Below are 57,671 nucleotides of genomic sequence, written 5' to 3'. Positions count from 1 at the left end.
AGCATCTGTTCCCAGTCCGTATAAGCCTTGCCGCCGCTTGCACTCGCCGCATCCTGTGCGCGTTCCTTCAGCAAATCTGCGGTTCCGGATACGTTCACGCCCGGCATCTTCCCCAGATTGTAGGCATAGGTCATGCCCATCGTGCCACAGCCGATAATGGCTATGTTCATTGTCAATCCCTCCAGTCCTTTTTATCAGCTACGCTGTTGTATCGGTCATTGCCCATTTCACCGCACCCATGATGCCGGCACGGTTGCCCAGTTCCGCCTTGGCCAGCCGGACGGGAACTACACTAAACTGCGAGATTTTATCCTGAAGATCCTTGCTCCACAGCGGGTAACCGTCTGACACCCCGCCGCCCAGTACGATCACTTCAGGGTCATAAGCCTGCTGTACCGAAATCAGTCCGCGAGCGAGATCAGACAAGTACAAGTCCATAGCCTGAAGCGCATCAGGATGACCTTCCGTGTACGCCTGAACCAGAAACCGGCTGCTCCAGTCAGCATGAGTCTCCCGCGCAATACGGCTGAGCGCTGTCCCGGAACAGAGCGTTTCCCAGCAGCCCCGCTGACCGCAGGTGCAGAGGCTTCCTTCCCGATCCATGATCAGATGGCCGATTTCACCCAGCCCGCCGCGCAGGCCGGGCAGCACGCGCCCTTCATATACGAAGGCACCGCCGATACCGGTTCCAAGGGCAGCCAGCACGAAAGAATGGGCATCTCTGCCTGCACCAAGCCAGGCCTCTCCCCAAGCGGCTGCATTTACATCATTTTCTACAGAAATACGGTAAGGAAAGAGCTTCCCGATCTCCTGCCGGATCCCGGTTCCGGTCCAGCCTGGCATGTTGTCTGTAGCATACACGATGCTGCCGGTCTGCCGATCGACGCGTCCTGCGGTACCAATGCCGATTCCGGCAATATCGTGACTGGACGCCTGCTGCTCCAGCTGGCCAATCAGGCCTGCTGCCGCCTCGAGAATCCGCTCCCTTCCCTCCAGTGCAGGTGTGGGTACTGCGACCGGTTCACTCATGATTCCATCCTGATCCACCAGCGCCCCTTTGATTCCTGTACCGCCGATATCCAAACCAATCCACTGTTTCATGAAGATGTTAACCCTCTTTCCAATGACTGTCTTTCGAATGCGCTTCCATATACTATGATACCATGCCCATGGCCTTACTTCACTTCATTAAATGATAAGGCCTCAATGTGAATTTGGACCAGATCCGCCGTGACTCCTAATATAGACCAGCTGGACTAAGCCGTCCGGGGCTGATGTGCCCTTCCCAAAAAGTCGTTGTTTCGAATTTCATATCCGTGAGACGGCACTAAAATAAGCTTGGAAACCAAGCTTAATTCTCTCATTTTTCCAGGGTGGTAAAGTTTAAGCTTGATAATCAATCTTAAACTTGATGAATCGCTTACTACAGGCGAGAAATGGGTAGAAAACAAAAAAATAAGCCCGAAAATCAGGCTTATGGAGATAATATATTCTATTTTTGGATAAATAAGATTGAAAAACAACCTTATTAAAAAATGTATACAGCGATACTGAGGCAGCTTGCCGATGCCGGCACAACCATCATTTACTTCACCGCTCCTTGAGTAATTCCGTTGATGATCCATTTTTGTGCGAACAGATAAATCATAATCATCGGCAGCATGATGATCGGAAACGGGATAAACATGGCACTGATGAAATAAAAAGCCCCCGGCAGCGATAGATGAGTAACCATCATCACTGCGGGAAGGCTTTGTATAATCTATGATTCTATTTGCTGCAGCAGCGGTCAGGCTGCGCTTGTCTGATTATTGAATCCACTTTTTGTCCAGCTCATCGAACTTGCCTTGAAGCTCCATTTCATCCATCCACATTTCGAGGTAGCTTGCATACTCGAAATCACCACGAGGAATCATGTAGCCCTTTTCACTGTTAGTGAATGGCGTGTCAGTTAGCGCTGCATACAATCTGGAATCAGCTTTAGCATAAGTGATCGCTTCAACCGTATCGGTGATCATCACATCATAAGTACCGTCAGCAACCAGATGAGGCACGTCCAGGTTGTTCGGAACGACCGTTACGGTTGCATTTTTCAAATGCTCACGCACGAAAATTTCGTTTGTACCGCCCGGATTTACACCGATGCGTACAGAAGGCTGATTGATGTCTTCCACAGACTTGTATTTGTCCTTGTCTTCAGCACGGATCAAAGGCACCTTACCAAAAGATACGTAACCCTCAGACACATAAGCAGTTTTTTGTCTTGCTGTATTCCGTGTTACACCACCGACTGCGATATCGAACTTGTCATCCTGCAGATCTTTCATCATAGTGGACCAGGTTGTGTTAATGAAGCGCACTTCAACACCCAGATCTTTACCCAATTCATAAGCAGCGTCAACATCATAACCTTCGTACTGCTTATTTTCAGGATTCAAATATGTAAATGGCTTATAGTCGCCTGTCATACCTACCCGGATATATCCTCTGTCGATAATCTCGTCCAGCTGAGATGCAAAAGCTTTCTTCTGTTTACCTGGAGCAAGCTCCGAAGCCGATTTTGCCGATGCCGCAGGACTGCTGAGCAGTTCGCTAGCTGCGAAGCCAGTTCCTACGAGTGAAAGACTGATGACGCCGGCAAGTAGTACTTTTTTGATTTGGTTAGACATGGTGTGATTTCCTCCAATTTTCTCTGTAGTGTTTGTTCTTTCTCTGTAGCGGTAATACTTTTATGATGGCTTTCCCTGACTCTCTTTGCTGCAGGCATCCCCCCTCTCAAGCGGCATCATGAAATACCGCCTGGGGAAAGCAATCATTTCTGTATGATTAGACTTTGAATTTGGAAAGCTCTTGACGAAGATCGCCCACGACCGATTCCAGATCTTTAACAGATGCTGCAATCTCACCGATCGACTGAATCTGGCCATCAGCAGCCTCGGAAGCATGTCTTGCATCCTCTGATGTCAGGCTTGCTATGGATTTCAACTCTTCCACTGATGCACTTACCTGTTCAGATCCTGCTGACATTTCCTCAGAAGCGGCGGACACCTCCAGAATGTGCTCAGCGACATTACGGGAAGCCTCCAGAATGTTCGCAAACTTCTCCCGAACCTCCTCAATTAAGACAATACCGGTCTCTACGTCTTTCCGGCTGACGTCCATAACCTCTACCGCATTGCGTGTATCTTCGCGAATTTCGGTAATGATACGTGCAATCTGGTCCGTGGATTCCTCGGATTGACCCGCGAGTTTCTTTACCTCTTCGGCCACGACCGCGAAGCCGCGCCCATGTTCTCCGGCTCTTGCTGCTTCAATCGAAGCATTAAGGGACAACAGACGAATTCGAGTTGTAATTTCGGTAATAAAGTCCAGAATTTCCTGGATTTCTTCGGAACGCTCGTTCAGACGGCCGATTGCGGTTCCTACTTTAGCCGTTCCCTGACCAATGCTGTCGATCTGACCTACAGCCTGCTGCACCACAACAGCTCCCGATTCCGCCTGATTCGCCGCTTCCTGTGCAGCTTCCGAGACCATAGAGGAGGTTTCAGCAATCTTGACAACGCCGCTGGCCATATCATTCATGGATACGGAGATTTCTTCAGAGCTCGATGCATGAACTTTCGCACCATCTGCAATTTGACGGATAGAAGACCCGATGACATCGACGCTTTCTTTCGAACGTTCAATCCCGCCAGAAACCACGGACGTCACTTTCGTCACTTCCTGAGATGAAGCGGTGACTCCCTTGATCAGCTGCTTGAGATGCAGTACAGTCTGGTTGAAATCCTTGGACAACACAGCGATCTCGTCCTTGCCATCCGCTTCAATCGTCCGGGTAAGATCTCCTGCAGCCACTTCCTTCACAGCCTGATTCAATTTACGAATCGGCTTCACAAGACGGTCAGTAAACATATAGCCCACGGCAACCGCTATGAGTAACGCTACAACCGCAATGATAAGGAGCGTCTGAGTCAGCTCGGTAATCGGGGCGTACAGCTCTTTAGTTGGTGCTGTCACGAACACACCCCAGTTGTAAGTCGACGGCGCGTAAGCAGCCGAGTAGTCTGCATTTCCATCTCTAAGATAGTTAAAAGATCCGCTTTCCCCTTGAATGACTTTTTGAAAGGCATCCTTAACGGGCTGAACATCCAAATCTTCTACATTCTGAGTCAAAACTAGATCATTATTGTGGTGCCACATAAACAGGCCTTTTTCACTGAGGAGGAAGGCATACCCGGTTTCCCCGAATTTAAACTTGGATACACTCTCCTGCACCGTATTGATCGGCAGTGTGGATCCCATATATCCGTACTGCTTGCCATCTTTCATTAAAGGAACGAGCAGTGTGACGATGTTATTGCCTGTACGTTTGGATGTAACCGGCTCGGAGACAATAATTTTACCTTCGCCCTTGCCTGCTTCCTGAAAATGAACACGATCCGATACATCTGTGACTTCACCCAAAAAATTCACGACGTTCTTGCTCGTCAGATCATGAGAAAAGAAGAAGGTCTCATATTCGGGATTGGCCTCCTGTGCCCGCTTGATCAGCGCCAGGTCGTTATTTTTATTGCCTGTCAGCAGCTTTCCGACAGACTCCACTTTGGCAATCTCAGTATCGATAAATGCGTTAATCTCACCCGCTAAATTTTCAGCGCCCAATTCAGCCGTTTCGTCAATGCTGTGCTCTAACTGTGTAGAAGCACTTCTGTAACTCGCAGTGGTAATTGCTGCCATACTGAGCAGCAGCAGCAGGCAGATCATCAAAATCATTTTTTGCTTAAGACTTTTGAGCATTGCAAATTTCCCCCTAAATATAGTTCTGGGGTCCTATCCTGTATTTCGTCCACAACGTATGTGTTGGTCTAAGATTCAAAGGGACAAGGAACTCCTATCCATGTAATGAGATCAGCACAGGTGGTCTAAATCGGATGTAATGACTCCACATATGTTGTTATCGGCTGTACATGACAAGTTTTGAAGAAAAAGTTTTGAAAAAGTTTTGAAAACGGATTAATTTTCTTCTTCTACGCTATTAAGCCTACATTCATACTTTAAGACTATATTGAAAATGAAGCGCATACACAGCTATTCAAGCACCATTGGATGACCACCGGTTAAAAAAACACAAAAAAAGACGCCCGGTCTATTGACCATAAGGCATCTTTTGAAGAAAAAGTGCTATTTTCCGCTTGCAGAATGCAGACTCCATGTCTGTTCCCGGTTTCGTTCATTATTTGCACGAAGCATCGTATACCGGTTCATGCGGATCCGGTGAGCATCCTTCATACTTCGTTCCAGCAGGTCATGACTGATGCCAAGCTCTTTCGGTGATGCAGGGCCTCCCACTTTACGCAGCAGATCAGACAGAGTGCCGGAATCCGGAAGACGGGCCAGCTCGGAAGCGATATCATTCCAGTGTACATACACAGATGCCGCTTTTCCGGTCTCTCCGCTGCCAGCTGAAGCCTCATAGCTCCATGGATCCGGCCCTTCTGCGGCCAGCCGCTGATAAAGCCTCGATATTTCCACACAGGCTGCGCCGACTTTAGCGCCGTGAAGAAGCTGTTTTTTGCCCATACGAATGTATTCCATCTCCCAATAATGAGATACGTGATGTTCAGCTCCGGAAGCGGGGTGCGACTGTCCGCACAGCAGCATAGCCAGGCCGGACTGGATCAGCGCCTCGGTTAGGATGTGAATGCCTTCTTCGGATCTGCTGGCAATCTGACCGACATGATCCACACAGTTCTGCAGCGCAGAGCGCGTCAAATCGGCGGCCAGCTCCATATAAGGCTCTCCAGCCGCAATAGATCCGAACTTCCAATCAAACAAAGACGTATACTTGCCCAGCATATCACCAAAACCGGCAGCTGCCAGAGCTGCAGGTGCCTTGGTCAAAATATCTGTGTCGGCAAATACAGCTGATGGTCCGATCGACTGCACGGTAATCTTCTCGCCGCGGATGATGATAGGGGCACCTTTTGAGGTAAAGCCGTCCACCGAGGATGCTGTAGGTACAGCAACAAAAGAAAGCCCGGCCGTATATGCCGCATAGCGTGTAATATCGTGAACAGTTCCACTGCCGACAGCCAGCACAATTTGCGGCGCATGCTTCTGGATGTCCAGGATGACTTGAAGCAGGGAAGGCTCATCTGCCAGCACATCGCCCTTGGTATCTTCCTTCAGCATAGTAAGGTGAACACCGGCAAAAACAGGCTTCAGCATAACTTCCACACGCTGCCCCGCACACTCGTAGGTGTCTTTGTCGGTAATCATCAGAATGTTTTGAATTCCCTTGTCTTTTAAGTAGCCCGGAAGCTCACTCAGCACCCCGGAACCTGTACGGATCACATCGATGTCGTCCAGGCCGCCCGGATCAATACCTGACTCTCGTGCCCGCTGCCTGATCTCCTCTAATATTCGGGACATATCACCCTTCCTTTCATCACTCTGTAATCTTCGAGTACCTATTTCGATTTCCGGCTCCTGAATACCTCCCGAATAGACTATCTATATTCTATACTTGCTGGAATATACAAAGCACACGCCAAACAGCTCATGACGGCCGCCCTGTGAATTACGGCGGTGTCATGAGCTGTTTATTTTCGCGGAGTGCTTAGTCCATATATTCCGCGTGGCCGTTCTGGATAAGGTATTCCATCTCGCTTTCCAGGATCCGCTCCACGGTCAGCTCATCCAGCTTGATGTCTTTCTGTTCCAGGATATAGTCCACCAGATCGTCACTGTCAATGTCGACCTCTTCTTTTGCATCCTTGTGAGCCTTCTGAATATAGGCTTCCTCGTGCTTCAGCACAAGCCGGATATCCTGAGTTGAAGCCTGTGTCTTCTGTGCGATAAATGCCGCCAGTTCCTGTTCGTTAATGGATTTGTCCATTGCCTTAATCATCTCCTGCGTAGATTTAGTATACCGGTTATTGTAACACAGCACGGTTATTTTCAGTGGGAAGTTAGAGTTTGTGAATTATCCGTTATTTAAAGCTATGGGAAGCCTAATCTATTATTTCAGCGCATACAAGAGCTTATCGCTGCTCACTCTCTTTGAGTAATCAAGGAAATTAATGGTAAAATTAAAAAAAGCAAACTACTATCATCACAAAAGAGGGATTAAAAGTGAAAAAAATACTCATATTCTTAGTGGTGGGAACCGCTGTAGTATTTATCCTATTCGCAATGGACCATTTCTACGTAAGGATGTACCAATACATTAGGGAGATTTCTCCTGCAGCCAACATGGAACGATTAAAAATCGTTATGCTCAGTCTTTGTCTGGGTATCATTTTTGATTGGCCCCATGTTATCAAGATCATACAGAAAAAAATCAGCATCAACTACGCATTAGTACTGCCATTTCTGATTACATTCTTTTGTGCATCGTTCTCCGTGTTCTTTTTAGACAGCACACCTCTATGGTTTACCAATATCTTGTCCAAGTTACACGTTAGCATCATATTCGGTATCCTGAGCGGCATCTTACTTACTCGAATTTTCGCTAAAAAATGAATCACGCTCATGGATGTCCTCCGTCACGGATGTCCATCAACGGAAGGAATTCATCCCCTTCTTCTCGAAGCCTTACTAATGTAAGGACAGATGTATCACATTGACTTGAGGAGGTTTGCCTGTGGAACATACGGGGCTCGGAGGCAAGAGTATCATTCTCAGACTTGAAATGAACACCAAGGAGATCAAATTTGGCCAGGTGGCGTCCGCTATATTTGAAGCCGGAGGTGATATGGTAGCGATTGATGTTATTCAATCCAGCGGGGATATCACCGTGCGGGACATTACCATTACGGTAACGGACAGCGCTCACATCAGCACAGTCACAGAGACCGTCCAGAGCTTGAAAGGTGTCCGGCTGGTCAATATTTCTGACCGCACCTTCCTCATGCACCTGGGCGGAAAGATTGAAACCCAGCCTAAAGTTCCGATTCAGAACCGGGATGATCTGTCCCGTGTCTACACCCCGGATGTCGCCCGGGTCTGTGCGGCGATCCAGGAAGATCCCAAGAAAGCGTATACACTGACCATCAAGCGAAATACAGTGGCTGTTATTTCGGACGGAAGTGCCGTTCTCGGACTGGGCAATATCGGTCCCTATGCAGCCATGCCGGTCATGGAGGGCAAGTCGATGCTGTTCAAGCAGCTTGCCGGGGTGGATTCTTTTCCAATCTGCCTGGACACTCAGGATACGGAAGAAATCATAGCCACCATCAAGGCGATAGCGCCTGCATTCGGCGGTATCAACCTGGAAGATATCGCCTCACCCCGCTGCTTTGAGATTGAACAGCGGCTGCGGGACGAGCTAGACGTTCCCGTTTTTCATGATGACCAGCATGGCACGGCGGTTGTACTGTACGCTGCTTTGATCAATGCCCTGAAAGTGGTCGGCAAATCCATTGATCAGGTAAAAGTGGTCGTATGCGGCATTGGTGCCGCAGGCGTAGCTTGCAGCAAAATCCTATTATCCGCAGGTGTCGGAGAGATTATCGGGGTAGATCGTGCCGGGGCATTAACCCGTGATGAAACCTATGAGCATCCTATGTGGCAGTGGTATGCCGAGCATACCAACCCCAACCGGGTTCAGGGGCCGCTGAGCGAAGTCATACGGGGAGCTGATGTGTTCATCGGACTGTCCGCAGGCGGATTGCTGCAACGCGAGGACGTGCTGTCCATGGCGGAACAGCCGATTGTGTTCGCCATGGCGAATCCGACGCCGGAAATTCAGCCGGAAGCGGTAGAGGATATTGCCGGGGTTATCGCGACCGGGCGTTCAGATTATCCGAACCAGATCAACAATGTGCTGTGTTTCCCGGGAATTTTCCGGGCTGCGCTGGACTGCCGGGCAACGGTTATTAATGAAGAGATGAAGCTGGCTGCCGCAGAAGCTATAGCTTCTGCCGTTCCCGCTGATGAGCTGAATGCTTCCTATATCATTCCAAGTGTCTTCAATCAAAATGTCGTGAAAGCCATTCGCGAAAGGGTTGTCAAAGCCGCGGTCGTCACCGGTGTGGCGAGGAGAGTTCCGCGGGAGTAAGCTCAACACGCAGAAAAGGCACTCCAGAACTGCATGTACTGCAGACGTGGAGTGCCTTTTTGCTGTCGTGAATGATTTATACAGGCCTGCAATTAACGGCTTTCATCCGTAGTTCCGGTGTAAATATTAATCGCATCTCTGAGAAACTCGGCAGTTCCCGGCTTCTGTGCATCATAATAAGCCCTGAACCGTTCGTCATCTACATACATCTGTGCCAGCCCGGCATGCGCTTCCTTGCTGTATTCATTCCAGTACAAGGTCAACCAGCGTTTATGCAGTTCGGCTGCTTGCTGCGCCAGCGGGCCCGACGGATCTTCCTGGTCCATCGCTTCCGCCAGCACCTCTCTGATCTCGGTCTCCAGGGAGACCGCCTCCTTGTACTGCGCCTCGCTCATATTCATCAGCTTCTGATTCGATGACTCCACGCGCTCTGCACCGTACTTCTGGCGGATCTCCTCCCCATATTTCATCCCATTCTCCTTCACCATCTTCTGTTTAAAGCCTTCGAATTTGTCCTGATTACTCATGACGATTCTCCCTTCACTGGCTGCAATGCTGCTCTCCACATTACGGATCAGCAGATCCAGCTGCTGTTTTTTGCCGAGAAGATGTTCATGATGCTGCTTCAGCGCCGCCAGATCGTCAAAAGAGGGCGAATCCATCAACTCCTTCACCGCTTCCAGCGAAAGTCCGAGTTCGCGGTAGAACATAATCTGCTGCAGACGGTTGACCTGGGGCTGACTGTAGATCCGGTAGCCTGATGAATTGATTCTGGCCGGCTTCAAAAGTCCGATTTCATCATAGTAGCGAAGCGTTCGTGTACTTACTCCGGCCAGCCGGGCAAGCTTTTGAATCGTGTATTCCATGCTCTCACCTCCTGGCATTTTCAATATACACCTTGACGCAGCGTTAAGGTCAACCGTGATGAATCACTTTTTTACACACAACAAGGCTGTCCCCTGTACGATGCGGGACAGCCTTGTCTGCTAATATTTATTTTGCTGCTATAGCTGACTTGATGGATTGAAGCTCGGCCTTAATGGACGCCTGAATTTCAAAAGCATCCAGCCGGGATGAGGCATCTGTATCTGTCAGCTTGCCGTCATACGAACGGCGGTCTGCCCACCTGGTGTCCAAGCTTCCCAGCTTCTGCTCCACCCGGTCAAACCCACGGATGATACGTCCGGTGTCCAAATCACGCAGCACAGCCTCCGCAGATCTCGAAACTTCAGCCGCATGGAGACGTGACATCTGAAAGGCCAGTCGGTTATTCAAATCCAGATGCAGGTCTGACAGACGCACCAGCACATCCCTCAGCTTATCTCCTTGTTCCCGGATTGCCTGTCTTCTGTCCTCATAGTCCTGAAGCAGCCGCAGATGATGGAGCTTGTCCTGCAGAGCGATCTCAGCCATGTTCTCCTCATCACGCTCTACAGCAAGCTCTGCCTGACGCTGCCTTTTCTGCACCAGCGCCCGGGAGCCAGCGATCAGCAGATCCAGCTGCTGCCCGGTATACTGCTGCTGAATCAGAGCCTGCTGCACCTGTTCGCGCTGCTCCTCCACCTGACGGATATACTGCTTCGCCATCGGAATGGGATCCTCCATGCGATCAAGCAGATGATGCATATCTGCCGACGTCATTTCTTTTACTCTTGCAAAAATCCCCATGATTACTTCTCCTCTCCGCGGCTGTTCTGCTCCCACTCGTCCAGCATTTTCCCTCGTTCATACGAAGATCCGTATGCCGAATTCATGTCATATTCCGGATGTATCACAGGAGGCAGCGGTTGATTAAAACGATGATCCAGACGCTTGATCCGGCGGGCAGCCAGGAAGATGACACCCGCAATCACCAGTCCCAAAAATGGAGTCGCCATGCTCATCAGCGCCAGCACTGCCAGCGCAGCACCCGTCCATTTCAGCATACCGGAAGCTTTCGCCGCTATAGCTGTGAAGCCTGCCAGCAGCATGATTTTGACCATCAGGAGTCCTATGCCGTTCCACACCTCAGCCCCACCGCTGCGATGACCGTATGCTGGACTATAAAACAATATGTCATGAGCTTGTCCCGGACCGCGTCCCCCATGCGTGAAAACAGGGTGCCTAGCAGCATGACCTGCTTGTCCTAGCAGGGATACCACGTGGAATCCGAGCCACAGCAGCAGCAGGGCACCGCCAGTAATCCATAACCAGGACATCTTACTTCTTGAACTCATCGAATATCCTCCTCTCCGCAAAACGGTCTGCTGTTCTTAGGTGGCATCAGTCTCTGAATCAGATGCTTCCGCTCCGCTCTGTGCATCCGGAGCTGTGCGCTTCTCATTGACCCACTCCTTCAGGGGCTCCGTCATGCTGTCTTTCAGTTTCTGGATCAGTTGGGATTCCGAGATGCCCTTGGCTTCAGCCAGCTCAGCCAGCGATTTCCCCTCCCGCATGCCAGCCTGCAGCTCGCTTTCACTCATCCCGAGAATGTCGGCAGCATCCTCCAGGCTTCCGAATCTTCCCGGTCCATGACCTGCGCCATCACCAAAGCGATGACCTGGCCCCTCGCCCCGGCCTTGACCGATTCCTCCCGGCTTGAAGCCGCTTTGGTCCACCATGTCTTCCAGATGTTCACTCCACTTTTCTTTCTGGGCAGCAGCCTGCTCCTCGGTCAGTGTGCCATCATCCAGACGCTGGTTCAGGTCCTGTGTCATCGCAGCCGTGAGCCTCTCAAGGAGGCTGGCACGAGTAACGCCTTTCTCTTGTGCGGCTTCAGTCAATGTTTTACCGGCCTGAAGCTCTGTCATCAGCTCGCTTTCCTCCAGACCCAGGATCTCGGCTGCATGCGTAAAAATCTGTCCTCCGCCAAATCCGCCAGGTCCATGGCCCCGTTTGCCGAATGATCCGTCCAGTTTGCCGGATCCCGGCGATGTTCCTGTTCCCGTGTCTGTAGTGGGTGATGTTCCCAGATTGCCCGAACTTGAGGCACTGTCTGTGCTTGAAGCGGCAAATACTTGTTCCTGCAAATATCCGGCTCCTCCCAGCAGCAGACCAGCTGCTAGTGTCCCTGCCATCAGTTTCATGCCCATATGTTTGTTCTTCATGTTCATTCGCTCCTTTAAGTTGGTGTGTCTTACATTTCCAAGTATAGGCCGCCAACCTGAAACGGAACTTAGCCGGATATTACGGGAAGCTTAGGCTTGGCTGAATGTTTCCTGAATGTCTGCGGCGCTCGCATACAGCATTTACACGAAAAAAGACGGTGCCAGGATCATCTCCCTGACACCGCCATGTTTTTTTTGCAGCAAACTCGCATTATATGTAATCCATCGTATATCATTCTTGCCTACAGCTTCACAGGCATTCCCGTTTCCGCAGAGCGTAAAGCCGCATAGGTGATCTCCATCGTTTTCACAGCATCCTCATATGTAGATAAAATACCTGAAGCATCGCCTGTCCGTACGGCATGAATAAAGGCTTCATTCTCACGTTGATACGGATTTCCTGCGTTCCGATATTCCATCAGCTTCCCTTTTTCTTTGACGATAAGCTTATCTGACTTTACATCCAGGCTTCCCTGCTCGGTGTAAATGGTCAAGCCTGCTTGTTCTCCTTCGGGAAGGATACATGTATTGGAGATCGTTGCGACAGCACCGCTTTTTAATTTCAGAGTGACTGTTCCCACATCATGTACCGTCACACCTTCATACCGCTCCTGCATGACCCGGTGTCCATACGCAGCATATACCTCGTCAACTTCACCCAGCAAGCAGCGCAGCAGGTCTACGATATGCGTTGTCTGCTCAATAAACTGTCCACCGGATCCTTCCTGCTTCCTCCACCAGGATACCTGCGGCATATCCCCCATCCAGTAGCCGAGCGCCATGCCAGCTGTCCGGCCCTGCAGCATTTCAGCTGCCCGTGCAGCCGCATCCGTATAGCGGAAATGATAGCCCACCGAAGTAATGAGTCCGGACTGCTGCAGTTTCTGCAATATCCTATTTGGTGTCTCCATCTCTGCTCCCAGCGGCTTTTCCACAAGAAAAGGGATGCCTCTCTCCAGAAGCTGCTGCTCGATATCTCCATGGGCAAACGGCGGTACACAAATGTATACCGCATCCGGTTTGACTTGATCCAGCATGTGCTCCACATTGTCGTACCCTGCTGCGCCGTATTTATTGGCGGCCTTCTCTGCCTTCTCCAGATTTGTGCCGACGAACGCCTTGACAGCTACCCCGTCCATTCGGGCCAAAATATCTCCATGCATCCCGCTAAACCATCCTGTACCTATGATTGCTGTGTTTAAAGCCATAGTATCCTCCCTTTAGATAGCTTGTTTTTACAAGTATGACACAGATGAATTGCTAAAGTCAGCTGGAACGTACCGTGAGCACCTTTTGAATGGAGTACCAGAGGGACGTGATCAGGATTAATTCAAAAATATTGGTCGCCGCAGAGCTCTCGATCGGAATCGGTACCGCACTGCCGATCAGCATAAGCAGCGTACCCCAAAACAGCACTGGCGTCACTTTGCGGCGCCATAACTCAATCCCTGCTGCAAACAGCGGAATCAGAATCGCAATAACCATAAGCGGAGGTCCCGAGGATTCATCTGCCGATACGTATCTTAGCGCACCGTATTCCCATTCCGGCTTCACGGTAAGCGGCAGGGTTTCCGTCACCAGCTCGTAAATCACGAGAGCGATCGTAAACAGCCAGGCACCCCAAACAGCAGCCCTCTTTTTCGCCCAGTCTCCTCCTGCCTTCACAATCAGGTCAAGGGACACCAGTGTCAGCAATGGCGTAAACAGTGCATGAATCCAGAACCGGCTGAGGCTCAGTGTCTCCAGAAACGTCCCCTCTCCAATCCACTTTCCGGCTCCAATCAGCCCATTATCCCACACCAGTCCGAGTGTCACGAGAAAAAGCAGATATCGTAGTCCCCGCGAAGAATCACGCTCATAGAGCATAATACCCCAGACAGTCAGCACGGCATACAAGCCGGCAAGAATCAAAAACAATATAGAGTCCATAGCCACATTCCTTTCTGAAGGTCGTTCACACTGCCAGCTACTTTTAGAATTTATACCCGGTCCCATCCCCCATTAACCATTCGGCCTAGGGCCTGTTGATGCTGGCATGTGCAATTTTTGTCCATAATGAATCATAAACTGGCGAGCGGAAAATTTCGAAATTCTTTATAATGTATACGTTATCATAACGGAATCATCACCATGTATTCTTTAAAAGTATTCTCTAAAAATCAGGGAGGTTCTTACATGTCACTGCGAGTTGGAATGATCGGTTACAAATTTATGGGCAAGGCGCACAGCAATGCCTATCGTGCACTGCCGATGTTTTTTCCGAATGCATTAAAGCCCGAAATGGCCGTGATCTGTGGACGTAATACGGAAGCCGTGCAGGAAGCTGCATCCCGGTTTGGCTGGGCCGAGGCGGAGAGTGACTGGAAGTCACTGATTGCAAGAGATGATATTGACATCATTGATATTAACGCACCAAGCGATGCCCACAAGGAAATTGCACTGGCTGCTGCAAAAGCCGGAAAGCATATATTTTGCGAAAAACCGCTGGCACTCAGCCTGCAGGACGCTCGCGAGATGCTGACAGCGGCAGAAGAAGCCGGCATCAAGCATATGACCGGTTTCAATTACCGTTTCTCCCCTGCCGTGCAGCTGGTCAAGAAGCTTGTCACCAGCGGACGCCTGGGTAAAATCTATCATTTCCGTGCCTGGTTCCTGCAGGACTGGATTCTGGATCCGGACTTCCCGCTCGTATGGCGGCTGCAGAAGGATATTGCCGGCTCCGGTTCCCACGGCGATCTGGGTGCTCACCTGATCGACCTCGCCCACTATCTCGTGGGAGATCTGGATGAAGTGATCGGTATGAACGAAACATTCATCAAGGAACGGCCGCTGGCTGCCGAAATGACCGGCCTCAGCGCCAAGGGCAGCAAGGACGGACCAAGGGGTGAGGTTACGGTGGACGATGCGACCCTATTTCTAGCCCGGTTCAGCAATGGAGCGCTCGGCAGTTTCGAAGCTACCCGCTTTGCAGCAGGACACCGCTCTACCAATTCTTTTGAAATTAACGGCAGTCTCGGCAGTGTCCGGTTTGATTTTGAACGCATGAATGAACTGGAGGTTTACTTTACCTCTGACGATGAGGATGTGCAGGGCTTCCGCCGCGTAGTTGCGACAGACCCGTCTCACGCTTATGCCGAAGCATGGTGGCCGCCGGGTCATACGATCGGTTTTGAACACACGTTCATTCATGAATTTCTTGAATTCACCAATGCCATTCAGGAAGACCGTCAGCCGGAACCAAGCTTTGCCGATGGGGTTAAATGCCAGGCCGTGCTGGAAGCCGTGGATCGTTCTATTGAAGAACGCCGCTGGGTATCCATCTCGGAAATGTAACGAATAAGGAGTGTCAATGAAGATGAGAAGAGCACTGATCGTATGGGGCGGCTGGGATGGACATGAGCCTGAACAGGTAGCCGGAATTTTTGAAAATATTTTAAAAGAGCACGGATTTCAGGTTGAGGTCTCGGATACGCTGGATGCGTTCCAGGACGGAGCCCGGCTGAAAGAGCTGGACCTGATCGTTCCGGTATGGACGATGGGCGAAATTCCAGGTGAATATGTCAAAAATGTATCGGAGGCGGTACAAGCCGGAACTGGACTTGCCGGCTGCCACGGCGGGATGTGCGATGCCTTCCGTACCAATGTGGACTGGCAGTTTATGACCGGCGGACAGTGGGTGGCACATCCCGGCAACGACGGTGTCGAATATACCGTGGAGATCAAACACAGCTCCAGCCCGCTCGTTGAGGGGATGTCTCACTTTGCGGTGAAGTCGGAGCAGTATTACCTGCATGTTGACCCGGCCGTAGAAGTTCTGGCTACCACACGCTTTCCGACTGCGGACGGTCCTCACCGTCTGAACAGTCCTGTGGACATGCCGGTCGTCTGGACGAAACGGTGGGGAACTGGACGGGTGTATTACAACGCGCTGGGACACCACGCCGATATCGTAGACATGCCGGAGGTTAGGGAGCTGATGACACGCGGACTCCTGTGGGCAGCGGGCGGCAAGAATACCCCGGAGGCAATTGAAGCTGCCGGTGGGCCGTCCTCCTATTCCGGTATGGACGACAGTCAAGTATAACGCAATCATGGGAGATGAGAACATGAAAAAACTTAAAGCAGGCATTATCGGCTGTGGAAATATCAGCGGCATTTATATGAAGAATATCCCTACCTTTTCTTCTCTGGAAGTGGCAGCTTGTGCAGATCTCGATCTGGAGAAAGCGCGAAGCCAGGCTGAACAGCATCAGATTCCGGTCGCCTGTACCCCTGAGGAACTCCTGGCCATGCCGGATATTGACATGATCATTAATCTGACGATTCCAGGTGTCCATGCGGATGTATGTCTGCAGGCCCTAGAGGCGGGTAAACATGTATACGTTGAGAAGCCGCTCGCATTGACGCTGGAGCAGGGCAAGCAGGTGCTGGATCTGGCGAAGCAGAAAAACCTCTATGTCGGCAGCGCCCCGGATACCTTCCTCGGCGCAGGTCTTCAGACTGCACTAAAGGTTGTGCGTGACGGGCTAATCGGCCGTCCGGTATCTGCCAATGCGTTCATGATGAGCCGGGGGCATGAGAACTGGCATCCGGATCCAGAGTTCTATTATGCCGAAGGCGGAGGCCCCATGTTCGATATGGGCCCGTATTACCTCACGGCGCTCATTCAGCTGCTTGGTCCAATCCGCAGTGTGGCAGGCATGACCAGTAAGGCATTCCCCGAGCGAACCATCACAAGTGAAAAGAAACGCGGACAGATCATCCCTGTCGCGGTTCCAACGCATGTGGCCGGAACGATGGTATTTGAGAATGGTGCTATAGGAACACTCATTACCAGCTTTGACATTTTCGGCGGAAGTGAGCTTCCCCAAATTGAAATTCATGGCACCGAAGGCAGCCTGAAGGTTCCTAATCCGAACGGATTCGGGGGTACGGTGGAATACCGCAGGCTTGGCGATGAGGCCTGGACGGAAGTGCCTTTGACCGAAGGCAATGCCACCAACAGCCGGGGACTCGGTCCGGCTGATATGGCAGAGGCTATCCAGAACGGCACCCGCCATCAAGCGAGCGGTGAGCTGGCTTATCATGTGCTGGAAGCCATGTGGGCCTTTCATCTGTCCTCCGATGCCGGTAGCTATTATGAGATGAAAAGCCAATATACACCGCTATAACCCTTCGCTCGCTGTGCTGAAGATGATGCGCTTGAGCAGATGCAGATAACGCTACAAAAAAACCGCTCCTTTTCGTAAATGGCTGTTCACACTTCCATTTAACCGAAGAGCGGTTTTTTTTGTTTTAGTTTCTAATAGGAACGTTTCACCTCTGCAGGCCTGCCCCTCTGGACAAACCACCGCGCGCTATCTATGATGGAATTGCCGAAAGTGTTACTTCTTCTTCCATCTTTCGAGCTGCCGCAGACAAGGTGGTGGTTACCATGAAATTCTTTTATCAAAACTGGAAATTTGACAGCCTGCTGCCGCTGCACATCTTTACCCACAATAATATCGCTTTTCATGCCCACTGCCATCCGGAGGTTGAAATCATTTATGTCGAATCCGGCAGCCTTGTGCTCGGAGTCAATGAGGAGAGACGGCAGGTTTTTGAGGGCGAATTCATAATCTGCGGCAGCAATGACATCCATTACCTTGAATATGCCGGCATGGATTCCAGGGCAACCGTGCTTATATTCAAGCCTGAGCTGCTGGGTGCTTCACGAATATGGCCAAGTGAATTTCAATTCACTTCTCCCTACTTCACTCCCCAGCCGGAGCTCCGTCCCCAGCTGGTTGAGCTGATGCACTCCATTCAGAGGGAAACCGAGAACCCGGCTGCCGGCTCATCCATGATGATCCGGGGGACACTGCTTCAGTTCTGCGCCCTCCTGCAGCGATCGGTGACATGCATTCCGAAGGGTAAGGAACCTTACGAACAGCGGGCCCGCATGCAGAAAATCCTGTCTTACATCGAAGAGAACTGCCGCACAGAAATCACGCTGGAGTCGATTTCCAAACATTTTAATATCGATCCCTATCACTTCAGCCGGTCCTTCAAGTCGACGCTGGGCATCTCTTTTAAAACATATCTGAATACCGTGCGCGTCTCCCTGGCCGAAATCAAACTGGAGACGACGGAAGACAGCATTCTGGATATTGCGCTGGAATGCGGCTTTACCAGCATCAGAACCTTTAACCGCGTCTACAAGACACTGAAGGGCAGAACCCCTTCGGAGCTGCGTAAAGCGTAAAGCCGGTTAACATTTCAGCATATTAATCATTCACTTAACATCCTGAATCATGCACTGCTTCTGCTCTATTCCTTCACGACCAGCTTCAGCGGTGCCGGGATGGTTTTCTGTACTTCCTTGCCCTGCTGCACATCTACTGCAGCCTGGACCGCCAGCTGACCAATCAGCTCCGGCTGCTGGGCGATGGTCGCTGTAAGCTTGCCTGCTTCAATGGACTTTAGCGCATCTTCGTTGCCATCAAAGCCGATGACCATGATGTCCTTGCCGGAGCTTTGAATCGCTTCCAGTGCACCCAGTGCCATCTCATCATTATGGGCAAAAACCGCCTGGACATCCGGGTTCCCCTGCAGCAGATTTTCCATGACATTCAAGCCTTTCGTGCGGTCAAAGTCCGCAGCCTGCTTGCCTACCACGTTCAGCTCTTGATCCGCCACATTATGAAAGCCCTGACCGCGCTCACGTGTTGCCGATGCACCCGGCACGCCCTCTAGTTCAATCACTTTGGCATTCTTGCCAAGCTCTTTCACCATATATTCAGCAGCCATTTGGCCGCCTTTCACATTATCGGACGCAACCAATGCGGCAACTTCGCCTTGATCCGCAGAACGGTCCAGTGTAATGACCGGAATGCCGATGCTGTTTGCCGTCTGCACAACATTGGAGATGGCTGCAGAGTCCGTTGGATTGATCAGCAGGACATGAACCCCCTGCTGGATCAGGTCATCCACATCATTGCTCTGCTTGGCAGCGTCATTCTGTGCGTCGACAACGACGACTTCCATCCCCTGTTTCCGGGCTTCCGCAACGACGCCGTCTTTTAAAGAAACGAAGAACGGATTGTTCAGTGTAGAAATCGACAGGCCGATTTTAAGTTCCTTCACATCTCCATTCAGCTTCGGTTTGGCCCATTCCGGAGGCTCCATCGAGCAGCCGGTAATAAAGATCAGCATGAGGGAGACGAGGAACAACGTTGTTTTTTTCATGAGTAATTACCCCCTTAAGCGGATTTCTTCCGGTCGAGAAGCACAGCGATCGCGATGACGATCCCTTTTACGACCATTTGGTAGAATGAATTGACACCGAGCAGGTTCAAACCATTGTTCAAGGTTCCGATAATCAGCACACCGATCAGCGTACCAACAATCCGGCCGCGTCCGCCTGCGAGGCTCGTTCCCCCGAGCACGACGGCTGCGATGGCATCCAGCTCATACGATGTGCCTGCCGTTGGCTGCGCGGAATTCAGACGGGAGGTCAGGATCGCTCCGGCCAGCGCAGACAGCATACCTGCCAGCGAGTAGATCATGATTTTCACGCGCGGTACTTTGATTCCGGAGACCAGCGAGGCCTTTTCGTTACCGCCAATGGCATACGTTTTGCGTCCAAACGAGGTTTTATGCAGCACCACCCACAGTACAGCGAAAGTCACCAGCATCGTGATGGCCGGAACCGGAATCCCGAACAGATAACCGCGTCCGAACAGCTGGAAAGCAAGGCTGTCGCCAAGGCCTGTGATCGGGTTACCGTTCGTATACACCAGCGTCAGTCCTCTAAAAATCGTCATGGTCGCCAATGTGGCAATAAACGGAGCCATGTTCCCTTTCGTGATCATCAGTCCGTTCACCAGGCCCATCACACCGCCTGCAGCACAGCCGATAATGATGGCCAGAATCGGATCGACTCCGGCCACCATCATATTGGCAACAAATGCACTGGAGAGTGCCAGGATCGAACCGACAGACAGATCAATGCCGCCGGTGAGGATGACAAAGGTCATGCCAAATGCGATCAGCGCGTTAATGGATACCTGACGGAGCAGGTTGAGTATATTCAGTGGTTCCAGAAAACTCGGATTGAGTACGGACACAATGAGGATCAGAATGATCAGTCCGAGCAGCGGACCCAGCTTTTGTGTCAAATGGCCGACCTTGAAGCTTTTTTCTGCCTTAATGTCGTTGATGGTTGTCATGTCACTGTCCCCCTGTTGCTAAAGTCATGATGTGTTCCTGCGTGGCCTGCTTTCCATCCACTTCACCTGTAATTCTGCCTTCGTGGACCACCAGGATCCGGTCGCTCATCCCGAGTACCTCCGGCAGCTCCGAGGAAATCATCAGGATAGCTACGCCGCGATCGGTCAGCTCGTTCATGAGCTGGTAGATTTCGCGTTTGGCCCCTACGTCCACGCCGCGGGTCGGCTCATCCAGAATGAGCACACTTGGACCGATGCCGATCCATTTGGCGATGACGACCTTCTGCTGATTACCGCCCGACAGACTGCGCGCCGCCGTTTCGGTGGTGTGTGTCTTGATCTGCAGGCGCTTCGTCAGGGTATCGACGAACTCCTGCTCTTTTTTGCCTGAGATAAATCCTTTGGAAGAGAAGCTGAACAAATTCGGCAGTGCCATATTCTCACGTACTGAAAAATCGAGCACCAGACCTTCGTCCTTCCGGTCTTCGGTGATAAAGCCAATGCCATGCTTCACGGCATCATCGGGCTTGCGGATGTTCACTTTTTTGCCGCGGATCCAGATCTCGCCGCTGTCCAGCGGGTCCAGGCCGAAGATGGCTCGCATCACTTCCGTCCGTCCTGCGCCCATCAGTCCGGATACACCTACGATTTCACCAGCTTTCACAGAGAAGCTGATGTCCTCAAAGCGGCCCTTGCGCTTCAGATCCTTCACTTCCAGCACAGTTTCACCCGGCGCGGGGTGTCTTGCAGGGTAGCGTTCGGTGAGCTCGCGTCCGACCATTTTTCGGACCACTTCGTCAAATGACGTCTCCGGGATATCTTTCGTGTCCACTGCTTTGCCATCACGCATGACCGTAATCCGGTCACAGATGGCGAAAATCTCTTCCATCCGGTGCGAAATATACACGATGGAAACGCCTTCTTTTCTTAGGGCGCGAATCACTTCAAACAGCTTGGTAATTTCCCGCTCGGTGAGCGCTGCCGTCGGCTCGTCCATAATGATCACCTTAGCGTTCGTCATCAGCGCCTTGGCGATTTCAATCATCTGCTGCTGGCCGACCGAGCATTCCCCGGCTTCCTGGGTCAGCGGAATACTCACCGACAGCTTCGCGAACTGCTCTGCGGCGAGTGCTTTCATCTGTTTCATATTTAGAACCCCAAAACGGGAGGTCATTTCTTTACCAATAAACAGGTTGTCCAGTACCGTCATATCCGGCCAGATGTTCAGCTCCTGATGGATGAAAGCAATCCCGTTCTCTTCGGCTTCCTTTGGATTCCGGAATGATGTCTCACTGCCATTAATCTGTATGGAGCCTTCATCCCGGTTGTGGAGGCCGGTCAATATATTCATCAGCGTGGATTTACCCGCGCCGTTCTCGCCCATAAGCGCATGGACCTCGCCTTCACGCAAATCAAAATCCACACCGCTTAAAACCCGGTTCGTGCCAAAGGATTTATGAATATTTCTCATCTGTATGTTCATGATGCTCTCCTCCTTCTAGCCGAAATGAACGCCTGCCTGCAGGATACAGTTCGCATAGGGTGTTGCTTCCCCGGTGCGGATCACGACTTTGGCATGCCGGGTCAGTGCCTTGAACTGTTCGTGCGGGCAGAACTGTAGGTCTTCCTGCGGAAATTGTTCCTGCATATATTGTAGTGTTTCCATATTTTCTGACCTTATCTCCTCCGCAAGAATTATGCGTTCAATCACCATGTCACGGGCGATGGTGTCCACCACCTCTTTGAAACTTGGTGTACCCAGGTTCAGAGCAATGTCAATCTTGGGAACTCCCGGCGGAACCGGAAGCCCCACATCTGCAATGACGATGGTATCGGTATGCCCGAGATCGGACAGCACTTTTGCAATATGACTGTTCAGGATGCCGTGCTTCTTCATTTTATAAGCTCCCTTCCACATCGCTGCGGCTGGGCATACCGCCTTGGGCCCCGAAGCGGGTCACCGACAGTGCAGCAGCCCGGTTGGCAAACTTCAGGCTTTCCGGAAGGCTCCTGCCTTCGGCAAGCGCCACAGCAAGTGCTCCGTTAAAGGTATCTCCTGCTCCGGTTGTGTCCACAACCTCCACGTGATAGCCGGGAATCACAACTTCTTGAATGCCGTCAAAATACCGAACTCCTGCCTTGCCTTCGGTTACGAGCAGCTTGCCAGGATAGCGCCGCAGCATAGCTGCAAGGTGCTGACCTTCAAACAAAATTTCAGCTTCATGCTCGTTTGGCGTGATGTAGGATGCCGCTTCAATGACAGCTTGTGGAACGGGACGGGCCGGTGCCGGATTTAGAATAAGCGGAATGTTGTGAGCCCGGCACAGCTCACTGACATGAATGACCGTCTCCTCGGGAATCTCCTGCTGGATCATGACGATATCAGCCTCTCGTATGGCTTGGATCGCCTTGTCCACATATCCCGGGCTAATTCGATCATTCGCAGCTTTGACAACAACAATGCTGTTATCCCCTTCTGCCAGAACGATATGTGCCGTCCCGCTCTCCACGCCTGTAACCGGTTCCACATAGGCGGTGTAAACACCATTGGCTTTGAAATTGTCCAAAATGACCTGTCCCAGGTGATCATCTCCCACACAGCCAATCATCGTGACCTCGGCTCCCAGTCTCGCCGCAGCCACCGCCTGGTTGGCGCCTTTTCCTCCCGGTACTGTCTTGAAGCTTTCCCCCAGCACGGTTTCTCCAGCTCCCGGACGTTTCGCTGAAGTAACAACCAGGTCCATCGAGGAACTTCCCACCACTGTAATTTTAGCCATCAGGATTCCACCTTTCGCGTTGTTTGCCGTTCTATAAATTCTACAGCGTACTGAATATGTCTAGATTCGATGTATTGTCCTTCGATCAAGCGGATGATGAGATCCGCCGCTTCCCGGCCCATCTCGTAGGCAGGCTGGTGAATGGTCGACAGGGACGGTATCAGCAGCCGGCTCAGCGGAATATCGTCGAAGCCGATAATCTGCACGTCCTGCGGGACCCGCCTGCCCAACCCCACCGCTTCCTGCAGCACAGCAGACGCTACGATATCGTTACTGGCGATGATGCCGTCACTATCCGGATACCTCCGGAACAGTTCCTTCGCCCAGCCCTCCGCCTCCGTGAAGGAAAACGAAGTCGTCTTCAGCACCTCATAGGAAGTGCCGGATGACTCCAGCGCTTCGACCGCCCCATGAAAACGATCCATTGCAGGCCTCACATCGGCCGGTCCCTGAATGATCGTAATGTTGGTGCTGCCTCGCTTCACCAGTTCTGTGGCTGCCTGTCTGCCGCCTTCTCGTCCATCTGCGTATACCGCTGGGTTGTCATTCAGTGTTCGGTCCAAAAACACAACCGGGATTCCAAGACCGGTGTACATATCATGATCCGGCGCATTTGTAGAGGAAATGACGCCCACGACATTGTTCTGCAGGAAGGTCTGAAGATAATCCGTCTCCTTCTGCCGGCTCTCGTCACTGTTGCCGAAGATCAGGCGGAAATCCTGCTCCTGCAGCCGGTCCTCCACACCCCTTGCCAGCTGCGGAAAATAAGGGTTGGTGATGTCCGGAAGCAGCAGACCGATCAGCTTTGACTTCCTCTTGTACAGGGAGCGAGCCACTTCGTTCGGTGTGTAATTCAATTCACGGATTGCGTCTTCAACCTTGCGGCGTGTATCTTCATGCACGTAACCGTTCTGGTTCATTACACGCGATACGGTAGCCACCGATACGCCTGCTGCCTTGGCTACTTCTTTAATGGTTGCCATCTTCCGGACTCACCTCTATCATTTCATTCTATATAGATTATAATTCATCGTGAATGTTGTGTAACCCGTTACATCATGCTCGCTAAATAACCTGTAACCGATTACACATTCAAGATATCACATCTTATTTTTCCTTGCAAGCGTTTTACATGCGGAATTGATTTCCATACTATGGGGCTGGTCAATATATCCTGATTAGGTTGAGATAAATTCACTACTGCTAACCCATAGTTTTGTGGTAAGATTATCTTATTTGAGTAAAATGATCCTGCGAAATATTGACATTATTATTAATAATGTCACTTTAACGCAAATTGTCGGGCGTAGAGTGATATAATCGTAAGGCATATGAATTTATTATAATGGAAAGTGAGCCGCTGATGACTATAAATAATAGATCACAACCCAAGATGGCCCTTGAATATAAGTCTTTCTCTAAAGCTCTTGGAGAGACGGTCAAAACCGGAATTATCAAATCCAACCTGATTGCTGTCTTCACCGGATTATGTATGGCACTGTACGTGTATGACGCCTCCATCCCAGGTAATCTGCTGAGCATCATCTTTTCGCTGATTGGTTCCTCATTCGTCATTGGTGCTGCCGGAGCATTCAACAACCTGTTTGACCGGGACATTGATGCGATTATGGAGCGGACCAAGACCCGCCCGACTGTTACGGGCCAGGTCGATACTCGAACAGGTCTGCTGCTGGGCATTCTGCTCACAGCTGCGGGAACGGGCCTGCTGCTGCTTGCTTCGCCTATGGCTGCGTTCTTCGCTCTGCTCGGCTTGTTTCTATATATGGTGCCTTACACCATGTGGACGAAACGAAGAACCGTCTACAACACGGAAGTGGGCAGTATCTCGGGCGCAGTCCCGCCTTTGATCGGCTGGTCCGTGATTTCTCATGATTACACCCACCCTGGCATATGGGCGCTTGTGGTCACGATGATTTTGTGGCAAATGCCTCATTTCTACGGTATTGCGATCCGTCGCTTTGATGAATACAAGGCAGCAGGTGTTCCGATGCTTCCTGTTGTTAAAGGGATTGAGCGCACATACCTTCAGACGAATATTTATCTGATTATGCTGGCAGCCTCGAGCTTCCTGTTCTGGCCGTTCAGCCCGATTGTGGCCGGTATCGTATTTATCATCAACATGACTTGGCTCATACTCAGCTTCACCAGCTTTAATAAAGCGGAGCCGAAGATCTGGTCGCACAAAATGTTTATGTTCTCGATCCAGCACATTGTTATGGTGTATTTCATCATTATTGTGTTCTCATTCATCGCCAAGGCATTGAAATAAATTTATAAGGGCCTGGTCTCAAGCTTTATTACTTGAGACCAGGCCCTTTTTACTGTTGTGAGCGACTGTCGGTTCAAATAATGTGTCCCTCGATTTCTGCTCTCAATTGTTCAAACCACTCTAGGTTAACCAAGTGATGGGAACGGGAATTTTCGTTCATGCGGCGGAAGTAATCCATTGTGCCGGGAAATTCCTGTGTGTTGGACAGGTATTCATCAAGGAGCGCGATTCGGGTTTTAGTCTGGTCGATCTGCGATTGGATCAGTTCCAGCAGTTTGTCTTTATCATATTCACCCGCAAAGAGCAGCGCTCCATAAAATTGCAGGTTCACGTATTCTGATTTGGTACCGTATTTAACCATTAACTGTTCAAACTCAGCCATTCCAGATTTCGTAATTGTAAAGTTCCGGCTCTCACGTCCAAGGGTTGAAGATTTCTGCTGAATCTGTTTAATCCAGCCTTTTTCTTCAAGCTGCTGCAGATTGTAATAAAACGACCCCTTCGTGAAGTTCACAATGTATTGGTATTGACGTTTTTCCATTAGAGTCAGTAATTCGTAGCCATGAGCGCCAGGATTTTGGATGAGCAAACCAAGGATGAGTAAGGGGATCAAGGCTGCATCACCTTGGCCAACTGTGCCTCGAATTCCCCGTACGTGATTTTACCCAAAGCCAAATCCATGCTATGAAGGTAAATCTGTTCTGTTTTACAATAGCTGTCTTTCACTTTCAGCGACTGCTCCTCCCCCGGGATGGGTTCCAAAACATGACACTTTTTCGAAAAAGCTTCGAAATAGCGGTAACCGAATTTACGCTGCGAAACCGCGTCAATATGGATGCCATCAGGATTCGCGGTCAAATCCGCCGCTGTTACAAAATAACAATTCCGCTGTTCGTTAGCGAAGTGCTGCAATTGTTCATTGACCTGCACATACTCTGTCGCATGCTGTCCAAAACCGGTCTTCCCAAGGAAATCACCAAGTCCGCCAATGATTAAAGGTACTTCATCAAGCTTTAATTCATTTCTAAGGGTTTCGATGATATGCGTCAACTTGTTGGAATAAGTTTCATGCAGCGAACGATAACTGTCACTCTCACCCTGGTGCCAAAGGATTCCGCAGATTTGGCTGGACTGCAGGGCGAAGCGGGCTTCAGACAATGCATGCTGAAAAAGGATGCCTTCCGGATGCCAGTCATCCAGGGAACTTCCGCCTTCCGCACAAGGAACCAAACCAATTTCTTCACCCGGATTAGTTTTCGACCAGGCATCAGCGAAAGAAGCCGCCAGGCTTACACCGGAAACCGGACGGTCATAATTAATGGGCTCTGTCATCATCTGCCACTGTCCATTGCGCAGCATTTTTATTTTTTCATGATAGATAGGATCCACTTCATGCAAAAATCCACGTCCCGCCATATTCGACTGCCCCAACATTAAAAATGACTTTATCATTTCATATTTACTCCTTTAATCTCCCGTTTTAGTCTAATTAGACTAAAACACATTATATAGTCTGATTAGACTATCGTCAATTGGATTACAGCGAAATATAAAGAAGCGGCGATGCAGGGTTTAGCCCCCTGATACCGCCACTTCAGTTTAACCTTTGAGACAGCTCTTGTTCATAGATCAATCGACAGGCGCAAGCGTTGTATCCACATTGACTACAGGTCTGCCATCCTGAAACTCAATGACACTGATGCAGGTTTCCCGCAGCTTGGAGTCTTTTGGATCAATCAGCCGATGGTAGCACAGCACCCAGCCCTCGCCGTACCGGGCCATGGATGCATGTCCTGTTCCGTAGAACTGCTTCGAGGGGCGGGTCACGCGATTATCCTCCGGTGCCTCATAAGGTCCATACACATGGTCACTGACACCATAACAAATTTGATAACGGGGATCCCGGGTATCGTAATTGCTCCAGGTCAGCAGATATCGGCCATCCACCTTTTGCAGATGAGGGCCTTCGTTATAAACGCCGTGATCGAAAACATCAGGATCCTTGCCGCGTGCGGTGTACAATGGTTTGGAGAGCAGCACAGGTTCGCGTTTGAAGGTCACCATATCTTCATTCAGCGGAGCAATCCAGCACTTTCCCTGTCCCCACAGCAGATAAGGCTGGTTATCCTCATCCACAAACAGATCGGCATCAATACTCTGACAGTTATATTCATCCTTTGTGATCAGCGGACGTCCCAGCATATCGCGGAACGGTCCCAGCGGAGAATCCGCTACAGCCACACCGATTTGAGTTTCTGCGGAGAAATACATGTAGTATTTGCCGTTATATTTATTAATTCCAGGCGCCCAGGCGCTTTGGCTGGCCCAGCTGACATCCGCCAGATCCAGAGCTAGATAAGGGCCATCCCAATGCATTAAGTCTTTGCTGTGAAACACATGGAACTTGTCATACACCCAGCCTACGCTGTCCTTCGTCGGATATAAATAATAGTCCTCTCCGTCCTTCAGTAAAAAAGGATCTGCCCATGCTCCGCTTAATGTCGGCTGATTATATTCCATTCTCTTCTCCTCCTCCATAATACTCCAGAAGTCTGTCATACTCTTCCGTCGTGACCGGGATCACCGAACCGTGCCGCAGCGTGCCTGGCAGAGAATATTGCTCCGGCAGACGCCAGCTCCCTGAATCCAAGTCATCCGTTTCCAGCGGGATATATCCTCTTAATCCATACTCATCGATAAAAAGAATCCACTTCTCTTCCGTATTCGACTTGAAGATTATCGGCCCCTCGCCCCTTGCCATAAACGGAGTCTCTACATGATCATTCAGCATTTTAAAGTTTGAATCATGGAAAGACATCCCCTTCTCCTGTATCACATGTTTAACATGCTCCGCCTTGGAGAAACGGTAAATTCCGCCCTTCTCCTGAATCATCGTCGTATCAATCACCGAATACCCATAGTCCATATAGACTTCAGGCTCGCTGAAGGTCCGGAAATCTTTGGTTGAGACATACATCATTCGATGGTAGCGGCTCGAATCTTCGTCCTGCAGCCCGGTATTCATCATAGAAGCCCAGAACACCTTATAATCCTGCGTCTCTTCATCATAAAACACTTCTGGTGCCCAGGCGCATCCTGCTCCTGAAGGAGCAATCTCCACCATATCCGGCCCCGACCAGTCGATGAGATTCTGTGATTCCCATACCATGATGCTGCGGCTTCCGGACGTTACCGCACGTTCCCAGTCTCCATTGCCATAAATCCGAAGGTCTGTAGCCACCATATAGAAACGGCCGCCATCTGGTGACCGTACAATGTAAGGGTCCCGAATTCCCTTCTCACCCAGATCCGAGACAAGCACCGGTTTCCCTCCGTGCAAGGTCTGCCAGTTCAACGGATCATTGCCTTGGCTTAATGCAAAATACACCTGCTCGCCATCCTCATATTCTTCTCCTTTAAAATGGGCAAATAAATACCCTGCATATTTTGGTTTCTGCTGCATATGGGCTTCCTCCCCTTCACTTTCTTCTTATAAATATAAAATGTTTCAATAAAATATTAAACATATATTTTTAAAATGCTGCTTACAAAATAAAAAAACCCTGGGCGCTTGAGCCCCAGGGTTGCTTCGAAACCTATACGTTAAGACAATTTTTCTCCTACATAATATCCGATCGATACAAACAGTACGGACCATATAGCTGCACTAATGCAGCAGAATAACACATATTTTCTAAATCTCATTTTGGTAATACCGAATACATATCCAGCTGCATGACGGACACCAGGTATAAAATAAGCCAAAAATACCGCCCATGCTCCATACTTTGCTGTCCAGCTTCTCACTTTTTCGAAGCGTTTGGATGTTAATCCGATCCACTTTCCGTATTTTTCAATTACGGCAAAGCCTATATTTTTCCCGATGAGATAACTGATCGTCATCCCCGCTACCGATCCCACGAAACTAAACAAGACGGATAGTATAAAGTTCAGTACATGTATGGAAACCAGATAACCGACAAACAGCATCAGCGTTTCATCCGGTATCGGCAGCCCGATTATACCAAAAGCTAACAAAAGTAGAATTGCAAAATAACCGTATTGGGAAATAAACACCTTAACCATATCCATGCCGCGCCCGCTCCTTTACGCTCCTGATCGCCATAAGTGTCCTGTCGTGTTTGGAATACGGCTCACTTAATTAGTATAACATGCCAGTTCAAGAGATGGGCAGCAGGATAGAAAAAGGTATGCAGCGGCGATATTTTTCATTCATATTCAATTTAAACTTGCTGTACAGTGCTTTCCTTGACGGAGCGTTTATTTCCTCTATAAATAAAATAAAGAGCAATCATCATAAACAGTAGGGCAAAAGCACGTCTCACATCCAATGTGATGACCATGCTGTTAAACCACCCGAAATGATCGATAACCACACCGATGATCAGCTGGCCTGCTATACCGGCAATATTAGCCGCAATAACCCCAATCTTTGGCACGGCCATGACGGTCAGAAGCAGATACATCGTACCTAAAAATGCCGCACTTAACTGCCATTTCGGTGCTTCGAAAAGTGCAAGGACATTGCCGCTTCCGAAAAACAAAATAAAAATCGTCAAAAACATCGTCCCTGTAAGAAATGTTAAAAATGTGGTCTCTATCGTTCCTGCTTTCTGACTCAACGTACCATTGATGGAGGATTGTGCACTTAATGTAATACCGCCAATCAATGTAAACAAAATCATAAATAAACCCATGCTGACAAACCTCCTAATTGATCAATATCAGTGCAATAACCATGGAAACAACGGCGAAAACTTTCTCTTTGTTGATTCCCGTTCTCTTACTGCCCAGCCATCCGAAATGTTCAATCACCATACTCATGACTAACTGTCCGATAATTACGGCAACCATGGTGATACCCACACCAACAAAAGGAACACTGACGACAATGGAGGTTAAATATACAACGCCGAGTACACCTCCAAGCAAAGTCCACCGGGGTGCTTCAAAAGCATAGGATATCTTTCCTTTTCGAAAGAAAATCAGCAGCAATCCCATAATGATCGCTCCCATAAAGAAGTTATAAAAGCTCGTTTCGATTTGTCCAATGCTCTTACCCAGTTCAGCATAGATTGCTCCTTCAAAGCTGAGTGCTGCTCCAGCCAAAAGAGCCAGTACATAAAATATAAATCGCATTTAAAATATCTCCTTTTTTGAATAATTAAATATCTAGGAATATAGATATTATGGAGTAAAAAAAACAGAAATTGATCCTCAAATTTCTGTTTTTAAGTATTCAGCCAGCTGTTGAATGACTTCTTCGTTTCTTCTATAATAAGTCCACTGACCATGACGCACGGATTCCAGCAGTCCCGCTTTTTGCATCATATTCAAGTAGTGGGAAACCGTAGATTGAGAAACGTTGGCTTTTTCCTGAATATCCCCTACACATACTCCGCCTTTGTAATTTACCTCCTTGGGCAGGTGAGCGCCTTGTTTAGGGAAATGCTTCTCCGGTTCCTTCAGCCACTTCAAAATGCGGAGTCGGGTTTCGTTGGATAACGCTTTGAATACACCAATAGGTTCCATGCTTCACATTATATCGATTATATTCGATATGTCAATGTGCATAGCGCGATCTATTTCCGCACGACCCTATAGCCCTGATCTTCCAGAAGCTTGATCACCCCGTGTTCACCCAAATAGTGAGCCGCTCCAACCACGATGAAGTATTCTTCGGTTTTGCCGTTTTTAAGATAACCGTCGATTTTATCGGCCATGCCGATATTGCGGTCGATGAGCATCGCTTTTACATACTCCTCATCATCGGAGAAATTGTTAGTGAGCTCCAGCAGCTGATCTTCATTGCCTGTTTTCCACATTTCAGCCATCTGGCTTACCGTCTGATCCATTTCACCAAAATGGTCGAGGACAGCACGCAGGTTTTTCTCCTGAAGCTCCTTGGAGAAGCTGTTGAACATGCCCAGCTGTGACTCGTAGGATTCCAGCTCCAGCACCGGCATTTTGCGTTCTATTGCTTTCTGCACAAAATACAGATCGATTCCAGCTGCTGCTTCATAACCGGCTTTGGCCGCCTTGAGGCTGCTGATTGTGCTTTCCGCTACCCAGGGCTTAAACGCATCCATCGCATTGGGTGCAAGGCCGCTTTTCTTCAGAATCTCCCCAAGTTTGGCATAGGTGCCGCTGGAGATATGGTCCTTCAGTGTTGTGCCATCCTGATACATGCCCATGTCCATGATCAGCTGCTGCTGTTCTGCATCTGCGGCTTTGCTGACATCAATTTCTACACCCAGATAATCGGATTCGCTGAAAGCTTCCTCAAATTCCGGGCGCAGCGGGTAGAAGCTGTCATCCGCAATATGCATTGAGCCTACCAGATACACGGTGTTTCCGCCGCTCTCCACTTCCCACATGAAGCCGCGCCCTGCTGATGCTGTTTCTTCCGTTCCGCCTGTCGCCGCCGCCGTGAGCATTACAGTACGTGATGCTGCATCCCAGCGAACCTCATAGCCTGCAGCATCTCCCACAACACGGATCGGGGCGTAGGTGACGCCGTTGATCTTCTTCAGCTTGCTTTTTAACGTGATTTTTTTGCCATCCACCACCGCATAGATGGTGTCTTCAGCTGCATATGTTAGCTTGCCATCCAGTTCTGCCAATGTAGATCTTAGTGGAACATAGGTTGTACCCTGGTCAATGACCGGCATTCCTGAGCTGTAACGAAGGGTTTGATCACCAACTTTGACAGCCGGATGCTGCGGGGCAGCCATCGCAGGTACGGCCGCGGCCAGCATGCCTGCCGATAAGGTTAGTGATAACAGTGTCTTTTTCCAGTTTCTCATTTTGTACATTCTCCTTAGAAAAAAATGATGAAGACCAGCATAATGCCAATCTTCACCATACCACTGTTTCTGCCTCGCCTGCAAATCGCAGGATTGATTAAGCTTCCCCTTTAAAGGTGTACGTTTTTCCAGCCTCTCCGGTAAAGGAGATCGGGGCCAAGCCCGGAGCCCCAATCTCACACAGTCCCGAAAAGCTGCATTCCACGACAACTTTCGTTATCTTCAATGCTTCCCACTTGAAGCTCAGCGTAAATCCGCCCCGTGCACGCAGCCCTTTAACCTCGCCTTCGCTCCACACGTCCGGAATCGCTGGCAGCAGCCGAATAATACCAGCATGGCTTTGCAGCAGCATTTCTGCGATGCCGGCAGTGCCGCCGAAGTTGCCGTCTATCTGAAACGGAGGATGATCGTCAAACAGGTTCTTCATCGTCGAGTGATGCAGCAGCGCCATCACATTGTCGTAGGCTAGCTGACCTTCCTGGAGTCTTGCCCAGAAATTAATGATCCACGCCCGGCTCCAGCCCGTATGCCCGCCGCCGGAAGAAAGTCTGCGCTTCAGTGTTGTATGCGCAGCGGCCGCTAATTCCGGCGTGCGCTCGGGCGTGAAATCATCACCAGGATACAGGGCGAACAGATGGGAAATATGACGATGCCCCGGTTCCTCCTCCTCGTAATCCTCCATCCACTCCTGAATCTGTCCGTACTTTCCGATCTTTGGCTGCGGCAGCCGCTTTATGGCAGCTTCCAGCTCATCCTTAATCGCTTCATCCTTCCCAAGCAGCTCTGCGCTCTCGATGCAGGCGCGGAACAACGCACCAATAATCTGAAAATCCATGGACGCACCTGCACATAATACACCTGACTCTCCGCCGGGGAGAATGTATCGATTTTCAGGTGAGACAGATGGGCAGGTAATGAGTCTGCCCTGCTGATCTTCGATCAGATAATCGAGCAGAAAAACCGCCGCTTCTTTCATTGTGTCGTAGGCTCTATCCAGGAAATCCAGATCCTGCCCGAATCGGTAGTGCTCCCATAAATGCAGACAGAGCCAGGCCGCACCCATTGGCCAAAACGAAGCCGGCAGATATGTATCCTGCGGTGCTGTATCTCCCCAGATGTCGGTGTTATGATGGGCCGTGAAGCCTCGGCACCCATACATCTGCTGAGCAGTTATTCTGCCGGGCTCCCGCATACGCTCAATGAGATCGAACAGCGGTTCATGACATTCTGTCAGGTTGCAAAGTTCAGCTGGCCAATAGTTCATTTGCGCGTTGATATTGATCGTATACTTACTGTCCCAAGGCGGTATGAAGTTGTTGTTCCAGATGCCCTGCAGGTTCGCTGGCAAAGAACCGGGACGGCTGGATGCCATCAGCAGATATCGGCCGTAATGAAAATATAAAGCGATCAGGCCATGATCTGTCTCCCCCCGCTTGATGCGATCCAGCCGCTCGTCGGTAGGCAATCCAGTCAGCTCGGAATTTCCCGGCAGGGTCAGATTTGTGCGGTCATACAATGACTGATAGTCGGCAAGATGGCGCTCCAGCAGTGTGGAGTAGGACTGATTCAAAAGACTGTTCAAATGCGATATGCAGTGTGCAACAGGATCCTCTTCGCGGAAGGCCGTTGATGCAGCAAGGATCAGTGTCACAGAATCCGCATTCTCGATGACGAGGTGCTCACCGATCGTCCGGGTTGTGCCTCCTGTATTGACCGCCTTCAAGGCGGCACAGAACATGCTTCCGCCTTCTCCGCCGGTATGGGCATGCATGACCAGCCCGTCTTCGCCCCATTTCTCGGTCTTCTCCAAGTACCTCCATTTCCCTCGATTAAACCGGGTTTTAAATGAAATCGCACCGCTTTTATCCGCTGATAGCCGAACGATGAGGGCTTGGTCGGGATAACTGGAGAACACCTCTCGGGTAAAGACCGTATCTCCGATCTCGTAACATGTCTTGACGATTCCCCGCTCCAGATCCAGCTCCCGGCTGTACTCCCTATAAGGCTCATCGTGATTCTTGAACGTCAGATGAAGGTCACCCAGCGGAAGATAGTGGCGCTGCGTTTCCGGAAGTCCGGGAAGGACCAGCAGGGCCAGCTCCTCTGCCTCCTTAAGGCGTCCGTCCATGATCAGCTTCCTCAGCTCTGTCAGGTTAGGCCGCGCATCAGGGTTATTCCGGTCTCTCGGGCCACCGTACCATACGGAGTCCTCGTTAAGCTGGATATGCTCTTTTGAAACTCCTCCGAAAACCATAGCCCCCAGCCGTCCGTTGCCTACAGGCAGCGCCTCGTTCCATTCATTGGCTGGCTTTGCATACCACAAGCGGTGTTCCTGTGATCCGTTGTTCATGTGTACCCCTCCCAAGTAAATTGTTTCATTGACAATTAGAAAATGAATCGAAACATCTTCCCTGGTCTATATTTTAAACGCTTTCAAATTAACATTATTTTTATTGTATCTGCTGTATCAACGTATTGTAATGTCCGGAACAGGCATTTTTATATCAAGCTTTGATATGTTCTGCAAAAGGCTGACCTCCTGGGGAGATCAGCCTCACACACAAACATATTAAATCCGTTAAATTTTATACGCCTTCATCGCCTTGCGCAGCTCTTTGAAGCTAGGACGCTTGCCGTACATCAGCACACCGGTGCGGTAAATCTTCGCAGATAACCAGCCGAAGACCAGGATGGCTACAAGCAGGATGCCTAGGGAAACCAGGATCTCCCACATCGGTGCATTACCCAGGCCCATCCGCACAATGACGGATGTCGGTGAGAAGAAAGGAATAAATGAAGATACTTTCATCAGGGTAGAGTTCGGTGCACCCAGGCTGAAGATCGCGATGTAAAATGCAGCAAGGGACAGCATCGTAATCGGCATGATCGCCTGACCGAGGTCCTCTGTACGGCTGACGATGGAGCCGACAGCTGCAAACAGCACCGCATACAGGAAGTAACCGAAGATGTAGAACAGCAGACCGAAGATCAGAAGCATCGGATCCACCGCGGAGAAATCCAGATCCAGTTTGGCCATCGTGTCCACGTTATGGGGCAGCATCAGGTTAATCACGGCCACGATTACAAAGGATGCGATCTGGGTCAGACCCAGCAGGAACATCCCAATGACCTTCCCGAACATCTGACTGAGCGGCGATACGCTCGTAATCAGAATTTCCATGATGCGCGAACTTTTTTCAGTGGTAACCTCCGAAGCAATCATATTACCGGTGCTCATCAAAGTCACGAAGAACAGAATCACAAGCGCATAGACAATAATAAAGTTAATTGGTTCATCCGCTGCTTTCATCAAGCCATCTGCCTCGCTGCCTCCATCCGTTTGGTCCGCAACACTGTTCGTGCTGATTTGAACCGGGGTGTTGATCTCGTTGATCTGCTCGTCTGTCAAAGTCAGATCGTTGACTACACTGCGGGTTTTAGGTCCCTGCAGCGCAGCCTGCAGTGCAGCTTGCAGCTGCGGCTCGATATATTCTTCCTCCGAGCTGTAGATGACAGCCGGGAAGCTGCTGCCCTCTTGAGCTTCAAACCGGAGATAGCCGTCAATGACTCCCTCCGCCACATCCTGGTTCAGTGCATTTTCATCCAATGCCTCATACTTCACCAGCTCATAGTCTGGTGTGATATTACCCAGCGTACTGTTTAACTCTTCTGCAATCTCTGTCTGCTCACCGTACACCAGACCGATGCGTACCGGACCGCCGTCAGCATCATTGCTGTCTCCACTGAACAATTGAATAAGAAAAGGAATATTAATGCCGATGGTAATTAACAGGGCAAAGATTAAGGTAGATACAACAAACGATTTGGTTCTAACCTTGTTCATAAAGGTAAACCGGATTACTGTCCACATATTATTCATTAGATTCACCCACCGCCTTGATAAAGATTTGATTCAATGTAGGCTCCTTCACTTCAAAACGATGCACCGTGCTTTGAGCCATAGCCAGCTGCAGAATTTGCTGTGCCGCACTAGCTGCTTCAATTCGGATCAGATATCCGTCTTCCAGACGGTCCACCTTACTTACTCCGGCAATCTGCTCCAGCCCGTTCACTTCCCCAGATGTACCCAAGGTGACATCTTCCCGCGGATAACGTGATTTAATCTCTTTCAGGCTGCCCTGAACGACCGTGTTGGAACGATGAAGAATGGTAATATTCTTGCACAGCTCTTCCACATGCTCCATCCGGTGGGTGGAGAACAGAATGCTGGTCCCGCTGTCCCGCAGTTCTTTTACAGTTGATTTCAACAGTTCTACATTTACCGGGTCGAGTCCGCTGAATGCTTCATCCAGAATCAAAATCTGCGGACGATGCACGACGGCTGCGATAAAGCCCATTTTTTGCTGATTTCCTTTGGAAAGCTCTTCAATTTTTTTATTGTAATACTCGGGAACCTCAAAGCGCTCCAGCCAATAACGCAGACTCTTATCCGCATCCTTGGCGGACATGCCGCGCAGCTGAGCCAGATAGGAGATCTGATCACTTACTTTGACCTTCGGATAAAGACCTCGCTCTTCCGGAAGGTATCCCATAATCTGACGAAGCTCCTTGCTGTAAGGCTTACCGTTGTAGATGATCTTGCCCTCATCCGGATAAATAAGGCCCAGCACCATTCGCATGGTTGTGGTTTTACCCGCTCCATTCGCCCCAAGCAGTCCGTAAATCTCACCCTCATCGACCCCAAGTGAAATTTGGTTTACCGCTGTTTTGTCAGCATAGATTTTTACGACATCTTCTAATTGTAGACGCTGCATTCTATTCTCTCCTCTCCATTTTGCCGTTTTCGGCAGGGGTATGTCCTTCGATCCACAGACTCAATACTTCATCCAGCTCCAGTCCACGTGTCTTCAAGATCGGGATGCCTGCAGACTGGAGGATACGCTCCACTTCCACACAAGCTGTCGTCACAAACGACAGAGCACCTGCCGCCTCCGGCTTCCAGCTCACAACACCGGGCAGTTCCTGAACAAGTTCGGCATCACCGGTCACCCAGCATTCTTTCCAATTGTCCAGCAGACTGTCCTTCTCGACCATGCCGAGCACTTTGCCATAATGCATCAGCACGATATAGTCCGCGAGTCGCCGGACCTCATCCACAATATGAGTGGATAAAAGGATCGTCGTCTCTCCGCCTTTCAAACATTCTCTCAGCTGGCTAATCATCAGCTTCCATGCGAAGGGGTCGAGCCCCGAAGACGGTTCATCCAGCAGCAGCAGTTTGGGGCGCGGTGCAAGCGCAGCTGCAATTTCATATTTGCGTCTCTCGCCTTTGGACATTTTGACCAGCTTGACGCCCCTAGGTACTCCAAATTTAGAGAGCAGCTCATCGAAATAATATCCGTCCCAGGTGTCATACCACTGTGAGCGAAACGCCGCCGCATCATCTGCTGTCAGGTATCTCTCTTCCATACTGATCTGTTCAGGCACGAAGCCAATCTGTTTACGGATATGCAGCGGCAGGCCTTCAGCATAAGTCTCCCCGAACCATACGATGTCTCCCTCATCAGGCAGCACCGCCTGAATCAGCATGTTGAGAACGGTGCTCTTTCCCGAACCGTTCGGACCGACCAGGGCCACCACGTATCCTTCAGGGATAGCCAGCGACAACGGTCCGATATTCTTCGTTCGTCGTTTCTTAAGGACATCCCGCAGTTCAATCACTTGATTCTCCACCGATTTCACCCCCCTTACCGCCGTACTTCTTCTCAACAATCTTGAAAAACATGGATCGCAGCTCTTCTTCGCTGCAATGAACGGATTGCGCAGTATCCACTGCAGCTTCCAGTGCTTTGAAGACGGCATCATGCTTGAATTGCGCCCTGGCCTGCTCACCGACACCAGCGACAAAGGTACCGGTGCCCTGCCTTGTCCGCAGCAGCCCCTCATTCTCCAGATCCTGATACACCCGCCTGACCGTAATGACACTGCAGTTCAATCCGCCCGCAAATTCCCGAATCGAGGGCAGCAGTGTTCCTTCTTCGATCTGTCCGCTGATGATGAGGGATCTCAGCTGTGTTTCAATCTGGTGATACAAGGGCTCTGCACTGTTCTCATTGATCTGTATCGGGATTCGCACCTGTTTCACCTCGCTTCATATACACGTTCAACACAACTTTAGGTTAAATCCCTCAACCGCATCCTTCTATATGCCATCCAGCACAATCCGATATATCCGATCAGGCCAGTGATTAATGATATCCACATCGTTGGGGAGAGGAGGCTGTACTCCCTCGAGCTATTCACCAGGTGTTCAAACAAACTGAACCGGCTGCCCAACATAAACGTGATCAGAACAATTAATCCGATAGCAACAAACACCAGCAGCATGATCCAAAAGTAGCCTTTTCCCGTTCGCATAATTTCAAAATAAACATATAACCCGTTAATCAGCAGGCCTATTCCGATCCAGGATATGCTGAATGCGATGAAGGAAGACAGGCCAATAGCACTTTCCAGGCTGCTCCCAAGCAGATAAATCCCACCGAAAAAAATCATGCCGTTAATCAGGAACGAACACAGGCCCATGATTCCCCGACTTACCATTACAGCCTCCGGCGGTACAGGAATGCTGCGGTAAAAATACAACATCTGTGTGTAGGAATCCTCGTTCAGATACCTGAATGCTCTTCTGGAAAAAGTAAAGCCGAGCATAGGTGCAAACAGCAGCAGCATAAAATCGATAAAAGGATCATATGTCACTTCCTTAAACGCATTGTCTAACATAATACTGAAGGAGATCGTCATATAAGTCATAAATATTATGGTCCACAGCACCATAAATTTGTCTTGTTTAATCTCCTTGGCAACGATCTTCATTGCCTGGCTGAGTACTGTCAATCTCCTCACCCTTTCGTTACCTTTTGTGTGCTTAGTGTATATATCTTTATACACACTATACAATCCTATATATACACTGTCAATAGTTGGAGAGCTAATTTTTGTAAAAAGCCTTGAACAACGAAAAAAACCGGCAGCTTCCGCTGCCGGCCTGGTTATGTCTCACCCATCACAAACTTGATTACAATCCAAAAATAGCTTTCCATACGGGAGCGGTATGACCGCCTGGATACAGAAGATACAGCAGGGTATATACCGCAACACCTGTCACCGCTGTAACGAACCAGATGACCGCAGTGGTACGGCCCCATTTTCTATGCTTCGCATACTTTTCCTTGAATCCCAGCACCAGCGTCGTGATTCCGAAAACAGCAGCTACGGTAGCCAGCGTAATATGGAAGATCAGAAACACCTGGTAGAACGGCTTCAGGTTATCCGGCCCTCCCCATGTAGTATTCCCAATAAAAATAGTACGGGACGAGTAGATGATAAAGAAGATAATCGCAGCTACCGCCGCCCAGATCATGACCTTCTTGTGTGCATCCCGCTTGCCCTTAATGATAAGCCGCCAGCCTATGGCAACCAGCACAGCACTGATTACGATAAAGGTGGTGCTGATGGTGGGAAACAGAAAATACAAATCCATGGATATCCTCCTCAGATATGATGCAATTCAACTTTTGTTCTAATTCGCTGTGGTGATCTCCGCTGGCAGCGGATCATCCTCTTCATTTTCCCGCTTGTACCAATGGAAGAATACATAAGCCAGCATGGACGCGAAGATAATCTCCTGGAAGAACTTCATGATGATTCCGCCTACACGCTGATCCGTCTTGGGATCCAGATATCCGAAAAATTCAGGACCCCCAAATTGGGACAGGAGTGCCGTCGAGCCACTGGAAACACAATATCCCATCGCCTTGGCCCAAGTCGCCGGATCACTGTACGTAGCGTACATTGGTTCCGCGGAGAAAATAATCAATGCGCAAGCAGGGGTCAGCAGTACCATGTTCAGAAAGATAAATCCCATTTTGGCGAGACCTGTGGACTTGTCCTTTTCCGGGATCGGCTGAATGATCGCCCACCACATCAGGATCGATGCAATGAAAAGAACGATATAATACAGACGGTGTACCCAGAAATTCAACATGACGAAGTCATGAATGGCCGGGAAATGATAGAACGAGAACAACCCGTTAAACAATACGGCTGACAGAATCGGGCGTGATAGAAAACCGAGTTTTTCCCTCAATGGATTCACCCGGTCAAAGTATCGCCATAACCATACCGGTATGCCCAGTATAAGCAGCGGCGTTGCAACCAGATACGACATCGCCATACTGATCATATGAAAAGAAAACATCGTATGACCCAGCAAATTAATCGGCCCGCCTTGTGCCAGGTACATGACCAGCATACCGCTGATAAACAGGATCTTCCTTCCGGCCGAGACCGGTTCACTTCCCTCAAACCGGCTGCTCAGAGGTCCGATGACGACAAAATATCCAGCCAAAACCAACAGCATGAACGCCAGAAACAATGGACTCCACTGCTCCGCAAAACTGAAATATTCCAAACCTAGCATACTGAAAACCTCCCCCTACCGGGTAAATTCTGTCTAAATTGTGACAAGGGCCTTGAAACGAGACAGAAACGGTTTTTCTGCCCCATAGAGCCGGGCAGTAACCGTTTCTGAAATGATCACGCAGCAGCAGTATGTAGGATACTGCATGCTGAGATTATACATATGTTCATTTGAAAAAAAGAGGCGGCACGTAAGCCCGCCTCTTTGTATTTTACCACCAAACCCAGTATATTGCCATGACGATTGCCGTACTTGCTACGAAGAATCCGCCGATCATAAAGATGATTGGCATCAAATGTCCCTTATCTTTCAGATGCATCCAGTAGCCCATTTGAACAAAGACCTGAATGACAGCCATGACCAGCAGCAGAATGATCGTAAATACCGGATTCACATCACCTGCAGCGACAGCCGCGAAAGCAATTGCCGTCAGGACAATCGACAAGATAAAGACTACGACATGCTTCTGAGGGCCTTCCGTCCGATGACGGTGTTTAACCGCCTGGTTTTGAGGTTGCTGTTCATTTCCAGCCATTCCTTAGCCCACCTTTCCGAGAAGGTATACGACCGAGAAAATAAACACCCATACCACGTCGATAAAATGCCAGTACATGGCGGATACATAAACCTTAGGTGCTGTTACGACCGTAAGGCCTTTTCTATACAGCTGTGCAATCAGCAAGCTGATCCAGACAACACCGAACGCCACGTGAGCGCCGTGGAAGCCGACCAGCGTATAGAATGCGGATGAGAATGCACTTGTCGTTAACCCGAATGATTCATGTACAACATACTCGTAAAATTCGTAAATCTCCAGACCCAGGAAGCCCAGACCCAATACTACAGTTACGATCAGCCAAGTTTTAAGAGACTGCAGATTATGACGGTGCATCGCCTGGATGGCGAATACACTCGTCAAGCTGCTGACCAGCAGGATGGCTGTTGCAATAGCGGTAATCGGGAGTGAGAACAGCTCAGCCGCTGTCGGTCCGTCATTATTCGAATTGCGCAATGCCAGAAATGTTGCGAAGAGCGTACCGAAGAGTACAGCCTCCCCGCCCAGGAACAGCCAGAAGCCCAGGGTCTTGTTGCGTCCCTCCAGGGTTGCCTTTTCCGGCTCGTGAGGAAGCTCTCCGTTTACGTGTTCTGCGTGTGCGGATGTCATGCTCTTACCTCCTCTTCCTGTTCTTCCGGTTCGATATGATAGCCAGGGTCGTCGATCAGGGAACGGGTAATCATAGCCCCGAATGTAATCATCAGACCGATAATCAGAACGAGATAGTTATTAAAGATGAAGCTCATGAATGAGTTCGAGAAATCTTCTCTGCTGAACATGAATCCGAGACCTGCGATAAACAAGCCCAGGGACATCACAAACGGCAGAATGGAAGGTGACGGCATGTGAATCGACCCTACCGGCTCTGCCGGGGTCATTGCCTTGTTGCCAGCCATTTTCTCTTTCCAGAACGCGTCGATACCGCGTACCAAAGGTGTCTGCTTGAAGTTGTACTCCGGAGGTGGAGAAGGAATACTCCATTCCAGGGTACGGCCGTCTTCCCAGGCATCTGCAGCTGCATTCATCGGCTTCATCGAAGTGACTACGATGTTGTAGAGGAACAGCAGGATACCGACACCCATCAACAGTGCACCGATCGTACTGATCAGGTTCATCGTATCAAAGTTCTGATGCGGCAGGTATGAAACGATACGGCGCTGCATACCGAGCAAGCCGAGGAAATGCTGTACAAAGAATGTCAGATGAAAACCGATACAGAACGTCCAGAATGTCCATTTACCGATCGGCTCGCTCAGCATACGGCCGAACATTTTTGGCCACCAGTAGTGGAGACCGGACAGCAGTCCAAATACCAGACCGCCTACAATAACGTAATGGAAGTGAGCTACGACAAAATACGTATCATGGTACTGGTAATCCGCTGGTGCGGAGGCCAGCATAACACCGGTCACACCACCCATAACGAAGGTCGGAATAAATCCGATCGCGAACAGGTTGGAGCTTGTGAAGGTGATTTGGCCGCCCCACATCGTGAAGAGCCAGTTGAAGATCTTGATCCCGGTCGGAACCGCGATCAGCATCGTTGCAATCGAGAACAGCGCGTTCGCTACAGGACCCAGTCCTGTTGTAAACATATGGTGAGCCCATACCATGAAACCCAGGAAGGCAATCAGGATGGTTGCAAATACCATGGAGCTGTATCCGAACAGACGCTTGCGGGCAAATGTTGGAATAACTTCTGAAATAATACCGAAAGCCGGAAGAATCAGAATGTACACCTCAGGGTGTCCGAAAATCCAGAAAATATGCTGCCACAGGACAGGGTTACCGCCAGCTGCGACATCGAAGAAATTAGCGCCCAGAATCCGGTCAAAGCTGAGCAGGACCAGACCTACTGTGATCGCAGGAAATGCGAACAAGATCATAGCGGACGTAATGAAGGATGCCCAAGTGAACATCGGCATTCTCATGTAAGACATACCTGGAGCACGCATCGTAATGATGGTTACCAGGAAGTTGATACCCCCGATCAGCGTACCGAGACCGGCAATCTGAAGACCGATCGTATAAAAGTCTACGCCGTGGGAATTACTGTACTCAGAGGATAACGGCGTATACGCCGTCCAGCCTGCATCCGGCGCTCCGCCCATCACCCAGCTCAGGTTCAGCAGAATACCGCCGAACAGGAATGTCCAGAACCCCAGGGAGTTCAGAAACGGAAAGGCTACGTCGCGTGCGCCGATCTGGAGCGGAATAACTGCATTCATCAGTGCAAAGATAATCGGCATGACGCCGAGGAAAATCATCGTCGTTCCGTGCATGGTGATCAGTTCGTTAAACACCTGGGCCGAGACGAAATTATTCATCGGCTTGATCAGCTGCAGGCGAATCAGAATCGCCTCGATACCGCCGATTCCGAAGAAGAATCCGCCGGCCAGCAGATACAGTATGCCGATCTTTTTGTGGTCAACCGTCGTCAGCCAGTCCATGATACCGGTATAGCGCTTTACGCTATGATGGTGATCTCCATGAACATGGCCTTGAGCTTGTGCTTGAGCCAAGGTTTGTACCCCCTTCTAAGTCCTTGCTGTAATTAGTAATCCAATTTGTAATTGGCCAGGTATTCGGCGATCTGCTCGATTTCTTCGTCAGTGAATCCGAGATCCTTCGGATCCGGCATGGTGTTGTTTGGTTTAACCTCCTGCGGGTCTTGCAGCCACTGCACAAGGTTGTCTTTCACCGGGCTTGAACCTTTAGCACCATTACTATCGTTCAGCAGGATTCCTGCAACCGTTTCACGGGAACCGATACCTGTCAAATTAGGACCTGTAAAACCACCTTGGTCGCCTACAGCATGGCAGGAGAGACAGTTTGTTTTGAACTTCTCGGCCAGCTGGGTGTCTTCTGGCAGCACAGCTGGTGCTTTAGTCGATTCCACCCATCTATCAAATGCATCAGCCTCAACCGCTTTCACACGGAACTCCATGTAACCGTGAGACGGACCGCATAATTCTGCACATTTACCAATGTATGTACCGGGTTTCTCTGTACTGAAGCTCATATGGTTGATCGTGCCGTCCGGGTTGGTGTCCGTCTTGCCTGCCAGTGAAGGTACCCAGAAAGAGTGAAGAACGTCTGCGGTTTTGAGCTGCAGCGCAACTTCACGGCCTACCGGCATCAACAGCTCCTGAGCTGTCGTCACATCATACTGCGGATAATTAAATTCCCACCAGAACTGGTGGCCTGTTACTTCTACTTGAAGCACACCTTCCTGCTTCCATTTGTCCTCGCCGCTGGCGAAAACCTGTTGAATCGTTGGAACCGCAAGAACAATTACAAGGAGCAGCGGTATAGCTGTCCAGATAATTTCCAGCTTGTGGTTACCTTCCACCTGCACCGGCATTTCCTTCTGGCCGGGTCTTCTGCGGAACTTAACCAATACATACGCCGCAATCGCAAATACGACGATGACCACAAGAATCATGATCGAGATTGAAAGCTTGATCAATCCCAATTGTCCATCAGCTACCGGACCCTGTGGATTCAATACGGATAAATCCTCACGGCCGCAGCCGGACAAGAGCAAAGAAAACATGGCCAACAAAGGAAGAAGACGCTTTAGAGCCTGCCACCGTTTCATCATTGATCTACCCCACTTTTCCGAATTTCGTAGACTACCATCCAGCGCGAACAGCGGTAATCTACCTGCAGTATCACGGATGAAGTAATCCTGTCAATTAAAGCAATCACCTATTAAATATAAGTTTAAGGTCACCTTTTGTCAATGTTTCACAAGGAGTTCACAAATTGTTCGAAAAGATGTCAAAGTCGCGCCGCTTCTGAATTTGTAACCGTTTTCATTGTTTACTTGCATCATTTTCATCCCCTTCATCCCCCACTCCCAATCTTGACATCGACAATTTCCAACAACGAGGACGTTATGTATATATTTGGACATGATAGAAATAGCGCACGCAAAAAAACCGCCTTCAGGCATGTTTCCCGAAAACGGTCGGACAGGTTATACTGAAAAATTCTATGTCATTCCGTTATAGATGCTCTAAGAAACTGAGGAATTCAAGCGGCCGAGCTCATGCTCAACGACCAGTGTCAGTTCTTCCTCATAGCCACCCATGATATGGTATTTCCGGACATACTCCTTTACAAATTTTTTCGGATCTTTAGGCCGGAAAATTCGTGTCATTTCCCGCAGACTTTCTTTAACTTCATTGTGACCTTTCGTTGCCATGTTGATCCCCTCCCAAAACGTTTGGAATTACAATTCGTTTAAGAGAATGCCGAAAAGATCTACCTGTTAAATACATGTTCTGCCATGGTGCCAGTGATGAATAGGTGGATATTCAGCAACTTACCAATGCATATGACACTTTATATACCACAAAATCATCATGTTGAATCATTTATATATTGTATCATATTCGAAGGTTTGTTTCATCTTTCCCAAAAAATGTTTTTTCGTCTCATTTTGTGCTTTTGCCGCTTCCATCCGGGGATTTGGTTAAGATACTTGAAAGCCACGTTTTCAAACCAGAAGGAGGCTCCCTTATGATTCAGCCTGTACCGATGCTCTCCGCACCTGTTCAGATGGCTCCCGCTTTCGCTGCCGTAAAGCCTGAGGAAGCCGGCTGTCAATCGCATCTGCTGAATGAAGCACACCAGCATATTATGCGCAGCTATCCCAAAATGAGAAGCTTCCTTATTGTTCGAGGAAGCCGGCTGATTTATGAACAATATTATGGGAATCACCATGCAGGCTCACTGAACGACCTGAGATCGGCAACCAAGAGTATCACATCAACCTTGTTTGGCATGGCTGTGGCGGAGGGGCTTCTTCCTTCACTGGATACTCCAGTTGTGGATGTGCTGGGCAAACTTATGCATAAACAAGGCCACCCACTACTTCCTCAGATTACCTTTCGCCATCTGCTGACCATGACTTCCGGATTTTCCTGGAAAACAGGCAAGAAGCTCGGTGAACCGCTGATCCATCAGTTTCATCGAACACGCAGATGGACCTCCTTCGCGCTTTCCCTGCCGGTGATCGAAGAGAATATCGGGTCCTTTCAGTACAGAAGCACCGATTCGCATCTCCTATCGGCTGCTCTAACTGAAGTCTCAGGTATCGACGCTTATACTTACGCGCAGGAGAAGCTGTTCAGACCGCTGGAGATTTCACATGCCGCCTGGTCACCCAGTCCGGAAGGCCACAGCATGGGGCATGTTGGCCTGTACCTGACTTCCCGGGACATGGCAAAGTTCGGTCTATGCTGTCTTCAAAAGGGTATGTGGCAGGACCAGTCCCTGATTCCGGCTTCGTGGCTGGAAGAAGCGCTGGCTCCGCAAACGGAAGGATATCCTGCCTTTGGAGATTACGGCTATCAATGGTGGACAGGAAAAATCGACGGACAGCCCTACTCGCTCGCGCATGGTCACGGCGGACAGCAGATGTATCTATTTCCGGAATTGGATGCACTCGTCCTGTTCACGCAGGATAGTCAGGTCAGCCGCTGGAAGAACCCTCGAATGCTGCTGGAGCAGTACATTCTTCCATCCATGGCAGAGGTGGAGTAAAAGGCTGACGGCCTATTTGGGGACCGCCCTTTCCTGCGCGAGAGCGGGAAGCGTTCGGGCCAATGTATGTGGAAAACCACATACATTCCGGCTCGCGGGCGGGGTTGGATATAGCGTCAGCTCCAAATGGAGAAAACGGGTAGCCCTGCGGATATTTCTCAACCCATCTGGAGACGTTAATTATAATGGTATGGCCATTATTTTATATGAAGGAGTGTGATCCGAGGTGTCGGGTAAAGACAAGGACATGCCTCCCGTGTCCAGGGAAAAGGTTGAAGTTGACGGTGTTTACACCAATGAGGCGGGGCAGGAGCAATATCTGGAGCGCGGCGGCATGTTTCCGGCTGATGAGGTGCTGGGCACAACGGAGTGGCGTCTGAGAGAATACGATTTCGATAATCATCATGACGGACGTACCGATAAACGACTGGTCGTTAAGCAGGAAGGCCACGGCAAGCAGGATAAGCTGGATCCGCAGTACAGCAACGCAGAAGACTGAAAATGAGCCAGCACGAGATATGGAAGTCCAACTGCATCCATGACTGAAGGCTTATTATTTGTTTCCTGTACAGAAGGAATGCATCATACTTTGTCCGCTTCTTTCATAAGGTATAATAGCTTGCCTTATGACAAGGAGTTGATTCTAGAATGTCACCCTTCAAATCGTCGACGGGAATTCCCGAGAATCTTGCGGCCACCCTTTGTTACCTGTTCCCTATGGTCGGCGGCATTCTCTTTCTGTCATTGGAAAAAAGAAGCCGTTACGTCATGTTTCACGCCCTGCAGTCTCTACTGGCCTTCACCACACTCGCGCTTGCCCATCTGCTGTCTGGCGCTGTGCCGGTTATCGGCATACTGGCTGCAGCGCTCCTTGCGCTTCTCGGAATCCTCATGTGGCTGATACTGATGTTTCATGCCATCCAGGGCCGCTGGTTCAAACTTCCCTGGATCGGCTATTTTGCCGAGAAACAAATTGCCCGCATGTAGGCGAATGTTTAACATGAAGAGGGCTGAACTGTTCCATTGCCTCTTTGCTGCGGATGAACAAATAACGGCACCCCTGCAAAGGGATGCCGTTATTTGTTTTTTAATCAGATAACTCCACTATGATTCTCCACATCATCGCTTCACCAATATACTGGATAGGTGCCGTACCAGCGTTCACCAGTCGAATTTGTATATCGTACTCACCGGCGTGAACATTGCGTAAGCGGAAATTCAGATCATGTCCGTCACCTGCCAAATCAGTATCTCCGGCAGCACCAAGACCCAGGGTCTCTCCTTCCAGATAGAACGTTCCTGTACGGATCGGTTCAAGTGTCAGATAAGGATCAGAATCATTAAAATTTGCTTCTCCTGCCCTTTCACGAACTACCGGCTGAAAAGCAAGCTCAGCTTCTCCAAACGGTATATTACTTTCCGCGTGTAAAATGGTCACCTCATAACCCACCTGCATCTCCGGGTCCAGCCCGTATGCCTGTGTGTGGAAACCCCAATACATACTCGTGCCTGTGAGAAACGGCTCTTCACCCATGAATTCAAATCTAACACCCGGGCTTACTATAATGGTGCGCGTATCCCCTCCTAAGATCACCGTCTCCTCTCCATCCTGCATTTGAACCAGCTCAATCGTTTCAGTATAGGTTCCAGCTTCCAACAGACTTGCGGAGAACTGGATCGGATTGTCCGCTGACTTCAGATCAGCCAGCCTAAACCCGGTTTCTTGAAGAGGCTTCAACATAAACTGACCTTCCGCATTGGTTTCAATGGTGTAATCATTGTATAACACAGGCAGCCCGCTCAATGCCGTTCCATTGCGTTTCAGTGTCACTCGAACCTGCACTTTACTGTCATCCTGAAGACCTTCGGTCTCAAAATAAACCCATCCGAAATAATTTTCCTCTCCTGCCTCCAGCTCTTCGCTCATATCATTGCTGTACACGACTTTTACAGAATGTGCCGGTGCAGGCGGCTCTGGGTCCGTTGGCTCTTCTGGGTCCACTGGTTCTTCGGGTTCAACTGGCGGATCTGTTGGCGGAGCCGGCGGATTCACCGGTACAGGTGGCTGTACAGGAGACACGATCACTGGGTTAGGGAAACTCGTCACGGGTGCTTGAGGCTGCTTCGGCCCATTTACAGCCTTCTCCCGTTCTTTCATAAACCGCTCCTTTTCCTCTATGGACAAGGATTCCATGTACATCTTTACAACCTTCTGTAACATCTCCTGCTCTGCAAGCATGTTCTGCTGCTGAATTTTCATGATCTGCTCCAGCAATTTCTTCATTACATCCTGAAGCTGGTCTACCATTTCCTTCTCCGCTTTTTTCTGCTCCTCCAATTTACGTGCCAAGGCAAGCTGACTCTCTTTGCTTTGTTTCTCACGAGCCGGATCTGTTGGCGGAATACCTGCTTTTTTATCCAGAGGCTTAACCAGATCCAGCTCAAGTTTTTTTGCAGTTGGATCTTTGCGGTTAGCTTCCTCAATCATTTTCTTCATGTCACTGCTGTTTATTTTTCCTGAAGCCTGTGTCTGTAACGCGATATTCCCAACCAGCCGCTCGAAATTCTGGGCCAGCTTGTTGAGCTCCTCCTGATTCTTGATATTCAGACCGGTCTTGGCATCCGAACCACCGCTGCTCGCATTTCCCAGCTGCTTGATTAACGCTTCATTTTCCCGCTCAATATCTGCTTTGTTCTTGATGATCGCCTCCAGGACTGCGGGAGATGCTCTTTCAACCAACTTCTCCACATCAATGATTTCCACAGGCGGCAGCAGGTTATCTTTTTTACTGGAAGGATCCAGATGAAGCTGCTGGGAAGGGTATATCACTTGAGAATCTCCGCCTGGCGTTTGGGTTGCGCTTACCTTGCCGCTGAGGATTATAGCTTTTGATAAGCCTGTTGCAGGTTCTGTGGATATTAAAAAATGTGTGCCTCTGACCTGCTGGCTCGTAAAACCGGATTGAATGACAAAAGTATCACCAGATTTCGTAAGCGGCGTTACATCCAGATACGCCTCTCCTGCATTCAACTTCAACTGTGTATTATGTGCCGCCCCGGTTTTGCGAAGATCAGTTATGTATAGTGAGGCCTGCTCCGAAAGTGTAATGATATCCTTACGATCCAGTGTCTGCAGCACGGCACTTCCAGCCAGGCCGGTAATCAACTCATCACCCTCTGTGAGCATCATTCCTTCATAGGCATCCACAATCAATGTGCCGCCATAGCGGATTTTGACATCGCCGTTCAAATCTGTAACGCTCATGTAACGCGGAACCGAGTAAGCTGAATGCCATGACGCCATGTTACGGTTACCTGCATCACGAATGAGTATCAGCTTTGCGCCGGAAATCCACTGTACATCTTTGCCCAGCCACTTCGCAGTGTCACGAACAGAAAGCAGCTGATCTTTTTCAACATACGTTATGGCCTCTGACGTCTTATCTGCTTGACCGCTTGGTTCTACAGGAATCAACTCAGCACGATCCGCAATCAGCACCTTGTTCTCCATTCCCTTGGTAAAACTGTATGTCTGCTTCTTCTCATCAAAATGTACCGCATAGCCGAGCAGCCTGCCGACTTCAGCAGCGGGGAGCATCAGCTGTCCCTTGATGAGTACCGGTGCAGCTCCTAACTTCATTAGCTCGTTCTCATACATGATCTGTAACCCTCTGCCATAGGCTCCGGCTGGAACCGTGTAAGGAGTCCAGTGACGCACAGCCTGATTATGCTGATCAGCAATCAGCAGTGAACCGTCCGTCCCCTGTACCACATCGGAAGGATGATCAAAGGCAGCTTCATGCTCCAGCCCGTCAGCAAATCCTCTCATATTACCGGCGATTGTGGATACCACACCATGGTTCAATTGACGGATGACATGGTTGCCAGAATCGGCAATGAGCAGTCCTTCTGCAGCAGTCCACGTCAGCCCTTTCGGTGTGTGAAAACGCGCCGCTCCGGCTGAACCGTCCGTATATCCCGGGGGTGCATACAACGACTTGGATTTATACACATCTGCTGAGGGCAGGATGCCGGCTGCCGTAGTTACCGTGCCTTTCTGGAAATCAATATACCGGATGGCCTGATTCCCGGAATCACTCACGAACAGATTTCCCTTGTTATCCAGTGCCAGCCCTGAAGGTTCATTGAACTCCGCTTCTTGCAGGCGGCCGTTCTTGTAATTGCCTGCCAACGTGACAATACCGGCATGCACTTCCACAACACGAGCAGATGGCGCACCGATGGTCGTTACTTCCCCATCCTTACTGATCCGGCGGATGACATGATTCAGCGTATCCGCTACGTACAGCGTTCCATTCCCGTCAACAGCCACATCCTGCGGTGTATGAAAACGAGCCTCATCTCCTGCTCCATCCGCAAGCCCCAGAAGCCCGCTGCCTGCGATCGTAGTGACTGCACCATCTGTGCCGATACGGCGTATGGCATGGTTAGCAGAGTCTGCAACATACAGGACACCGCTGGAATCTGCTGCCAAACCGGCAGGTTTATTAAAAAATGCATGCTTTCCTTCTCCGTCGAGAAGCCCTCCAGTCAATACCCCTGTCTCTCCCCGTCCATACGACAATGATGCGCCAGCCAAAACACTGCTCTTTCCATCCTTGATCCGCCGGATCACATGATTGTCAGTGTCCGACACCGCCATGGATCCATCCGGCAGTACAACCAGGCTGACCGGCTCCTGCAGGCGGTCCAAAACGGCGGAAGATGCAAGTCCAGCTGCTCCTTCCGGACCTCCCGCTGCAGTCTGCGTCAGGCTGAGCAAACGACCTCCGGCTTGGATCATGGCGCGCTCTGCGCTTCCGGACCCCGATGAGCCAGAAGCCGATGCTGTGGTCACGCCCAAGCTGCTGCTGATAAGAGCCGCAATCAATGCTGTGATTCCCATTTTTCTGACCGATGAAGACAACAATGTATTCCCTCCCCCATTTATCGCTTTTCATTCAGCATAAATATACATCATTCGGGGGTCTGCAGGATACAAAAAATACCATCTGCGCCTCAAATATTTTGAGGTGCGGATGGTATCGCCTTGATCCATGAATCAAGGTTGGAAATTCACCTGAATTTGCACGATCTCGGAACGGGTTCCCAGGCGGATCGGAGGGCCCCAGAAACCGTAGCCGGAGGAGACGATCGATTGAAGAGAGCCTTTTTGCAGGTATCCCCAATCATTTTCAAAGATTGCTCCGGTAATCCAATGGGCGGGAAACACCTGTCCGCGGTGGGTATGGCCGGATAAAACCAGATCCACACCCTGCTCCTGAGCCTCGTCCAGCCCGTTCGGCTGGTGATCCAGCAGAATGACCGGCCGGGTCAGGTCGGCATCCTTCAGTACTTCAGACAGCGCTGCCCTCTCCTCATCCTGCTTGTCCCTTCTGCCGGCAATCGTCATGCCTTCTACCACAGTCGTTTCATCATAGAGCACGGTCATCCCGCCCTTTTCAAGCGCGGATATGAGATCCTGAATATCCCCTTCATAACGGTCGTGGTTCCCCAGCGATGCATATACACCATAGGGAGCACGAATGCCCGTCAGGATCTGATCGATACCGCGATCCAGCACAGCCTGCAGATCATCATCAATGATATCACCCGGCATCAGCACGATATCCGGGTCCAGGGCATTGATCTCTTCTACCATATGTTCGGCATGCTTCTTCCCGGACAGCAGTCCGAAATGCATATCCGAGGCCATAACGATATTCAGGGAGTCCGGACCTTCACTCGCCTTGGCCAAGGTGACCTCATACGAGCGGACCACAGGGCTGTAAGCATTGAATATCCCATATCCGATGATGGCTGCACTCAGCAGGAGCACGGCATAACCGACCCGCTTCTCAGTATAATGGCGGTGCAGTGATGCCAGCCGAAGCACCCATAACAACAGGTGCATGAGCGGCAGCAGCAGAATAAGCACATAAAACAATGCCAGCCAATACGAGCCGATCATATTCAGAATCGCGATACCGCCGAAAAATCTTGCCGAGATAAAAGAGGTTGATATCACTGCCAGGGCTGCGATATATAATACCTTAAACCAGACAGATGCCTTGGGATTCATCCATTTCCACAGGCTTCGTCCAATATAATAGACAAGCAGTCCGTAAATAATAAGCATAGCAATTCCTGCTGCAATAAACATGATCATTCCCCTTCCGTTCCTCTATTATAGCAAGCTGGTGACCTATATCACCAGCGGAAGGGTTCGCTGAGCCGCGGGCTTTAGAGACCGAATCTGTTTTTTTGAAGCAGGTTGTTCAGAACGGACTTCAAATTCCGGTCCTCGACATGCTTTTCCTGTCCAATATCCAGTTCATTCACCCGAATGTATGTAAATGTCGAATCCGATCCTGAGGGCAGAAACAACTGGCTGTCCTGGGGATCGGGCGTCACTTGAAACCCCATGCTTCCGAACATATCCAGCAGCTGATCCCCTGTTGGCATCTCTCCTTCACCCACAAAGATCAGGCCCCGCAGCTTCTTAGGTCCCTCATCATGACCTACCGTAAAATGAACGATACATTCCATGTCTATCATCTCCTGTCTTAGCGTTCATTATATAATGCCCGGGAGATGAGCAAATAAACGCCGGAAGCCTTCCCGGCGCTGCATGGTCTTCACTCTCCGCCCGCGGCTCGAAGGGGTTCTTCATTCCCAGGATGAAATTCCGGCTCCGAACTCAGATATTCCTTCTGAATCCGGTCAAAGTGAGCGCCGTAACGCGCTTCGAGTTCTGTCCCCATATCCTGTTCAAGCTCAAAGAGAACCATCTCCTGTGAAAATTGGTTCAGCAGCAGCTCGGTCATTACAGGATGTGCTGTAATCATCGCTGTTGTTTCCATCTCGCCGCCCCTCATTCCGACCATGCACCATGATCGGTCAATGACAAACGAGAATTTCCGTCCGCCCTGCTTGCGCTCCTGTGTGCCCCTCCAGCCGGGCCATGCCAGCGTTCGAGACAGCCCCTGCTCTGAACCTTCACAAGCCCACAATACCCTTACACCGCGGCGCTCGGCAGCCGCAAGCTCGTCACGCAGCAGCGCTGCTTCTTCGCGCCAGACGTCGACCACGATCTCATACCTTGCCTCACCCAGCCGTTTCGCCGCTAGCTCAAGCACATCCTGATCGCCATCCATCTGGAGAAATGCGTTCTCTTCACCTTCCGGTCTGGGCAGTTCCTTCTCTACAAAAGCAAGTGAGGCCTCCACTCGTTCGGAAATAAGACGAGTAAGGTCTTCGGGCCGTAAAGCCTTATATCGAATCGGTTCACCCGCTTCGCGTTGAAGCGCCCCCTGTCGTTCCAGACGCTGCATGGCTGCATATACGTTGGAGCGGGAAGCTCCGAGACGCTTCGCAACCTCATACCCTCCGGCGGGACCATGCTGTGCAAGGTCCATCATTATTTTGGACTCGATTTCGGTAAAGCCGAGATTACGAAGATGATGCAGTAACTGTTCCATAAATGTCCTCCCCAAGCTGCCTGCGGCATCAGATCCTCTCCGCGGTCTTCCCTTTCCATTCACGATCCTGCCGGCGGCTGACTGCCGCTAGATTTGTTCGGCACCGCAGCGAGGGCACCACTTGGAGCCCTTCGGCAGGTCCGCACTGCAAATCTGGCATTTGACGGTATCTCTCACGGTGCTTTCTGCGGCTGTTGCTGAAGGCTCCTGATTATTCTCCTGCCAGAAACGAATTCTGCGGTCCAGCTCTAACTGCCGCTCCCTTTCGCGTTCCAGCTCTTCCAGGTGGCGGCGTTCGCGGTCCTGTTCATCCTGCTGTCTCCGCACTGCCTCTTCTTGTTCCTTCCGATACGAATCATGCTCATACGAATCATAAGTATCAAAAGATTCGTACTCCGCTTCTTCCTGATTCCTTCCCGAAGTGTCGTCTTCCGGCTCATACGCATACGATTCCTCACTCGGGGCCGGACGCTGGGCCGTTGCGGCTTCCTCACTGTACAGCTTCTCCTTCACGTCCTCCTGGTCGTCACGCTCTTTCTTATCAAGCGGTACGCTGCGGCGCTGGAAAGAGTTCTTTACCCCTTCTTGTTTGCTGCCGCAGTATGGACAAAAGTTCACATCCAGCGGAACCGTTCGGCCGCACTGGCAAAGCCGTTCGTTTTTCAATATCGCAATGCGCCCGCGAAGACTGTAAATCTGCTCATCCAGCTCATCACATGACTTGGCGAGACTCACCATTTCCTTCTCGGCAATGCTCATATCCTGGGAGCGGTACCCCTCATAAAACACTTTTCCCATATCGGTGTAATAAGCTGTCTTTTGATGTTCAATCTCGGCAATCTGACTATTCACCTTATTGATTTCCACCGCATGCTGAGCCCTCTCTGTTGCCCGGTTTGCCCCGTCCTTGAGCCTCTGCAAAATATTCATCCGTTTTCTCCTCCTACGATCCGATGTATATCCTGTTTTATGAATGTGTATAGTCTATCTTTAAACCCTTTAAAGCAGCCGATAACCGGCTTTAGAGCAAGCTTCGCCTTATCTTCATATGTATGCCGCATGTTTACGGCCAAGTCCTGCTGCTCCATACGACAAGAGATGACTCTATCATACCAAATTTGCAGGCAGATGGAAAAAGGAAGGCATTCCCATGCTCACCTGCTGTGATTCACCCACGGGCCTAACGTGTATACAATTGATAAATGATACTCCGGGAGCCCCCGGGCAAACCGGATCACGGAGGGATAGGACATGAGCGAACGGAAAACGTATTATGTATCAGTGGCCCATAACCTGATTCAGGACGTGCCTAATGATTCCAATGAGTTTGTGGTCACCATGAATGACGATGAGCTGACCAAACTGAGAGATCTGCTGAACGATGTGGCGGGCAGTGATAAATATGCCTTGAAACGGACCTTTGTTCCCTATAAATCAGCAGACCATGATGATGCAGCCGAAGAGTATGACGACGTGACGATCGCACTGTACAGTTATATTCACCGTTTTGGTGATGAGAATGCAAGGAACACGATCGAGCAGATGAACATTATTCCCAAGCTGGTGGAAGATACCGGATACGATGATCCGGGTTATGAAGATTCTCCGCTGAACAAATAAAGGGTGTTCCGTTCAAAAGCCAAACGAAAAATCTTCCCTGTCCGTATGTGTATGTGCACACTTGGCGGGAAGATTTTTTGCGTCCTGCTCTTTTTTGCATATTTCTCATGCTTGTCTGGTCATGTGCTGTCTACAATTTAATACGGTCTTCGTCAAAATACTCCTCAAGCGTTAATCCGCTTTCGGCAATATCGGCCGCCAGATCCTCGCCGACATAGCGAATATGCCACGGCTCATATACATATCCAGTCGTCTCTTCCCGTCCCCGAGGATAGCGGATAATGAATCCATATTCTGAAGCATGCTCTTCCAGCCAGCGCCCTTCCGGTGTATCACCGAAAGCCTGGCTCAGTTCATTGCCGGCGCTCGGGCTGGAAACATCCATCGATAATCCGGTCTGATGCTCGCTCGTGCCCGGCAGGGCGCTGATTCTAGCTGCTTCTTTCTCACCTTTATCACGGACATGACTCTCGTAGACCGATTTTTGACGTGTATAGGAACGATATCCCGATACCGCGCGCAGCTCCATGCCATCTTCTTGTGCTGCGGTAAAGAGGTCTTCCAGCGCTTGGGCGGCCTCTTGACGCATCATCCGTTTCTCATGAGGCCCCTCGAATGAAAAGGTCACGTCCGGCTCCACGAGATCGCCCGGTTCATAGCCATCCGGCAGGCTCCGCTCCTTGTTCACAATGACGGCTGCGGACTCTTCGTTGGTGACAAACCACTTCCCGTTCTGTTCACGCGCTGTAGCCTGAAGTGCATTCTCACTCCGCTTCAGCATGACGGGATCCGCCTCTTCCTGCGGAACGGCTGTCAGGTCTTCTACCAGCTGCTGACCCGGCTGGGCCTGCAGATTGACACTCTCGGCCTTGCCCGAGCCCTCGGACCAGCACCCGGCCAGCAGCATGCCCGGCACCATCAGGCAGCCCAGCAGCATGCCAGTCCGGCAAATGGCTTTCCCCGATACAGCAATCATTTATGCTCTCCACCTTCGTTTTATATTTCAGGAACTATATCATGAATGACCTCATTGTACTCTACATTCATGCAGAGGGACAAACCCTAAATAGACAAAAAAAGACATAAACCCCTTCGTGCCGGCGCTGCAGCATGCATTACGCCGGTGCTTTAGGGATTTATGCCGTTTATCGCGATATTGGAGCCGATCTGGCTTGCGTGCACAGTGCGCGGCACGAAGCGGGTGCAGGACGCCAGGCGCTAGGTGCGCGAGACCGCAGGTGTCCGGCCCGCGTTGCAGCCGCGAATTAAAGCACGCGCCGGGGGCGGTGCACAGTGCGCGGCACGAAGCGGGTGCAGGACGCCAATGCGGCACCACGAGGCGGTGCGTACATGCAGCAGCGTGAAGCCGGGCGCAGCGCAAGTCCTCATAGGTGCGAGGCCCAGGGGCCGCGAGTGCAGTGCACTCGCGCAGCCGGCGCAGGGCCGGGCCTACGGCTGCAAGCCGCGGCGCCGGCGCTCGGCTTGATCCGCCGCCTGGCGGATCACCAGCGCGAGCGCCTCCTCCGCGCTGCGTGCACCGCGCGTCTGCGGCAGCAGCCCGGCCCAGTCCCCGGCCGGCTGCAGCTCTTCCGGTGGAGGCGGCGGCGCGAGCCGCAGCTCCACCTCCTGCAGCAGCGGCCCGGGGCGGTGCAGCCGGCCCTCGGCCGCAGCCTCGGCCAGCCACTCGCCTGGAGAAGGCCCGGCAGGGGCCTTCTCCTTCGGCTTGGCGGCCGCCTCCCCGGCGGAGCCGCCCGCTGCCGGCGGGCT

Annotated in this window: 58 protein-coding genes and 1 pseudogene (1 of these 59 running past the window's edge); 11 read left to right on the top strand and 48 right to left on the bottom strand. The window is 50.4% G+C overall.

The features are described from left to right. The 7 genes from HII30_RS16440 to HII30_RS16410 all read right to left on the bottom strand — a co-directional run. On the bottom strand, positions 1–170 hold the 5' end (the start) of the coding sequence (locus HII30_RS16440; protein ID WP_169506138.1) for a Gfo/Idh/MocA family protein. It extends 829 nt beyond the left edge of the window; 170 of the gene's 999 nt are visible here — the first part of the coding sequence; its start codon is at positions 168–170; its stop codon lies beyond the left edge, outside the window. A 28-nt stretch (positions 171–198) separates the two neighbouring features. Further along, positions 199–1,101 (bottom strand): ROK family protein, encoded by a 903-nt coding sequence (locus tag HII30_RS16435; protein WP_169506137.1) that lies wholly within the window; start codon positions 1,099–1,101, stop codon positions 199–201. Positions 1,102–1,585: 484 nt separating this feature from the next. Continuing rightward, positions 1,586–1,738, bottom strand: coding sequence for a hypothetical protein (locus HII30_RS16430; protein ID WP_169506086.1), 153 nt, complete (start codon positions 1,736–1,738; stop codon positions 1,586–1,588). Positions 1,739–1,808: 70 nt separating this feature from the next. Beyond that, on the bottom strand, positions 1,809–2,669 hold the full coding sequence (locus HII30_RS16425; RefSeq protein WP_169506136.1) for a transporter substrate-binding domain-containing protein: 861 nt from the start codon (positions 2,667–2,669) through the stop codon (positions 1,809–1,811). A 157-nt stretch (positions 2,670–2,826) separates the two neighbouring features. Continuing rightward, positions 2,827–4,797: a methyl-accepting chemotaxis protein gene (locus HII30_RS16420; RefSeq protein WP_169506135.1), complete on the bottom strand. Its 1,971-nt coding sequence runs from the start codon at positions 4,795–4,797 to the stop codon at positions 2,827–2,829. A 384-nt stretch (positions 4,798–5,181) separates the two neighbouring features. Beyond that, entirely contained in the window at positions 5,182–6,432 is a 1,251-nt protein-coding gene (locus HII30_RS16415; RefSeq protein ID WP_169506134.1) for a sn-glycerol-1-phosphate dehydrogenase, read from the bottom strand. 187 nt (positions 6,433–6,619) lie between these two features. Beyond that, positions 6,620–6,898, bottom strand: coding sequence for a hypothetical protein (locus HII30_RS16410; RefSeq protein WP_169506133.1), 279 nt, complete (start codon positions 6,896–6,898; stop codon positions 6,620–6,622). A gap of 747 nt (positions 6,899–7,645) precedes the next feature. Here HII30_RS16410 and HII30_RS16405 point away from each other — a divergent pair. Further along, positions 7,646–9,061, top strand: coding sequence for a malic enzyme-like NAD(P)-binding protein (locus HII30_RS16405; RefSeq protein WP_169506132.1), 1,416 nt, complete (start codon positions 7,646–7,648; stop codon positions 9,059–9,061). A 92-nt stretch (positions 9,062–9,153) separates the two neighbouring features. Here HII30_RS16405 and HII30_RS16400 read toward each other — a convergent pair whose 3' ends face one another. From HII30_RS16400 to HII30_RS16375, 6 genes are all read right to left on the bottom strand, one after another. Continuing rightward, positions 9,154–9,927, bottom strand: a complete 774-nt coding sequence (locus HII30_RS16400; RefSeq protein WP_169506131.1) for a MerR family transcriptional regulator — start codon at positions 9,925–9,927, stop codon at positions 9,154–9,156. Between the two features lie 127 nt (positions 9,928–10,054). Then, positions 10,055–10,729, bottom strand: a complete 675-nt coding sequence (locus tag HII30_RS16395) for a PspA/IM30 family protein (protein ID WP_169506130.1) — start codon at positions 10,727–10,729, stop codon at positions 10,055–10,057. A 2-nt stretch (positions 10,730–10,731) separates the two neighbouring features. Further along, on the bottom strand, positions 10,732–11,277 hold the full coding sequence (locus HII30_RS16390; protein ID WP_169506129.1) for a hypothetical protein: 546 nt from the start codon (positions 11,275–11,277) through the stop codon (positions 10,732–10,734). Between the two features lie 36 nt (positions 11,278–11,313). Beyond that, the gene (locus HII30_RS16385; RefSeq protein ID WP_246246550.1) at positions 11,314–12,147 is read right to left on the bottom strand and encodes a hypothetical protein; all 834 of its coding nucleotides are present in this window, start codon (positions 12,145–12,147) and stop codon (positions 11,314–11,316) included. Positions 12,148–12,389: 242 nt separating this feature from the next. Continuing rightward, a complete protein-coding gene (locus HII30_RS16380) occupies positions 12,390–13,355 on the bottom strand; it encodes a Gfo/Idh/MocA family protein (protein WP_169506127.1) in 966 nt (321 codons plus the stop codon). 58 nt (positions 13,356–13,413) lie between these two features. Further along, a complete protein-coding gene (locus tag HII30_RS16375; RefSeq protein WP_169506126.1) occupies positions 13,414–14,076 on the bottom strand; it encodes a hypothetical protein in 663 nt (220 codons plus the stop codon). A gap of 246 nt (positions 14,077–14,322) precedes the next feature. Between HII30_RS16375 and HII30_RS16370 the strand changes: the two genes are divergently transcribed. The 4 genes from HII30_RS16370 (at position 14,323) to HII30_RS16355 (ending at position 18,391) form a co-directional block, all read left to right on the top strand. Next, positions 14,323–15,480: a Gfo/Idh/MocA family protein gene (locus HII30_RS16370; protein ID WP_169506125.1), complete on the top strand. Its 1,158-nt coding sequence runs from the start codon at positions 14,323–14,325 to the stop codon at positions 15,478–15,480. 22 nt (positions 15,481–15,502) lie between these two features. Continuing rightward, on the top strand, positions 15,503–16,231 hold the full coding sequence (locus HII30_RS16365) for a ThuA domain-containing protein (RefSeq protein ID WP_169506174.1): 729 nt from the start codon (positions 15,503–15,505) through the stop codon (positions 16,229–16,231). A 22-nt stretch (positions 16,232–16,253) separates the two neighbouring features. Then, positions 16,254–17,318 (top strand): Gfo/Idh/MocA family protein, encoded by a 1,065-nt coding sequence (locus HII30_RS16360; RefSeq protein WP_169506124.1) that lies wholly within the window; start codon positions 16,254–16,256, stop codon positions 17,316–17,318. A gap of 263 nt (positions 17,319–17,581) precedes the next feature. Continuing rightward, positions 17,582–18,391 (top strand): AraC family transcriptional regulator, encoded by an 810-nt coding sequence (locus HII30_RS16355; protein WP_169506123.1) that lies wholly within the window; start codon positions 17,582–17,584, stop codon positions 18,389–18,391. A 65-nt stretch (positions 18,392–18,456) separates the two neighbouring features. On the opposite strand, the gene rbsB is transcribed toward HII30_RS16355, so the two are convergent. From rbsB to HII30_RS16325, 6 genes are read right to left on the bottom strand one after another with little or no spacing between them, the layout of a single operon-like run. Then, positions 18,457–19,374, bottom strand: coding sequence for a ribose ABC transporter substrate-binding protein RbsB (rbsB, locus tag HII30_RS16350; RefSeq protein ID WP_169506122.1), 918 nt, complete (start codon positions 19,372–19,374; stop codon positions 18,457–18,459). A 14-nt stretch (positions 19,375–19,388) separates the two neighbouring features. Then, a complete protein-coding gene (gene rbsC, locus HII30_RS16345; RefSeq protein WP_169506121.1) occupies positions 19,389–20,357 on the bottom strand; it encodes a ribose ABC transporter permease RbsC in 969 nt (322 codons plus the stop codon). A gap of 1 nt (position 20,358) precedes the next feature. After that, positions 20,359–21,840 carry a sugar ABC transporter ATP-binding protein gene (locus tag HII30_RS16340; protein ID WP_169506120.1) on the bottom strand — a complete coding sequence of 494 codons (1,482 nt, stop codon included), beginning with the start codon at positions 21,838–21,840 and terminating at the stop codon, positions 20,359–20,361. A gap of 15 nt (positions 21,841–21,855) precedes the next feature. Further along, positions 21,856–22,254 (bottom strand): D-ribose pyranase, encoded by a 399-nt coding sequence (rbsD, locus tag HII30_RS16335; RefSeq protein WP_169506119.1) that lies wholly within the window; start codon positions 22,252–22,254, stop codon positions 21,856–21,858. A 1-nt stretch (position 22,255) separates the two neighbouring features. Further along, positions 22,256–23,134: a ribokinase gene (gene rbsK, locus HII30_RS16330; protein ID WP_169506118.1), complete on the bottom strand. Its 879-nt coding sequence runs from the start codon at positions 23,132–23,134 to the stop codon at positions 22,256–22,258. Continuing rightward, positions 23,134–24,117 carry a LacI family DNA-binding transcriptional regulator gene (locus HII30_RS16325; RefSeq protein WP_169506117.1) on the bottom strand — a complete coding sequence of 328 codons (984 nt, stop codon included), beginning with the start codon at positions 24,115–24,117 and terminating at the stop codon, positions 23,134–23,136. The genes rbsK and HII30_RS16325 overlap by 1 nt, the downstream gene beginning before the upstream one ends. Positions 24,118–24,527: 410 nt before the next feature. Here HII30_RS16325 and cyoE point away from each other — a divergent pair, with 410 nt between their 5' ends. Beyond that, on the top strand, positions 24,528–25,424 hold the full coding sequence (gene cyoE, locus HII30_RS16320; RefSeq protein WP_246246547.1) for a heme o synthase: 897 nt from the start codon (positions 24,528–24,530) through the stop codon (positions 25,422–25,424). Between the two features lie 73 nt (positions 25,425–25,497). Here cyoE and HII30_RS16315 read toward each other — a convergent pair whose 3' ends face one another. The 22 genes from HII30_RS16315 to HII30_RS16210 all read right to left on the bottom strand — a co-directional run bounded on the left by HII30_RS16315 (position 25,498) and on the right by HII30_RS16210 (position 45,460). Next, positions 25,498–26,037, bottom strand: coding sequence for a PadR family transcriptional regulator (locus HII30_RS16315; protein WP_169506115.1), 540 nt, complete (start codon positions 26,035–26,037; stop codon positions 25,498–25,500). Then, a complete protein-coding gene (locus HII30_RS16310; protein WP_169506114.1) occupies positions 26,034–26,876 on the bottom strand; it encodes a sialate O-acetylesterase in 843 nt (280 codons plus the stop codon). The genes HII30_RS16315 and HII30_RS16310 overlap by 4 nt, the downstream gene beginning before the upstream one ends. Positions 26,877–27,053: 177 nt before the next feature. Continuing rightward, the gene (locus HII30_RS16305; RefSeq protein ID WP_169506113.1) at positions 27,054–27,944 is read right to left on the bottom strand and encodes a family 43 glycosylhydrolase; all 891 of its coding nucleotides are present in this window, start codon (positions 27,942–27,944) and stop codon (positions 27,054–27,056) included. Then, the gene (locus HII30_RS16300; protein WP_169506112.1) at positions 27,934–28,887 is read right to left on the bottom strand and encodes a glycoside hydrolase family 43 protein; all 954 of its coding nucleotides are present in this window, start codon (positions 28,885–28,887) and stop codon (positions 27,934–27,936) included. The genes HII30_RS16305 and HII30_RS16300 overlap by 11 nt, the downstream gene beginning before the upstream one ends. Positions 28,888–29,027: 140 nt before the next feature. Further along, positions 29,028–29,516 carry a DedA family protein gene (locus HII30_RS16295; protein WP_169506111.1) on the bottom strand — a complete coding sequence of 163 codons (489 nt, stop codon included), beginning with the start codon at positions 29,514–29,516 and terminating at the stop codon, positions 29,028–29,030. 152 nt (positions 29,517–29,668) lie between these two features. After that, the gene (locus tag HII30_RS16290; protein ID WP_169506110.1) at positions 29,669–30,142 is read right to left on the bottom strand and encodes a DMT family transporter; all 474 of its coding nucleotides are present in this window, start codon (positions 30,140–30,142) and stop codon (positions 29,669–29,671) included. Positions 30,143–30,155: 13 nt separating this feature from the next. Then, a complete protein-coding gene (locus tag HII30_RS16285; RefSeq protein ID WP_169506109.1) occupies positions 30,156–30,584 on the bottom strand; it encodes a DMT family transporter in 429 nt (142 codons plus the stop codon). Positions 30,585–30,662: 78 nt separating this feature from the next. After that, complete coding sequence (locus HII30_RS16280; protein WP_169506108.1) at positions 30,663–30,977, bottom strand: ArsR/SmtB family transcription factor; 315 nt, start codon at positions 30,975–30,977, stop codon at positions 30,663–30,665. A 50-nt stretch (positions 30,978–31,027) separates the two neighbouring features. Then, positions 31,028–32,251, bottom strand: coding sequence for a TraB/GumN family protein (locus HII30_RS16275; protein WP_169506107.1), 1,224 nt, complete (start codon positions 32,249–32,251; stop codon positions 31,028–31,030). A gap of 97 nt (positions 32,252–32,348) precedes the next feature. Then, positions 32,349–34,601 carry a glycoside hydrolase family 95 protein gene (locus tag HII30_RS16270; protein WP_169506106.1) on the bottom strand — a complete coding sequence of 751 codons (2,253 nt, stop codon included), beginning with the start codon at positions 34,599–34,601 and terminating at the stop codon, positions 32,349–32,351. A 228-nt stretch (positions 34,602–34,829) separates the two neighbouring features. Continuing rightward, positions 34,830–36,131 (bottom strand): ABC transporter permease, encoded by a 1,302-nt coding sequence (locus HII30_RS16265; protein WP_169506105.1) that lies wholly within the window; start codon positions 36,129–36,131, stop codon positions 34,830–34,832. Beyond that, positions 36,124–37,026 (bottom strand): ABC transporter ATP-binding protein, encoded by a 903-nt coding sequence (locus HII30_RS16260; RefSeq protein WP_169506104.1) that lies wholly within the window; start codon positions 37,024–37,026, stop codon positions 36,124–36,126. Before HII30_RS16260 ends, HII30_RS16265 begins: the two co-directional genes overlap by 8 nt. Position 37,027: 1 nt before the next feature. Then, on the bottom strand, positions 37,028–37,945 hold the full coding sequence (locus HII30_RS16255) for an ATP-binding cassette domain-containing protein (RefSeq protein ID WP_169506103.1): 918 nt from the start codon (positions 37,943–37,945) through the stop codon (positions 37,028–37,030). Next, a complete protein-coding gene (locus tag HII30_RS16250) occupies positions 37,926–38,348 on the bottom strand; it encodes a GntR family transcriptional regulator (protein ID WP_169506173.1) in 423 nt (140 codons plus the stop codon). The genes HII30_RS16255 and HII30_RS16250 overlap by 20 nt, the downstream gene beginning before the upstream one ends. A gap of 38 nt (positions 38,349–38,386) precedes the next feature. Then, entirely contained in the window at positions 38,387–39,109 is a 723-nt protein-coding gene (locus HII30_RS16245) for a hypothetical protein (protein WP_169506102.1), read from the bottom strand. 181 nt (positions 39,110–39,290) lie between these two features. Further along, a complete protein-coding gene (locus HII30_RS16240) occupies positions 39,291–39,755 on the bottom strand; it encodes a DUF420 domain-containing protein (protein ID WP_169506101.1) in 465 nt (154 codons plus the stop codon). Positions 39,756–39,794: 39 nt separating this feature from the next. Then, positions 39,795–40,694, bottom strand: coding sequence for a cytochrome c oxidase assembly factor CtaG (gene ctaG, locus HII30_RS16235; protein ID WP_169506100.1), 900 nt, complete (start codon positions 40,692–40,694; stop codon positions 39,795–39,797). Positions 40,695–40,905: 211 nt separating this feature from the next. After that, on the bottom strand, positions 40,906–41,229 hold the full coding sequence (locus HII30_RS16230; RefSeq protein WP_169506099.1) for a cytochrome C oxidase subunit IV family protein: 324 nt from the start codon (positions 41,227–41,229) through the stop codon (positions 40,906–40,908). A gap of 3 nt (positions 41,230–41,232) precedes the next feature. After that, positions 41,233–41,859, bottom strand: coding sequence for a cytochrome (ubi)quinol oxidase subunit III (locus HII30_RS16225; RefSeq protein ID WP_169506098.1), 627 nt, complete (start codon positions 41,857–41,859; stop codon positions 41,233–41,235). After that, a complete protein-coding gene (ctaD, locus tag HII30_RS16220) occupies positions 41,856–43,700 on the bottom strand; it encodes a cytochrome c oxidase subunit I (protein WP_169506172.1) in 1,845 nt (614 codons plus the stop codon). Before ctaD ends, HII30_RS16225 begins: the two co-directional genes overlap by 4 nt. 104 nt (positions 43,701–43,804) lie before the next feature. Continuing rightward, complete coding sequence (gene coxB / locus HII30_RS16215; RefSeq protein WP_169506097.1) at positions 43,805–44,854, bottom strand: cytochrome c oxidase subunit II; 1,050 nt, start codon at positions 44,852–44,854, stop codon at positions 43,805–43,807. Positions 44,855–45,271: 417 nt separating this feature from the next. Beyond that, positions 45,272–45,460 (bottom strand): hypothetical protein, encoded by a 189-nt coding sequence (locus tag HII30_RS16210; protein ID WP_138224340.1) that lies wholly within the window; start codon positions 45,458–45,460, stop codon positions 45,272–45,274. Between the two features lie 317 nt (positions 45,461–45,777). Here HII30_RS16210 and HII30_RS16205 point away from each other — a divergent pair, with 317 nt between their 5' ends. The 3 genes from HII30_RS16205 to HII30_RS16195 all read left to right on the top strand — a co-directional run bounded on the left by HII30_RS16205 (position 45,778) and on the right by HII30_RS16195 (position 47,790). Continuing rightward, positions 45,778–46,803, top strand: coding sequence for a serine hydrolase domain-containing protein (locus HII30_RS16205; RefSeq protein ID WP_169506096.1), 1,026 nt, complete (start codon positions 45,778–45,780; stop codon positions 46,801–46,803). Between the two features lie 226 nt (positions 46,804–47,029). Then, positions 47,030–47,302 (top strand): transposase, encoded by a 273-nt coding sequence (locus HII30_RS16200; protein WP_169506095.1) that lies wholly within the window; start codon positions 47,030–47,032, stop codon positions 47,300–47,302. Between the two features lie 149 nt (positions 47,303–47,451). Continuing rightward, positions 47,452–47,790, top strand: coding sequence for a DUF4870 domain-containing protein (locus HII30_RS16195; protein ID WP_169506094.1), 339 nt, complete (start codon positions 47,452–47,454; stop codon positions 47,788–47,790). Positions 47,791–47,890: 100 nt separating this feature from the next. Here the strand turns inward: HII30_RS16195 and HII30_RS16190 are convergent, their stop codons facing one another. From HII30_RS16190 to HII30_RS16170, 5 genes are all read right to left on the bottom strand, one after another. Next, positions 47,891–51,733 carry a stalk domain-containing protein gene (locus tag HII30_RS16190; protein WP_169506093.1) on the bottom strand — a complete coding sequence of 1,281 codons (3,843 nt, stop codon included), beginning with the start codon at positions 51,731–51,733 and terminating at the stop codon, positions 47,891–47,893. Between the two features lie 132 nt (positions 51,734–51,865). After that, positions 51,866–52,966 carry a metallophosphoesterase gene (locus tag HII30_RS16185; protein WP_211184639.1) on the bottom strand — a complete coding sequence of 367 codons (1,101 nt, stop codon included), beginning with the start codon at positions 52,964–52,966 and terminating at the stop codon, positions 51,866–51,868. Between the two features lie 80 nt (positions 52,967–53,046). Further along, positions 53,047–53,352 (bottom strand): hypothetical protein, encoded by a 306-nt coding sequence (locus tag HII30_RS16180; RefSeq protein WP_211184638.1) that lies wholly within the window; start codon positions 53,350–53,352, stop codon positions 53,047–53,049. Between the two features lie 89 nt (positions 53,353–53,441). After that, entirely contained in the window at positions 53,442–54,284 is an 843-nt protein-coding gene (locus HII30_RS16175; RefSeq protein ID WP_169506091.1) for a TrmB family transcriptional regulator, read from the bottom strand. A gap of 87 nt (positions 54,285–54,371) precedes the next feature. Beyond that, a complete protein-coding gene (locus tag HII30_RS16170) occupies positions 54,372–55,214 on the bottom strand; it encodes a zinc ribbon domain-containing protein (protein WP_169506090.1) in 843 nt (280 codons plus the stop codon). A gap of 321 nt (positions 55,215–55,535) precedes the next feature. Between HII30_RS16170 and HII30_RS16165 the strand changes: the two genes are divergently transcribed. Continuing rightward, positions 55,536–55,904 carry a hypothetical protein gene (locus HII30_RS16165; protein WP_169506089.1) on the top strand — a complete coding sequence of 123 codons (369 nt, stop codon included), beginning with the start codon at positions 55,536–55,538 and terminating at the stop codon, positions 55,902–55,904. 130 nt (positions 55,905–56,034) lie between these two features. Here the strand turns inward: HII30_RS16165 and HII30_RS16160 are convergent, their stop codons facing one another. Continuing rightward, positions 56,035–56,880, bottom strand: coding sequence for a M15 family metallopeptidase (locus tag HII30_RS16160; RefSeq protein WP_169506088.1), 846 nt, complete (start codon positions 56,878–56,880; stop codon positions 56,035–56,037). A 134-nt stretch (positions 56,881–57,014) separates the two neighbouring features. On the opposite strand from HII30_RS16160, the gene HII30_RS16155 reads away from it, so the two are divergent. After that, complete coding sequence (locus HII30_RS16155; RefSeq protein WP_169506087.1) at positions 57,015–57,173, top strand: hypothetical protein; 159 nt, start codon at positions 57,015–57,017, stop codon at positions 57,171–57,173. A 180-nt stretch (positions 57,174–57,353) separates the two neighbouring features. Here HII30_RS16155 and HII30_RS16150 read toward each other — a convergent pair. Continuing rightward, positions 57,354–57,671 (bottom strand): annotated as a pseudogene (locus HII30_RS16150) (hypothetical protein); the annotation flags it as partial.

Source organism: Paenibacillus lemnae (assembly GCF_012933385.1).
GTDB lineage: Bacteria > Bacillota > Bacilli > Paenibacillales > Paenibacillaceae > Paenibacillus_AQ > Paenibacillus_AQ lemnae.
The sequence above is the reverse complement of the archived record's forward strand: the minus strand, read 5'-3'. Positions and strand labels throughout refer to the sequence as shown.

Excerpts from the sequence above, each read along its gene's own strand:
- HII30_RS16435 (WP_169506137.1), bottom strand. The coding sequence starts at position 1,101 with ATGAAACAGTGGATTGGTTTGGATATCGGCGGTACAGGAATCAAAGGG.
- HII30_RS16430 (WP_169506086.1), bottom strand. The coding sequence starts at position 1,738 with ATGATGGTTACTCATCTATCGCTGCCGGGGGCTTTTTATTTCATCAGT.
- HII30_RS16425 (WP_169506136.1), bottom strand. The coding sequence starts at position 2,669 with ATGTCTAACCAAATCAAAAAAGTACTACTTGCCGGCGTCATCAGTCTT.
- HII30_RS16420 (WP_169506135.1), bottom strand. The coding sequence starts at position 4,797 with ATGCTCAAAAGTCTTAAGCAAAAAATGATTTTGATGATCTGCCTGCTG.
- HII30_RS16415 (WP_169506134.1), bottom strand. The coding sequence starts at position 6,432 with ATGTCCCGAATATTAGAGGAGATCAGGCAGCGGGCACGAGAGTCAGGT.
- HII30_RS16410 (WP_169506133.1), bottom strand. The coding sequence starts at position 6,898 with ATGGACAAATCCATTAACGAACAGGAACTGGCGGCATTTATCGCACAG.
- HII30_RS16400 (WP_169506131.1), bottom strand. The coding sequence starts at position 9,927 with ATGGAATACACGATTCAAAAGCTTGCCCGGCTGGCCGGAGTAAGTACA.
- HII30_RS16395 (WP_169506130.1), bottom strand. The coding sequence starts at position 10,729 with ATGGGGATTTTTGCAAGAGTAAAAGAAATGACGTCGGCAGATATGCAT.
- HII30_RS16390 (WP_169506129.1), bottom strand. The coding sequence starts at position 11,277 with ATGAGTTCAAGAAGTAAGATGTCCTGGTTATGGATTACTGGCGGTGCC.
- HII30_RS16385 (WP_246246550.1), bottom strand. The coding sequence starts at position 12,147 with ATGAAGAACAAACATATGGGCATGAAACTGATGGCAGGGACACTAGCA.
- HII30_RS16380 (WP_169506127.1), bottom strand. The coding sequence starts at position 13,355 with ATGGCTTTAAACACAGCAATCATAGGTACAGGATGGTTTAGCGGGATG.
- HII30_RS16375 (WP_169506126.1), bottom strand. The coding sequence starts at position 14,076 with ATGGACTCTATATTGTTTTTGATTCTTGCCGGCTTGTATGCCGTGCTG.
- HII30_RS16370 (WP_169506125.1), top strand. The coding sequence starts at position 14,323 with ATGTCACTGCGAGTTGGAATGATCGGTTACAAATTTATGGGCAAGGCG.
- HII30_RS16365 (WP_169506174.1), top strand. The coding sequence starts at position 15,503 with ATGAGAAGAGCACTGATCGTATGGGGCGGCTGGGATGGACATGAGCCT.
- HII30_RS16360 (WP_169506124.1), top strand. The coding sequence starts at position 16,254 with ATGAAAAAACTTAAAGCAGGCATTATCGGCTGTGGAAATATCAGCGGC.
- HII30_RS16355 (WP_169506123.1), top strand. The coding sequence starts at position 17,582 with ATGAAATTCTTTTATCAAAACTGGAAATTTGACAGCCTGCTGCCGCTG.
- rbsB (WP_169506122.1), bottom strand. The coding sequence starts at position 19,374 with ATGAAAAAAACAACGTTGTTCCTCGTCTCCCTCATGCTGATCTTTATT.
- rbsC (WP_169506121.1), bottom strand. The coding sequence starts at position 20,357 with ATGACAACCATCAACGACATTAAGGCAGAAAAAAGCTTCAAGGTCGGC.
- HII30_RS16340 (WP_169506120.1), bottom strand. The coding sequence starts at position 21,840 with ATGAACATACAGATGAGAAATATTCATAAATCCTTTGGCACGAACCGG.
- rbsD (WP_169506119.1), bottom strand. The coding sequence starts at position 22,254 with ATGAAGAAGCACGGCATCCTGAACAGTCATATTGCAAAAGTGCTGTCC.
- rbsK (WP_169506118.1), bottom strand. The coding sequence starts at position 23,134 with ATGGCTAAAATTACAGTGGTGGGAAGTTCCTCGATGGACCTGGTTGTT.
- HII30_RS16325 (WP_169506117.1), bottom strand. The coding sequence starts at position 24,117 with ATGGCAACCATTAAAGAAGTAGCCAAGGCAGCAGGCGTATCGGTGGCT.
- cyoE (WP_246246547.1), top strand. The coding sequence starts at position 24,528 with ATGGCCCTTGAATATAAGTCTTTCTCTAAAGCTCTTGGAGAGACGGTC.
- HII30_RS16310 (WP_169506114.1), bottom strand. The coding sequence starts at position 26,876 with ATGATAAAGTCATTTTTAATGTTGGGGCAGTCGAATATGGCGGGACGT.
- HII30_RS16305 (WP_169506113.1), bottom strand. The coding sequence starts at position 27,944 with ATGGAATATAATCAGCCGACATTAAGCGGAGCATGGGCAGATCCTTTT.
- HII30_RS16300 (WP_169506112.1), bottom strand. The coding sequence starts at position 28,887 with ATGCAGCAGAAACCAAAATATGCAGGGTATTTATTTGCCCATTTTAAA.
- HII30_RS16295 (WP_169506111.1), bottom strand. The coding sequence starts at position 29,516 with ATGGATATGGTTAAGGTGTTTATTTCCCAATACGGTTATTTTGCAATT.
- HII30_RS16290 (WP_169506110.1), bottom strand. The coding sequence starts at position 30,142 with ATGGGTTTATTTATGATTTTGTTTACATTGATTGGCGGTATTACATTA.
- HII30_RS16285 (WP_169506109.1), bottom strand. The coding sequence starts at position 30,584 with ATGCGATTTATATTTTATGTACTGGCTCTTTTGGCTGGAGCAGCACTC.
- HII30_RS16280 (WP_169506108.1), bottom strand. The coding sequence starts at position 30,977 with ATGGAACCTATTGGTGTATTCAAAGCGTTATCCAACGAAACCCGACTC.
- HII30_RS16275 (WP_169506107.1), bottom strand. The coding sequence starts at position 32,251 with ATGAGAAACTGGAAAAAGACACTGTTATCACTAACCTTATCGGCAGGC.
- HII30_RS16270 (WP_169506106.1), bottom strand. The coding sequence starts at position 34,601 with ATGAACAACGGATCACAGGAACACCGCTTGTGGTATGCAAAGCCAGCC.
- HII30_RS16265 (WP_169506105.1), bottom strand. The coding sequence starts at position 36,131 with ATGAATAATATGTGGACAGTAATCCGGTTTACCTTTATGAACAAGGTT.
- HII30_RS16260 (WP_169506104.1), bottom strand. The coding sequence starts at position 37,026 with ATGCAGCGTCTACAATTAGAAGATGTCGTAAAAATCTATGCTGACAAA.
- HII30_RS16240 (WP_169506101.1), bottom strand. The coding sequence starts at position 39,755 with ATGGATTTGTATTTTCTGTTTCCCACCATCAGCACCACCTTTATCGTA.
- ctaG (WP_169506100.1), bottom strand. The coding sequence starts at position 40,694 with ATGCTAGGTTTGGAATATTTCAGTTTTGCGGAGCAGTGGAGTCCATTG.
- HII30_RS16230 (WP_169506099.1), bottom strand. The coding sequence starts at position 41,229 with ATGGCTGGAAATGAACAGCAACCTCAAAACCAGGCGGTTAAACACCGT.
- HII30_RS16225 (WP_169506098.1), bottom strand. The coding sequence starts at position 41,859 with ATGACATCCGCACACGCAGAACACGTAAACGGAGAGCTTCCTCACGAG.
- ctaD (WP_169506172.1), bottom strand. The coding sequence starts at position 43,700 with ATGGACTGGCTGACGACGGTTGACCACAAAAAGATCGGCATACTGTAT.
- coxB (WP_169506097.1), bottom strand. The coding sequence starts at position 44,854 with ATGATGAAACGGTGGCAGGCTCTAAAGCGTCTTCTTCCTTTGTTGGCC.
- HII30_RS16210 (WP_138224340.1), bottom strand. The coding sequence starts at position 45,460 with ATGGCAACGAAAGGTCACAATGAAGTTAAAGAAAGTCTGCGGGAAATG.
- HII30_RS16205 (WP_169506096.1), top strand. The coding sequence starts at position 45,778 with ATGATTCAGCCTGTACCGATGCTCTCCGCACCTGTTCAGATGGCTCCC.
- HII30_RS16195 (WP_169506094.1), top strand. The coding sequence starts at position 47,452 with ATGTCACCCTTCAAATCGTCGACGGGAATTCCCGAGAATCTTGCGGCC.
- HII30_RS16185 (WP_211184639.1), bottom strand. The coding sequence starts at position 52,966 with ATGTTTATTGCAGCAGGAATTGCTATGCTTATTATTTACGGACTGCTT.
- HII30_RS16180 (WP_211184638.1), bottom strand. The coding sequence starts at position 53,352 with ATGGAATGTATCGTTCATTTTACGGTAGGTCATGATGAGGGACCTAAG.
- HII30_RS16175 (WP_169506091.1), bottom strand. The coding sequence starts at position 54,284 with ATGGAACAGTTACTGCATCATCTTCGTAATCTCGGCTTTACCGAAATC.
- HII30_RS16170 (WP_169506090.1), bottom strand. The coding sequence starts at position 55,214 with ATGAATATTTTGCAGAGGCTCAAGGACGGGGCAAACCGGGCAACAGAG.
- HII30_RS16165 (WP_169506089.1), top strand. The coding sequence starts at position 55,536 with ATGAGCGAACGGAAAACGTATTATGTATCAGTGGCCCATAACCTGATT.
- HII30_RS16160 (WP_169506088.1), bottom strand. The coding sequence starts at position 56,880 with ATGATTGCTGTATCGGGGAAAGCCATTTGCCGGACTGGCATGCTGCTG.
- HII30_RS16155 (WP_169506087.1), top strand. The coding sequence starts at position 57,015 with ATGCATTACGCCGGTGCTTTAGGGATTTATGCCGTTTATCGCGATATT.